The 56,567-nt window shown below is 73.4% G+C and carries 51 protein-coding genes (1 of these 51 only partly in view); 21 read left to right on the top strand and 30 right to left on the bottom strand.

Translation table 11 applies throughout. From position 1 onward, the window contains the following. Together ACJ9NR_RS02585 and ACJ9NR_RS02580 are read right to left on the bottom strand one after the other, a co-directional pair. On the bottom strand, positions 1-887 hold the 5' portion of the coding sequence (locus ACJ9NR_RS02585; RefSeq protein ID WP_412490010.1) for a tetratricopeptide repeat protein. 154 nt of this gene lie to the left of the window's left edge; only the first 887 of its 1,041 coding nucleotides appear in the window; the start codon lies at positions 885-887; its stop codon lies beyond the left edge, outside the window. A 209-nt stretch (positions 888-1,096) separates the two neighbouring features. Continuing rightward, positions 1,097-1,774, bottom strand: a complete 678-nt coding sequence (locus ACJ9NR_RS02580; protein ID WP_412490011.1) for an AIM24 family protein — start codon at positions 1,772-1,774, stop codon at positions 1,097-1,099. Positions 1,775-2,162: 388 nt separating this feature from the next. On the opposite strand from ACJ9NR_RS02580, the gene ACJ9NR_RS02575 reads away from it, so the two are divergent. The 3 genes from ACJ9NR_RS02575 to ACJ9NR_RS02565 all read left to right on the top strand — a co-directional run bounded on the left by ACJ9NR_RS02575 (position 2,163) and on the right by ACJ9NR_RS02565 (position 5,847). Further along, positions 2,163-3,983 (top strand): M4 family metallopeptidase, encoded by a 1,821-nt coding sequence (locus tag ACJ9NR_RS02575; RefSeq protein ID WP_412490012.1) that lies wholly within the window; start codon positions 2,163-2,165, stop codon positions 3,981-3,983. A gap of 242 nt (positions 3,984-4,225) precedes the next feature. Then, the gene (locus tag ACJ9NR_RS02570; RefSeq protein WP_412490013.1) at positions 4,226-4,615 is read left to right on the top strand and encodes a hypothetical protein; all 390 of its coding nucleotides are present in this window, start codon (positions 4,226-4,228) and stop codon (positions 4,613-4,615) included. Then, a complete protein-coding gene (locus tag ACJ9NR_RS02565) occupies positions 4,612-5,847 on the top strand; it encodes an SGNH/GDSL hydrolase family protein (RefSeq protein WP_412490014.1) in 1,236 nt (411 codons plus the stop codon). Before ACJ9NR_RS02570 ends, ACJ9NR_RS02565 begins: the two co-directional genes overlap by 4 nt. Positions 5,848-5,849: 2 nt before the next feature. Here ACJ9NR_RS02565 and ACJ9NR_RS02560 read toward each other — a convergent pair whose 3' ends face one another. From ACJ9NR_RS02560 to ACJ9NR_RS02540, 5 genes are all read right to left on the bottom strand, one after another. Beyond that, the gene (locus ACJ9NR_RS02560; RefSeq protein WP_412512765.1) at positions 5,850-8,846 is read right to left on the bottom strand and encodes a helix-turn-helix transcriptional regulator; all 2,997 of its coding nucleotides are present in this window, start codon (positions 8,844-8,846) and stop codon (positions 5,850-5,852) included. Between the two features lie 60 nt (positions 8,847-8,906). After that, the gene (locus ACJ9NR_RS02555) at positions 8,907-9,260 is read right to left on the bottom strand and encodes a UBP-type zinc finger domain-containing protein (protein WP_412490016.1); all 354 of its coding nucleotides are present in this window, start codon (positions 9,258-9,260) and stop codon (positions 8,907-8,909) included. Further along, positions 9,257-10,699 carry an ATP-binding protein gene (locus ACJ9NR_RS02550; protein ID WP_412490530.1) on the bottom strand — a complete coding sequence of 481 codons (1,443 nt, stop codon included), beginning with the start codon at positions 10,697-10,699 and terminating at the stop codon, positions 9,257-9,259. Before ACJ9NR_RS02550 ends, ACJ9NR_RS02555 begins: the two co-directional genes overlap by 4 nt. 11 nt (positions 10,700-10,710) lie before the next feature. Beyond that, a complete protein-coding gene (locus ACJ9NR_RS02545; RefSeq protein WP_412490017.1) occupies positions 10,711-12,387 on the bottom strand; it encodes an NAD(P)/FAD-dependent oxidoreductase in 1,677 nt (558 codons plus the stop codon). Positions 12,388-12,517: 130 nt separating this feature from the next. Continuing rightward, entirely contained in the window at positions 12,518-12,874 is a 357-nt protein-coding gene (locus ACJ9NR_RS02540) for a VOC family protein (protein WP_412490018.1), read from the bottom strand. A 62-nt stretch (positions 12,875-12,936) separates the two neighbouring features. On the opposite strand from ACJ9NR_RS02540, the gene ACJ9NR_RS02535 reads away from it, so the two are divergent. Then, the gene (locus ACJ9NR_RS02535) at positions 12,937-13,812 is read left to right on the top strand and encodes a universal stress protein (RefSeq protein ID WP_412490019.1); all 876 of its coding nucleotides are present in this window, start codon (positions 12,937-12,939) and stop codon (positions 13,810-13,812) included. A gap of 1 nt (position 13,813) precedes the next feature. On the opposite strand, the gene ACJ9NR_RS02530 is transcribed toward ACJ9NR_RS02535, so the two are convergent. The 3 genes from ACJ9NR_RS02530 to ACJ9NR_RS02520 form a co-directional block, all read right to left on the bottom strand. Further along, entirely contained in the window at positions 13,814-15,049 is a 1,236-nt protein-coding gene (locus ACJ9NR_RS02530) for a DUF4032 domain-containing protein (RefSeq protein WP_412490020.1), read from the bottom strand. Positions 15,050-15,087: 38 nt separating this feature from the next. After that, positions 15,088-15,834: an MBL fold metallo-hydrolase gene (locus tag ACJ9NR_RS02525; RefSeq protein ID WP_412490021.1), complete on the bottom strand. Its 747-nt coding sequence runs from the start codon at positions 15,832-15,834 to the stop codon at positions 15,088-15,090. 227 nt (positions 15,835-16,061) lie between these two features. Continuing rightward, positions 16,062-16,688: an alpha-ketoglutarate-dependent dioxygenase AlkB gene (locus tag ACJ9NR_RS02520; RefSeq protein WP_412490022.1), complete on the bottom strand. Its 627-nt coding sequence runs from the start codon at positions 16,686-16,688 to the stop codon at positions 16,062-16,064. 119 nt (positions 16,689-16,807) lie between these two features. On the opposite strand from ACJ9NR_RS02520, the gene ACJ9NR_RS02515 reads away from it, so the two are divergent. From ACJ9NR_RS02515 to ACJ9NR_RS02495, 5 genes are all read left to right on the top strand, one after another. Further along, positions 16,808-17,446 carry a TetR/AcrR family transcriptional regulator gene (locus ACJ9NR_RS02515; RefSeq protein WP_412490023.1) on the top strand — a complete coding sequence of 213 codons (639 nt, stop codon included), beginning with the start codon at positions 16,808-16,810 and terminating at the stop codon, positions 17,444-17,446. Positions 17,447-17,463: 17 nt separating this feature from the next. Then, positions 17,464-19,134, top strand: coding sequence for an FAD-binding dehydrogenase (locus tag ACJ9NR_RS02510; protein WP_412490024.1), 1,671 nt, complete (start codon positions 17,464-17,466; stop codon positions 19,132-19,134). Positions 19,135-19,361: 227 nt separating this feature from the next. Beyond that, positions 19,362-20,048, top strand: a complete 687-nt coding sequence (locus ACJ9NR_RS02505; protein WP_412490025.1) for a FadR/GntR family transcriptional regulator — start codon at positions 19,362-19,364, stop codon at positions 20,046-20,048. After that, positions 20,045-21,427 (top strand): tocopherol cyclase family protein, encoded by a 1,383-nt coding sequence (locus ACJ9NR_RS02500; RefSeq protein WP_412490026.1) that lies wholly within the window; start codon positions 20,045-20,047, stop codon positions 21,425-21,427. The genes ACJ9NR_RS02505 and ACJ9NR_RS02500 overlap by 4 nt, the downstream gene beginning before the upstream one ends. Then, the gene (locus tag ACJ9NR_RS02495; RefSeq protein WP_412490027.1) at positions 21,424-23,280 is read left to right on the top strand and encodes a GMC family oxidoreductase; all 1,857 of its coding nucleotides are present in this window, start codon (positions 21,424-21,426) and stop codon (positions 23,278-23,280) included. The genes ACJ9NR_RS02500 and ACJ9NR_RS02495 overlap by 4 nt, the downstream gene beginning before the upstream one ends. On the opposite strand, the gene ACJ9NR_RS02490 is transcribed toward ACJ9NR_RS02495, so the two are convergent. After that, positions 23,235-23,594, bottom strand: a complete 360-nt coding sequence (locus tag ACJ9NR_RS02490) for a DUF488 domain-containing protein (RefSeq protein ID WP_412490028.1) — start codon at positions 23,592-23,594, stop codon at positions 23,235-23,237. The genes ACJ9NR_RS02495 and ACJ9NR_RS02490 overlap by 46 nt on opposite strands. 256 nt (positions 23,595-23,850) lie before the next feature. Here ACJ9NR_RS02490 and ACJ9NR_RS02485 point away from each other — a divergent pair, with 256 nt between their 5' ends. From ACJ9NR_RS02485 to ACJ9NR_RS02475, 3 genes are read left to right on the top strand one after another with little or no spacing between them, the layout of a single operon-like run. Next, a complete protein-coding gene (locus ACJ9NR_RS02485; RefSeq protein WP_412490029.1) occupies positions 23,851-24,606 on the top strand; it encodes a L,D-transpeptidase family protein in 756 nt (251 codons plus the stop codon). 18 nt (positions 24,607-24,624) lie between these two features. Continuing rightward, positions 24,625-25,332, top strand: a complete 708-nt coding sequence (locus tag ACJ9NR_RS02480; protein ID WP_412490030.1) for a response regulator — start codon at positions 24,625-24,627, stop codon at positions 25,330-25,332. Further along, positions 25,329-27,155, top strand: coding sequence for a sensor histidine kinase (locus ACJ9NR_RS02475; RefSeq protein WP_412490031.1), 1,827 nt, complete (start codon positions 25,329-25,331; stop codon positions 27,153-27,155). Before ACJ9NR_RS02480 ends, ACJ9NR_RS02475 begins: the two co-directional genes overlap by 4 nt. Before the next feature lie 22 nt (positions 27,156-27,177). Here the strand turns inward: ACJ9NR_RS02475 and ACJ9NR_RS02470 are convergent, their stop codons facing one another. Then, the gene (locus tag ACJ9NR_RS02470; protein WP_412490032.1) at positions 27,178-27,426 is read right to left on the bottom strand and encodes a WhiB family transcriptional regulator; all 249 of its coding nucleotides are present in this window, start codon (positions 27,424-27,426) and stop codon (positions 27,178-27,180) included. A 117-nt stretch (positions 27,427-27,543) separates the two neighbouring features. Continuing rightward, positions 27,544-28,758 (bottom strand): saccharopine dehydrogenase family protein, encoded by a 1,215-nt coding sequence (locus tag ACJ9NR_RS02465; protein WP_412490033.1) that lies wholly within the window; start codon positions 28,756-28,758, stop codon positions 27,544-27,546. A gap of 109 nt (positions 28,759-28,867) precedes the next feature. On the opposite strand from ACJ9NR_RS02465, the gene ACJ9NR_RS02460 reads away from it, so the two are divergent. Further along, positions 28,868-29,572, top strand: coding sequence for a TetR/AcrR family transcriptional regulator (locus ACJ9NR_RS02460; RefSeq protein ID WP_412490034.1), 705 nt, complete (start codon positions 28,868-28,870; stop codon positions 29,570-29,572). 22 nt (positions 29,573-29,594) lie between these two features. Here the strand turns inward: ACJ9NR_RS02460 and ACJ9NR_RS02455 are convergent, their stop codons facing one another. After that, positions 29,595-30,500, bottom strand: a complete 906-nt coding sequence (locus ACJ9NR_RS02455) for a LysR family transcriptional regulator ArgP (protein WP_412490035.1) — start codon at positions 30,498-30,500, stop codon at positions 29,595-29,597. Between the two features lie 66 nt (positions 30,501-30,566). Here ACJ9NR_RS02455 and ACJ9NR_RS02450 point away from each other — a divergent pair, with 66 nt between their 5' ends. Further along, on the top strand, positions 30,567-31,184 hold the full coding sequence (locus ACJ9NR_RS02450; RefSeq protein WP_412490036.1) for a LysE/ArgO family amino acid transporter: 618 nt from the start codon (positions 30,567-30,569) through the stop codon (positions 31,182-31,184). 94 nt (positions 31,185-31,278) lie between these two features. After that, a complete protein-coding gene (locus ACJ9NR_RS02445) occupies positions 31,279-32,610 on the top strand; it encodes an MFS transporter (RefSeq protein WP_412490037.1) in 1,332 nt (443 codons plus the stop codon). 24 nt (positions 32,611-32,634) lie between these two features. On the opposite strand, the gene ACJ9NR_RS02440 is transcribed toward ACJ9NR_RS02445, so the two are convergent. Both ACJ9NR_RS02440 and ACJ9NR_RS02435 read right to left on the bottom strand, forming a co-directional pair. Next, positions 32,635-33,087: a cyclic nucleotide-binding domain-containing protein gene (locus ACJ9NR_RS02440; protein WP_412490038.1), complete on the bottom strand. Its 453-nt coding sequence runs from the start codon at positions 33,085-33,087 to the stop codon at positions 32,635-32,637. Between the two features lie 373 nt (positions 33,088-33,460). Beyond that, on the bottom strand, positions 33,461-33,682 hold the full coding sequence (locus tag ACJ9NR_RS02435) for a hypothetical protein (protein WP_412490039.1): 222 nt from the start codon (positions 33,680-33,682) through the stop codon (positions 33,461-33,463). A gap of 260 nt (positions 33,683-33,942) precedes the next feature. Here ACJ9NR_RS02435 and ACJ9NR_RS02430 point away from each other — a divergent pair, with 260 nt between their 5' ends. The 5 genes from ACJ9NR_RS02430 (at position 33,943) to ACJ9NR_RS02410 (ending at position 37,596) form a co-directional block, all read left to right on the top strand. After that, positions 33,943-34,386 carry an ATP-binding protein gene (locus ACJ9NR_RS02430; protein WP_412490040.1) on the top strand — a complete coding sequence of 148 codons (444 nt, stop codon included), beginning with the start codon at positions 33,943-33,945 and terminating at the stop codon, positions 34,384-34,386. Between the two features lie 182 nt (positions 34,387-34,568). After that, positions 34,569-35,423, top strand: coding sequence for a SigB/SigF/SigG family RNA polymerase sigma factor (locus ACJ9NR_RS02425; protein WP_412490041.1), 855 nt, complete (start codon positions 34,569-34,571; stop codon positions 35,421-35,423). 31 nt (positions 35,424-35,454) lie between these two features. Next, positions 35,455-35,721, top strand: a complete 267-nt coding sequence (locus ACJ9NR_RS02420) for a DUF5133 domain-containing protein (protein ID WP_412490042.1) — start codon at positions 35,455-35,457, stop codon at positions 35,719-35,721. Between the two features lie 578 nt (positions 35,722-36,299). After that, positions 36,300-37,136, top strand: a complete 837-nt coding sequence (locus ACJ9NR_RS02415) for a DUF1206 domain-containing protein (protein ID WP_412490043.1) — start codon at positions 36,300-36,302, stop codon at positions 37,134-37,136. Positions 37,137-37,164: 28 nt separating this feature from the next. Beyond that, positions 37,165-37,596 carry a hypothetical protein gene (locus ACJ9NR_RS02410; protein ID WP_412490045.1) on the top strand — a complete coding sequence of 144 codons (432 nt, stop codon included), beginning with the start codon at positions 37,165-37,167 and terminating at the stop codon, positions 37,594-37,596. A gap of 7 nt (positions 37,597-37,603) precedes the next feature. Here the strand turns inward: ACJ9NR_RS02410 and ACJ9NR_RS02405 are convergent, their stop codons facing one another. The 8 genes from ACJ9NR_RS02405 to ACJ9NR_RS02370 all read right to left on the bottom strand — a co-directional run bounded on the left by ACJ9NR_RS02405 (position 37,604) and on the right by ACJ9NR_RS02370 (position 46,710). After that, positions 37,604-39,847, bottom strand: a complete 2,244-nt coding sequence (locus ACJ9NR_RS02405; protein ID WP_412490046.1) for an FUSC family protein — start codon at positions 39,845-39,847, stop codon at positions 37,604-37,606. Positions 39,848-39,935: 88 nt separating this feature from the next. Continuing rightward, a complete protein-coding gene (locus ACJ9NR_RS02400) occupies positions 39,936-41,312 on the bottom strand; it encodes an NAD(P)/FAD-dependent oxidoreductase (RefSeq protein WP_412490047.1) in 1,377 nt (458 codons plus the stop codon). A gap of 227 nt (positions 41,313-41,539) precedes the next feature. Further along, entirely contained in the window at positions 41,540-43,264 is a 1,725-nt protein-coding gene (locus tag ACJ9NR_RS02395; protein WP_412490048.1) for a PP2C family protein-serine/threonine phosphatase, read from the bottom strand. Continuing rightward, a complete protein-coding gene (locus ACJ9NR_RS02390) occupies positions 43,261-44,310 on the bottom strand; it encodes a SpoIIE family protein phosphatase (RefSeq protein WP_412490049.1) in 1,050 nt (349 codons plus the stop codon). Before ACJ9NR_RS02390 ends, ACJ9NR_RS02395 begins: the two co-directional genes overlap by 4 nt. After that, positions 44,310-44,750 carry an anti-sigma regulatory factor gene (locus tag ACJ9NR_RS02385; RefSeq protein WP_412490531.1) on the bottom strand — a complete coding sequence of 147 codons (441 nt, stop codon included), beginning with the start codon at positions 44,748-44,750 and terminating at the stop codon, positions 44,310-44,312. Before ACJ9NR_RS02385 ends, ACJ9NR_RS02390 begins: the two co-directional genes overlap by 1 nt. Beyond that, positions 44,750-45,166 carry an STAS domain-containing protein gene (locus tag ACJ9NR_RS02380; protein WP_412490050.1) on the bottom strand — a complete coding sequence of 139 codons (417 nt, stop codon included), beginning with the start codon at positions 45,164-45,166 and terminating at the stop codon, positions 44,750-44,752. Before ACJ9NR_RS02380 ends, ACJ9NR_RS02385 begins: the two co-directional genes overlap by 1 nt. After that, positions 45,163-46,062, bottom strand: a complete 900-nt coding sequence (locus ACJ9NR_RS02375; RefSeq protein WP_412490051.1) for an STAS domain-containing protein — start codon at positions 46,060-46,062, stop codon at positions 45,163-45,165. The genes ACJ9NR_RS02380 and ACJ9NR_RS02375 overlap by 4 nt, the downstream gene beginning before the upstream one ends. 276 nt (positions 46,063-46,338) lie before the next feature. Then, a complete protein-coding gene (locus ACJ9NR_RS02370; RefSeq protein ID WP_412490052.1) occupies positions 46,339-46,710 on the bottom strand; it encodes an STAS domain-containing protein in 372 nt (123 codons plus the stop codon). 216 nt (positions 46,711-46,926) lie between these two features. On the opposite strand from ACJ9NR_RS02370, the gene ACJ9NR_RS02365 reads away from it, so the two are divergent. After that, a complete protein-coding gene (locus tag ACJ9NR_RS02365; protein ID WP_412490053.1) occupies positions 46,927-47,382 on the top strand; it encodes an ATP-binding protein in 456 nt (151 codons plus the stop codon). An 18-nt stretch (positions 47,383-47,400) separates the two neighbouring features. Here the strand turns inward: ACJ9NR_RS02365 and ACJ9NR_RS02360 are convergent, their stop codons facing one another. The 6 genes from ACJ9NR_RS02360 to treS form a co-directional block, all read right to left on the bottom strand. After that, the gene (locus ACJ9NR_RS02360; RefSeq protein WP_412490054.1) at positions 47,401-47,835 is read right to left on the bottom strand and encodes an ATP-binding protein; all 435 of its coding nucleotides are present in this window, start codon (positions 47,833-47,835) and stop codon (positions 47,401-47,403) included. A 151-nt stretch (positions 47,836-47,986) separates the two neighbouring features. Next, positions 47,987-49,894 (bottom strand): AMP-dependent synthetase/ligase, encoded by a 1,908-nt coding sequence (locus ACJ9NR_RS02355; protein ID WP_412490055.1) that lies wholly within the window; start codon positions 49,892-49,894, stop codon positions 47,987-47,989. Positions 49,895-50,078: 184 nt separating this feature from the next. Further along, complete coding sequence (locus ACJ9NR_RS02350; protein WP_412490056.1) at positions 50,079-51,167, bottom strand: glutamate--cysteine ligase 2; 1,089 nt, start codon at positions 51,165-51,167, stop codon at positions 50,079-50,081. Between the two features lie 58 nt (positions 51,168-51,225). After that, positions 51,226-53,436: a 1,4-alpha-glucan branching protein GlgB gene (gene glgB, locus ACJ9NR_RS02345; RefSeq protein ID WP_412490057.1), complete on the bottom strand. Its 2,211-nt coding sequence runs from the start codon at positions 53,434-53,436 to the stop codon at positions 51,226-51,228. 4 nt (positions 53,437-53,440) lie between these two features. Then, positions 53,441-54,805: a maltokinase N-terminal cap-like domain-containing protein gene (locus ACJ9NR_RS02340; protein WP_412490058.1), complete on the bottom strand. Its 1,365-nt coding sequence runs from the start codon at positions 54,803-54,805 to the stop codon at positions 53,441-53,443. Positions 54,806-54,833: 28 nt separating this feature from the next. Further along, positions 54,834-56,552, bottom strand: a complete 1,719-nt coding sequence (gene treS / locus ACJ9NR_RS02335) for a maltose alpha-D-glucosyltransferase (protein WP_412490059.1) — start codon at positions 56,550-56,552, stop codon at positions 54,834-54,836. Positions 56,553-56,567: the final 15 nt, after the last annotated feature.

Below are 56,567 nucleotides of genomic sequence, written 5' to 3'. Positions count from 1 at the left end.
TTGGCGAGTCCGAGCCGGGCGAGTGCCTGCCCGCGCGGCTCGCTCATCGCACGGAACTCCGCGAGCGCCCGCTCGTACAGGTCGCGGGCCTCGGCGTAACGCCCGGCCCGGTACAAGACGTTGCCGCGCATCTTGTGGTTGTAGGCCAGCGCGCTGGCCAGGTTCATCGCCCGGCAGCTCGTCTCCGCCTCGGACAGCAGCCCGAGCGCCCGCTCGACGTCCCCGTCCCGTACGGACACGATGTCGGCGAGACCGCGCAGCGCCCAGGCGTGTCCCCGCCTGTCCTCGGCCCGCGCGGCTATCCCGGCCGCCTCCTCGAACAGGGCGAACGCGGTGTCGTAGGCGCCGGTGTTGCGATGGATCTGTGCGATGCCCTCCAGCGCCCACACCGTGTGCCGGGCCTCGCCGCGCCGCCGTGCCTCGGCCAGCAGTTGCTCGTGCAGCCTGCGGACGGCCTCGTAGTCGCCCTGGATCCGGCCGGTCTCGGCGAGCCCCGCCAGCGAGTAGCCGCGCACCACGACGTCACCGCTCCGCTCGCCGAGCTCGGCCGCGAGTCCCAGCAGCCGCCGCGCCAGCGGGAGGGCACCCCGCTGCCGGGCCAGGGTGCCGCCGCTCCACAGCGCCCACGCCATCGCCGCGGTGTCCCCGGCCTCCCTGGCCGCGCGGTAGCCGGCCTTCCATGCCCGGTCGGCCTGTTCGACCTGGCCCAGCCTGCGGTGCGCCTCCGCGACCGCGAGCCCGGAGCGGGCCGCCTCCCCGTGCCGTCCGGCCCGCTCCGCCGCTCGCAACTCCCGTGTTCCGGCGGCCAGTACGTCCGTCAGCGAGGAGTTCACGGAGAGTGTCGTGAGCGCGCCCTGGTATTCCGGGGCGAATGCCTTGCCGTACATGGATCCCTCTCGGTCCGTATCCACGCCGTGTATGCGCTGTGCGTATACATGATGGGTATACATCTCACGTATACATATTGTGTATACATGGCGTGTATAGTGCGTCGAAAAGAGGCCCCGGCCCGAAGGGCCAGGGCATCACCTGCTGCGGATCAAGACGCGGCGGCCGCCGGAGAGGTTGCCCGAGAGGCGCAGATCACTCCCCGGGTTCAGTGCTGCTGAGCCCGCTGGGGCGTCGCCTCGCTCGGCCGTACGACGACATATCCCTCGCCCTGCAGCATCATCTGCACCGCCTCCCCGGAGCCGCCGCGCAGCATCGATCCGATGGACTGCGAACGGTGCAGCGAGGTGTGCAGACCGGCGGTCCAGCCGACCACCGCGTCCGTGTCGACGTACACCGGGAACTGCGCCGAGACCGGGATGACCAGCGGGTTGCCCTCGCACACCAGGCCCAGCCTGCCGTGGCCGGTGAAGACGCTGTTGAACAGTCCGCCGCCGGTGATGCCCGCGCCCTTCACCGTCGAGATCCGGTACGACAACGAGGCGTCGAAACACAGGACGTTGCGGCCGTTGACGGTGAACTCGTCACCGGCGTCGACCTCGACGATGAAACAGTTCTGCGCCTCGTGCGCGAACCATGCCTCGCCCTGGCCGCGCACCGCCATCAGCGGCAGCCCCTCCCCGGTCATCGCGCGCTTGAGCATGCCGCCCACGCCCTGACCCTTGCGCTCGAACTGGAGGTTGCCGCGGAAGGCGACCATCGCGCCCTGGCGGGCGAGCATCTCGCCGTTCACCGCGTACTTGATGCATTTGGCGTTCTCGACGGTCATGCCCGCCTCGGTGGACGGCTGGACCATGTGGTCGCTGGAAAAGAGGGAACCCTTCATGCGGGCATCCTGTCCCGGAAGATTGCGTTCCGCCAAGATCCGGCGTGAAGTCGGACCAAGGGACGCCGGCCCGTGGACGGGGACCGTTCATCCGGTGGTCGGCGACCTCGGATGCGAGATGGGTCACACCCGCACGAGGCAACTCCCTTCCGCCCCGTCACATCTCCCCAGACGGCGCACGGTTGGTCACCCGCCGATCACCGAGCGGCCCGGACGTGCGGCGGATCGCCATGGATCACATGGAAACCCGTCTTTCGCTCTTTACATGTACATGTCGTATCCGGGAGGGTTCCGTCCGGGGCCCGACCAGCCCCCATGGCGGTCAACCACGCCATGTGTCAAGGCGGTTGAGGAACACCGGCCGCCTTGTGAGGAAGGACCCACATCAGTGCGTAGGCCGCACATACGCAACGTGGCCGTCGCCGTCGCCGTGACGACGGCCGCCACGAGCCTCGCGGGCACCGCCTTCGCGGCCCCCGCCCGGGGGACGGGACACGCCGTCACCGCCGACGCCTCCGCGGCGTCCGTGGTGTCCGCCGCCCGGGCCGCCGCCGTCGCCCACTCCTCGGCGACCGGCGTCCTCAGCGGCGACGAACTGCGGGCCGAGGACGTGATGATCGACCCGGAGGGCGCGAGGCACGTCCGGTTCACCCGGACCCACCGGGGCATGCCGGTGCTCGGCGGCGACCTCGTCGTCCACCTCACCCGCGAGCTGGCATACGCGGGTGTCACCCGGGCCGCCGGCCACCCGCTGAGTCCCGCTGCCGCCACCGCCGCCAGACTGTCGGCCGCCCAGGCCCGGCAGAAGGCGGCCGCGGCCGCCCACGGCGACGCCGGCACCGCCCGACTCGTCGTGGACGCCCGCGGCGGCGGGGCCGCCGTCGCCTACCAGGTCCGCGTGAGCGACGGCGGCACCGCCGGTACCGGCGGCTCCAGCACGGTCGTCGTCGACGCCGTCACCGGCACGGTGCGCAGCAACACGCCCGACAGCGACGCGTTCCTCTCGCCCGGGCTGCTCGACGCGCTGCACCGGCACGGCGAGAAGCCCGGCGCCGGCCGCGCGGTCCGGGCCGCCGCGGTCCCGGCGCAGTCCGCCGAGTCCGCCGCGGGCCCGGCGTCCTCCGCGTCCGCCGCCGCCCGTTACCCGTCCACGGCCCACGGCACCGGCAAGTCCCTCTTCGTCGGCAGGGTTGCGCTGACCACCACGCGGACGGCGCGCACCCGCTACCTCCTGAAGGACCCCACCCGCTGGGGCACCGAGACCCGCGACGCCCGGGGCGGGGAGCTGGAGAGCTTCGGCCGCGGCAGGCAGATCTCCACCCGCGGCGACGTCTTCGGCAACGGCACCACCACGAGCAGGAACAGCGCCGCCGCGGACGCACAGTACGGCATCACCGAGACCCTGGACTTCTACCGGAAGACCTTCGGGCGCAAGGGCATCGAGAACAAGCGCAAGGGTGCCCACGCCATGGTCCACTTCGGCAAGAAGGTGGCCAACGCGTTCTGGGACTCCACCTGTCACTGCATGCTCTACGGCGACGGTGACGGCGGCACGTTCACCAAGCCGCTCGTCGTCCTCGACGTCACCGGCCACGAACTGACCCACGGCGTGGTGGACGCCACCGCCGGGCTCGAGCCCACCCGAGTCGACGCGCAGGGCAACCAGTACGGCGAACCGGGCGCCCTGAACGAGTCCCTCGCCGACATCTTCGGCTCCGGTGTCGAGTTCTTCGCCCACAACGCGAGGGACACACCGGACTACCTCATCGGGGAGAAACTGGGCCTCGCCCAGAAGTTCCTGCGCCGTCTCGACCACCCGTCGCTGGACAAGCTCGAGGGCGCGGTCGACTACTGGTCGCCCCAGGTCCAGGACGCCGAGGTGCACGCCGGCTCCGGTGTCTCCTCGCACGCGTACTACCTGCTGGCCGAGGGCAGCGGCCGGAAGACGATCGGCGGGGTCAGGTACGACTCGCCGACCTACGACGGCTCCACGGTCAGGGGCATCGGCCGTACCAAGGCCACCGCCGTCTTCTACCGCGCCCTGACCCGCTACATGGTCTCCACGACCGACTTCCACGGCGCGCGCGTCGCGACGCTGAAGGCGGCCAGGGACCTCTACGGGCGGAACAGCACCGAGTACCGGACGGTCGACCGGGCCTGGTCCGCGGTCGACGTCACCGCCGCCAACACCCCGGCCACGCACCACTGACCGAACGGCCCCGCCGGCCGCCTCCGCCAACCCCCGCGGCGGAGGCGGCGGGTGGGACCGCCGGCGGCGACCGGTCGCCGGAAGTAGGGCCGGCCCGGCGCCGGGCGCGTCACCCGCGCCGCGCCCGGGAACCCGTACGGGTGCGGTTCACCGCCTTACGCACTGCGGCAGCCGTGCCGAGGTGTGACAATAGGTACGCGGCGACGGTTTCCGGCCTCCGCACGTGCCCGTACCGTCCGCGGGTGAGCCCGAAGACCGGCTGGCTGGAGGAGCGGATGTCCCCCGACGACCTCGGTTCGACCACCCACCGTCACCTCCCGCCGCCCCCAGCGTTCTTCCCCCGCGACCGCGCCCGCGACCGCCCCGGCCGGTCCGTCCCGGACGGCCTCGGCGCCGCCGCCCTGCGCACGGCGCGCGGCACGAACAGCCCCGTCCGCCAACCGGGGCCGGGCGGCGGCGACTTCCGCACCGACACCGGCCTCGGCACACCGGCGGCCGTGACCGGAACGCTCCCGCACTCCCGCCGGGGCCGTCCGCCACACCCGCCGGCGCCGCCCGGCGCCGGGGCGGCCGGCACGGGCTCGGCGGACGGCTTCGGCGCACGCCGCACGTCGCGGGGCGTCGCCCGGTGAGGGGCCGCCTCGCCCGTGCCGGCCGCCTCGGCGCCCTCCTGCTGCTGGCGGGTGCCGTCCAGTCCACCCCGGTGCACGCCTCCGCCGATCAGCCGGGGTTCGTGGTGACGGGCGCGCCCGCGGACCGCCGCGACGTCGTCACCTGGGCCGCGAGCGCCGACCGCATGGGCCAGGCGCTCGCCGACCGCGCCTACCGGCTCGTCGTGCACACCAGCGTGGGCGGCAGGGACCTGCGGATCCGGCTCTCCAACGCCTTCGGGGACCGGCCGGTGACCTTCGACAGCGTCTACGCCGGCATCCGGCGGCAGGGCGCCGAACTGGTCCACGGCAGCAACCGCCGGCTGACCTTCGACGGCGCCCGCTCGGTCACCGTCCCCGCGGGCGCCGCCGCCCTGAGCGACCCCCTGCCCGGCACGCTCCCCGCCGCGACCGACCTGGTCGTCAGCATCCACTCCCCGGACGCGGCGGGCCCCGCGACCGGACACTGGATGGCCCTGCAGACGTCCTACGCCGCCCAGGGCGACCACACCGCCGAGGAGGGCGCCGGCTCCTGGACGGAAGTGCTCGGCTCCTGGTTCTACCTGGACTCCGTCTCCGTGCGCACGCCCGCGGACACCAGAGCCGTCGCCGCCCTCGGGGACTCCATCACCGACGGCTGGGCCTCCTCCAGCGACCTCAACCGCCGCTGGCCCGACTACCTCGCCCGCCGCCTGCGGTCGGCCGGCACCGACGTGCTGGGTGTGGCGAACGAGGGCATCTCCGGCAACAAGGTCCTCTCGGACGGCGGCGGCCCGAGCGCACTGAAGCGCCTGCAGCGCGACGTGCTGTCCCAGCCGGGCGTCCGTACCGTCTTCCTGCTCGAGGGCGTCAACGACATCAAGGCCCGCTCCGGAGTCACCGCCCAGGACCTGATCGCCGGCTACCGGCAGATCGCCGAGCGGGTCCACGCGGCCGGCGAATGCGTCGTCGGCGCCACCGTCGGTCCCTACAAGGGCTGGTCGGAGTGGGACACGACCGGCGAGAACGTACGGCAGGAAGTGAACCGGTTCATCCGCACCAGCGGGGACTTCGACGCCGTCACCGACTTCGATCGCGCCCTGCGCGACCCCCAGGACCCCGAGCGCATGCTGCCCGCCCTGGACAGCGGCGACCATCTGCACCCGGGTGACGAGGGGATGCGGGCGATGGCCGACGCCGTCGACCTGCACAGCCTCGACTGCGCCCGCCGCTGAGGTCAGCCCGAAGCCGTCGGCTCCGGCGCGATCAGCCCCTGCCGGTAGGCGATCGCCACCGCCTCCGTGCGGCCGGCGGCGCCCAGCTTGGCCAGGATGTTGGAGACGTGGACGCTGGCCGTCTTGCCGGAGATGAACAGCTCCTCGCCGATCTGGCGGTTGCTGCGGCCGCGGGCGAGCAGCCGCAGCACGTCCTGCTCGCGGGCGGTCAGCGGCGAGGGGCGCTCCCCGGCCGGTGCCGGGCCGGCGAGGCGGCCGCGGCGTATCAGGCCGTCGATCCGCTCCAGGAGGGGAGCGGTGCCGAGCCGCTCGGCCACCGCTCTCGCCTCGCGCGCCTGGTCGGCCGCCTCCTCGCGCCGCTCGGCCAGCAGCAGGGCCTCGGCGAACCGGGCCCGGCCACGCGCCAGCTCGTAGACGTCCCCGTAGCCGAAGGCGGCCACCGCCTTCTCCCAGGCCGCCGCGTCCGGCCCGGACACCGCCCGCAGCCACTCCGCCTCGGCGCGGGCCAGCCAGGCCATTCCCTCCGGGCCCTGCGGGGTGCCGTCGCCGCCGCGCAGGGCCGACTCCCGGGCCAGCTCGACCAGTTCGTCCGCGGTGTCCTTCCAGCGGTGGGCCGCACCGCCGGCCGCCCGCAGCTCCATGGCCGCGTCGGCGACCGCCGACAGGGCGAGCGCCGCCAGCCGGACCGTGAGGTCGGGGCGGTGGCCGGCGTCGTCGGTGAGCGCGTCCGTCGTGGCCCGCGTCCGCTCCACGGCCGCCTCCGGCTCACCCCGCAGCACCGCGGCCTCGGTCAGCGCGATGCCCGCGACCAGCGTGGCCATCCAGTCGAAGGGGCCCTCCAGCAGGCGCCGGGCCCGCTCGACGGCGCCCAGGTCGCCGCGGGCCAGCGCCACGTACAGCGCGGGCCCCACGGTGTATCCGCCCGCCGCGGGCAGCACGGCCTCCTCGGCCGCCGCCCGCGCGCACTCGTCCCAGCGGCCCAGCGTGTACAGCACCAGCAGCCGCAGGTAGCGCATCTCCAGCGGATACGGCGACGACTGCAGCCCGGCGCGGCGGGCGCGGTCCAGCCCCTCGGTCACCCAGGGCAGACAGCCCTCCAGGTCGCCGGCCTCGAAGCAGCCGACGGCGAGGTTGAACAGCGCGCGCATCTCCACCGGCGCGTTCCCCGCCCGTCGCGCCAGCTCCCGCGCCTCCTTCAGCCGCTCCTGGCCCCGCACGCCACGCCGGCTGCCGTTCTCCAGGATGGCCAGGGAGATCAGGAGGTCGGCCTGCGCGTCCGTGACCCGCAGCCGCTCGGCGACGCGCAGGGCCTGCCGGGCGACCCGCAGCGCCGTGCCGTTCTCCCCGATGTGGCGGGCCGCGAGGACGTGCGTGGCCGCCGCCCACACCCATGTCCGGCTCGGCGGCTCGGCGGGGATCATGGCGAGCGCCTCGCTGCTGTAGGCGTACGCGGCCGTCAGGCTGTCCACGCTCATGAGGTTGCCGGCCAGCGTGTACCGCACCCGGGCGGCGAGTTCGGAGTCGGTGTCCTCGCCGGTGCTCGCGAGCGCGGCCCGGGTGAGGGACACCGCCCGGTGCGACTCACCGGCATGCGCGGCCGCCGCCGACGCGCGCAGGGTGAGCGTCACCCGGTCGACGCCGTCGCCCGAGGGCCGCGCCTCCGGCCGCACCGACGCCCACAGGTCCAGGGCGGTCTCCAGGTGCCGCAGCTCCTCGGCGGGAGCGCCCACCCGCTGGGCGTGGTCGGCCGCCTCCAGGCAGGCGGTGAGGGCCTCGGGCAGGTCGTGGCTCTCGCGGTAGTGGTGGGCGCGCTCCGCGGCGCTCTCGGCGTGCCGGCCGCGGTCGGTGAGCAGCCGGGCGAACGCGCCGTGCAGCCGGGCCCGCTCGCCCGGCAGCAGGTCCGCGTAGACCGCCTCGCGGGCCAGCGCGTGCCGGAAGGCGTACGTGTCCCCGCCCGAGGAGACCAGCAGCTGGCGGCCGATCGCCTCGCGCAGCGCCGACTCCAGCTCGTCCTCGGGGAGGCCGACGGCGTCCCGCAGCAGGTCGTGCTCCACCCGCCGCCCGGCGACCGCCGCCGTACGCAGCACCTGCTGGGCGGTCTCGGACAGCTGCTCCACACGGATGAGGAGCACGTCGGCGAGGCCGCTGGGCACGCCGCCCGCCGCCGGGTCGGTGGCGGCGAGCAGCTCCTCCGCGTAGAAGGCGTTGCCCTCGGCGCGCTCCACGATGCGGCGGACGGTGGCGTCCGGGAGCGGACGGTCCTGCAGGGACCGGACGAGCCGGGTGACGTCCGGGTCGGCCAGGGGCCGCAGTTCGAGCCGCTCCACGGCGGGCAGCCGCACCAGCTCCGCCAGCAGCGGGCGCAGCGGATGGCGGCGGTGCAGGTCGTCCGCGCGGTAGGAGGCGAGGACGGCGAGGCGGTGGGTGGGGGCGCCGCCCGCCGGCCGCTGCAGGACGCCCCTGCTGAGCAGGAAGCGCAGCAGGTCCCGGGACGACTGGTCGGCCCAGTGCAGGTCCTCCAGGACCAGCAGAAGCGGGGCGGTGTCCGCGAGGTCGGCCAGCAGCCCCGCCATGCCCTCGAACAGCCGCAGCCGCCCGCCCGCGTCCCGCGCCGCGTCGGTGCCCGAGCCGAGCAGCCGGTCCACCACGGGATGCGCGGACAGCACCGGGGCGAACCGCTCGTCACCCGCCAGCAGGCCGAGGATCTCCGTGAACGGCAGGTACGGCAGGCCCACGTCACCGAGGTCGACGCAGTGCCCGGTCAGCACGGTCATGCCCGCTGCCGCGGCGCGCCCGGCGACCTCGTCCAGCAGGCGCGTCTTGCCCACGCCGGCGTCCCCCGCCACCAGCACGGCCGCCGCCTCGCCGCCGCGGGCGCGCGCCAGCACGTCGCCGAGGCGGGCGAGGTCCTCGCGGCGGCCGACCAGCGGGGTGGTGAAGGAGGTCTCGGACACGCGTTCATCCTTCCACGGACCACTGACAGGGCCGCCGGCACCCATCACCGGGGCGGCGCGGGACCTCCCGCACCGCCCCGTTCCGCGTCCTCGCCGGTCAGGCCCTCAGGAGCGCAGTGTCCTCATCCAGTCCGCCGGTACCCGCCCGGCCGGGCCGGGCGCGGGCTGGTCCTCCGGATGGCTGGCCGGCGGCGCGAGGTCGGGCCCGGACTCGTACAGCTGCGAGCTGTCGAAGTCCCAGAACCAGTCCTCGCCCGGCTCGTAGCTCTGGATCACGGGGTGGCCGGTGGCCCGGTAGTGGGCGGTGGCGTGCCGGGCGGGGGAGTCGTCGCAGCAGCCGATGTGGCCGCACCGGGCGCACCGCCGCAGGTGGAACCACCAGCCGCCGGCCTCGTCGCACTCGACGCACCCGGCGCCGCTCGGCGGGACGGCGGGGTCGATTGCGTCGGCACTGGTCATACGGGCTCCTCGGGGGTCTCGTCGGCCGGGGCGGTGAGCGGGAGCAGGACCTGGAAGCGGGTGTCGCCGGGTTCGGACTCGACCTGGAGGGTGCCGTGGTGCTTGTTGACGACGATCCGCCAGGAGATGTCCAGCCCGAGCCCGGTGCCCTGGCCCACCGGCTTGGTGGTGAAGAAGGGGTCGAAGATACGGCCGCGGATCTCCTGGGGCACGCCGGGCCCGGTGTCGCGGAACTCGACGAGCAGCATGTCGCGCTCCAGCGCCGTGCGCACCGTCAACGTGCCTTCTGAGCCGGTGCCGTCCATGGCCGCGACCGCGTTGTCGATGAGGTTGGTCCACACCTGGTTGAGCTCCGCCGGGTAGCCCGGGATCCTCGGCAGCGTGCGGTCGTAGTCCTTGACGACCTTGATGCGCGAGCCGATCTTGCCGGAGAGCATCAGCAGGGTGCTGTCGAGGAGTTCGTGGACGTCGGCGTTCTGGTAGGGGGCGCGGTCGAGCTGCGAGTACTGCTTGGCGGCGTCGACCAGGTTGGAGATACGGCTGGTGGAGTCCTCGATCTCGTCCATCAGCAGCTCGGTCTCGACCGTGTAGTTGAGCCAGCCGATCGCCCCGGGCAGGATCTCCGCGTCGACGTCGGCCGCCACCTGGTCGAGCCAGTCGAGGTCCAGCCCGGCCTGCACGAAGGTGGGCGCGAGCCGCCAGCCGTCGGGGATGTCGTGGTCCTCGAGCCAGTCGGTCACGGCGTCCTCGCGGTCCGAGGCCTCCAGCGGGCTGAGCGCCGGTGCCTTCGCGACGAGTTCGGCGGTGCGCTCCTGGATCTCGATCAGCTTGGTGATGGCCTCGCGGGAGTACGCGCCGGAGGAGATGACGGCGAGCTTGTGCCGCATCTTGGCGACCCGCTCGCGCAGCGTCGCGGTGGCGCGCACGGCGGCCGCCGCCGGGTTGTTGAGCTCGTGCGTGAGCCCGGCGGACAACGAGCCGAGCGCCAGCAGCCGTTCCCGCTGCCCGATGGCGCGCTGGGTGTTCTTCGAGCCGAAGAACAGCCCCTCCAGCAGATGCACCGCCATCGGGAACCACTCCTGCATGATGCCCGCGAACGTGTCGGCGGGCAGCACGAAGAACCGCGTCGGCTCCGTGACGCGCATGGAGTTGTTGTAGACCTGCCGGACCCGGTCGCCGATGTAGGCCTGCATGGCCCCGGCGTACACCCCGGGCTGGGAGGTGCGGGTGACCTCGACGTCGTCGCCGCCGACCCGGCGGGAGAGCACCACGGTGCCCTCGACCATCACGTAGAAGCAGGTGGCCGGGTCGCCTTCGGTGTACACGGGCCCGGGTTCGAACCTCTCCACCCGCCCCTCGCCGCACAGCCGCCCGAGCTGCTCGGACGTGAGCTTCTCGAACAGGAACAGCGAACTGATCTCCCGCGTGTCGCAGGGCATCAACTGCCCGCTCACGACTGCTCCAGATACCGGTGGACGAGCATCACTGCCATGGCTCCCTCTCCGACGGCGGACGCGACGCGCTTGGCGGACTCGGCGCGTGCGTCGCCCGCCACGAACACGCCGGGGACGTTGGTCTCCAGGTGGTACGGCGGCCGGTCCAGCTCCCAGTCCGCGGGCGGCCGCCCGTCCGCGGTGAGGTCGGGCCCGGCCAGGATGAACCCGCGCTCGTCGCGCAGCACCGTGCCGTCGAGCCAGTCGGTCAGCGGGGCCGCGCCGATGAACACGAACATCCACTGCGCGTCGACGAGTTCGGTCCGCCCGGTGTCCATGTCGCGCAGGGTGAGCTGCTCCAGATGGCCGGAGCCGTGCGCGGACTCCACCACGGTACGGGTGCGGACCGAGATGTTGGGGGCCTCGGCGATCTGCTGGATCAGGTAGTACGACATCGACGCGGACAGGTCCGCGGCCCGCACCAGCAGCGTCACCGACTTCGCGACCCGGGACAGGTGCATGGCCGCCTGCCCGGCGGAATTGGCGCCTCCGACGATGTAGACGTCCTGCCCCTGGCAGGAGGACGCCTCCGTGAGCGCGGAGCCGTAGAACACCCCGCACCCGGTCAGGTCGTTGCAGCCCGGCGCCGCCAGCTGCCGGTAGGAGACGCCGGTCGCGAGGATCACGCTGTGCGCGGCGACCGCGGAGCCGTCGGAGAAGCGCACCGTCCGGGCGGCGCCGTTGACCTCCAGCCCGGTCACCTCGCGCGCGGTGAGGACCTCGGCGCCGAACTTCGCGGCCTGCCGCCGGGCCCGGTCGGTGAGCTGGGCTCCCGACACGCCGTCGGGGAAGCCGAGATAGTTCTCGATCCTGGAGCTCTGTCCCGCCTGACCGCCGGTCGCGGACCGCTCCACGAGCACGGTCCGCAGCCCCTCCGAGGCCCCGTACACCGCGGCTCCGAGCCCGGCGGGGCCGCCCCCGATCACGACGAGGTCGTAGAAGTCCGCCGCCGGGGTCGTGGCGAGGCCCACGCGCGCGGCGAGTTCGGGCGCCTCCGGCTCCACCAGCGGCGACCCGTCCGGCGTGATCACCAGCGGCAGCCGCTGCCCGTCCTGCCCCGCCGCGGCCAGCAGCCGCTGCCCCTCGGGCTCCTCGGCCGAGTACCAGCGGTAGGGCACCTGGTTGCGCGCGAGGAACTCCCGCACGTCCGAGGAGCGCGCCGACCAGCGGTGCCCGACCACCTTGGTGCTGGGCACCGGGCGGAAGTCGCTGCACCGCCAGGCCTGGAGCAGGTCGTCCAGGACGGGGTAGAGCTTCTCCTCGGGCGGGTCCCAGGGCTTGAGCAGGTAGTGGTCGAGGTCGACGACGTTGATCGCGTCGATCGCCGCGTTGGTGTCGGCGTACGCGGTCAGCAGGACCCGCCGTGCGCCCGGGTAGACGTCGAGCGCCTGCTCCAGGAACTCGATGCCGTTCATCTGCGGCATGCGGTAGTCGGCCAGGATCACGGCCACGAGATCACCGCGCAGCTTCAGCTCGCGCAGCGCGCCCAGCGCCGACTCCCCGGACTCCGCGCGGACGATCCGGTACGACTCGCCGTAGCGGCGCCGAAGGTCACGGGCGACGGCCCGGGACACCCCGGGGTCGTCGTCCACGGTCATGATGACGGTCCGCGCTGCGTCGGACGCCTGTGCCATACGTCTCCCACCCCGAGTGGTCGGACCGACGGCGTGGCGAGCCCTGTCGCTGAGGCGGGCGCCGCGCCGGCTTGCGCCCATCGTATGTTCGATCGTCCCGCTTCGCTCCGCCGTAAGTGCGGGCGGCGGGTCAGGGGCGGCGGGAGGAGAGCACGCAGAACTCGTTCCCCTCGGGATCGGCGAGGACCACCCAGGTCACGCCGTCGCCCTGTCCGACGTCCGCGTGCCGGGCGCCGAGCCCGAGGAGCCGGGCCACCTCCGCCTCCTGGTCGTCGGGGCGGAAGTCCGAGTGGAGACGGTTCTTGACGGTCTTGCCCTCGGGGACCGGGGCGAAGAGGAGTCCCGGCAGGCGGTCCTGCGCGGGCCGGATCTCGTACTCCTCGGCCGCGTCGTTCACCACGACCCAGCCGAGCGCCTCCGCCCACCACCGCCCCAGCGCCACGGGATCGGCGGCGTCGACGTTGACTTGCTCCCATTCCAAGGCCATGACAGGAGGGTAGTGAAGACTGGTCCCCAGCGACGTGACCACGACACCGGGAGGCACCGACCATGACGCGCCCGATCACCGCGGGAGTCGACGGAACCGAGGAGAGCCTTGCCGCACTGGACTGGGCGGCCAGGGAGGCGGTCCGCCGGGGGCTCACGCTGCGGGTGGTGCAGGCCTGGCGCTTCCAGCCGTACGAGGCGATCGACGCGGCGGACCCGGACACCCAGGCGACGTGGGTGCGCGAGGGGCTCGACGGGGTGGTCCGTGGCGTCACCGCGCGCCATCCGCACCTCGACGTCGAGACCGAACTCGTGCCGGGGGACCCGGCCGAGACGCTGGTCGCGGCGGCCGCCGGGGCGGAGCTGCTGGTGCTCGGCTCGCGCGGGCACGGACCGGTCGTCGGCTTCCTGCTCGGCTCCGTCGGCCAGCAGGTGATCGCCGACGCGACCCGGCCGGTGGTGCTCGTGCGCGCCGGGGACCAGCCGGCGGCCGAGGCCGCGGGCCGGGAGATCGTCGTCGGGCAGCAGGGCGAGCCGGAGGACAGCGCCGGGACCCTGCGGTTCGCGTTCGAGACGGCGGCCGCCCGCGGTGCCGGGGTGCGCGCGGTGCGCGCCTGGTCGCTGCCGCCGGTGTTCGCCTACAGCCCGGGCTCGATGCAGCTGCTGGACGAGGCGGGGGGCCTGGAGCCGTACGAGAGGAAGGCGCTGTCCGCCGCGCTCCAGCCGTGGCGGGAGCGGTTCCCGGGCGTACCCGTCGTCGAGCACGTGGAGATGGGAAGCGCCGGCCAGGTGCTGCTGTCGGTGGCCGCGCGGGCCCAGCTGATGGTCGTCGGCCGCCGCGCGCACCGCACGGCGGTGGGGGCGCGCATCGGCTCGGTGGCGCACGGTGTGCTGCACCACGCGCCCTGCCCGGTGGCCGTGGTCCCGCACACCGCCTGAGTCACTCGCCCGACATGGGCTGCAGCGTCTCGCGGGCCTTGGGCAGGATGTTCCTGATGTAGTCCTCGACCGCCGTGTCCAGCCCGATGTCGTGCTGCGCGCGCTCGGAGAGGTACCAGCGGTGCTCGAGCAGCTCGTGGTAGATCTCCGCCGGGTCCATCGCCCCGCGCAGCCCGGCGGGTACGGCGCGCACGGTGGGCCGGAAGACGTCCCGCACCCACCGGTGCGCCAGCACCTCCGGGCGCGCGGCCAGGGGGTCGCCGGGCGCGTGGTCGTCCTGGGTGGCCATCCAGCTCTCCAGGTCGTTCAGCAGCCGGCGGGCCTGGTTCTCCTCGGCGTCGAGGCCGGTCAGGCGCAGCAGCTGGCGCTGGTGGTGGCCGGCGTCGACGACCTTGGGCACGAAGGTGACGGTGTCGCCGTGCGAGGAGTGCCCGATCTGCATCTCGGCGACGTCGAAGCCGAGGTCGTTCAGACGGCGTATCCGGCGCTCGATGTAGTGGTACTTGCCCGCCGGGTAGACCGAGGTCCGGGTCAGCTCCTCCCACAGGCCGCGGTAGCGGGCGCAGATCTCCATGCCGAACTCGATCGGGTCCACCGACGGGTGCAGCGCCCCGGACGCCTCCAGGTCCAGCAGCTCGCCGCTGATGTTCACGCGGGCCAGGTCGAGGTCGTACTCGCGCTGCCCGGTGCTGAGCCGAGGGTGCAGGTCGCCGGTCTCGGCGTCCACCAGGTAGGCGGCGTAGGCGCCGGCGTCGCGCCGGAAGAGGGTGTTGGACAGCGAGCAGTCGCCCCAGGCGAAGCCGGCCAGGTGCAGGCGCACCAGCAGGACCGCGAGGGCGTCCATGAGGCGGTGCATGGTGGCCGGCCGCATCGTCGTCTCGAACATCGAGCGGTACGGCTGCGAGCCGCGCAGGTGCCGGGTGATCAGCACCGGCTCCAGGGGCTCGCCCGCGGCGTCGGTGCGGCCGGTGACCACCGCGAGGGGGTCGACCGCGGGGATGCCGAGCCGGTCCAGGTCGCGCAGCAGCCCGTACTCGCGCAGGGCGGGCCGTTCGGCGAGTTCCTTGACGGCGATCACCTCCTCGCCGGCCCGGGCGTAGCGCACGACGTGGCGGGATATGCCGCGCGGGAGCGGGACCAGGTGCTCGTCCGGCCACTCCTCCAGGGGCAGCTGCCACGGCAGCGCCAGCAGGAGCGCGGGATGCTCCGGGTTCGTCGCGCTGATCTGCAGTGCCATGGCTCGCGTGTCCTCGCCTCGGTGATCGTCACCTCACCCTAGAGGGCACGCTCCTTGGCCTGAAGTGCCGCCTCACCCACCGGACCGCGGTGTGCCGGTCCGTGCCCGGGCAGCAGCAGACCGCCGTCGAGCGCGGCCAGGACGTCCAACGACGCCACCGCGCGGGCGCGTTCGTGGTGGAACATGTCGGGCAGCAGCTGCGGGCCCCTGATCCGCGAGGTGGGGTGGCCGCTGACCAGGGCGTCGCCGGAGACCAGCACCCCGGCGCCGGGCAGGTGGTAGGCCGCGTGCCCGTCGGTGTGGCCGGGCGTGTGCACCGGGACGGGCCGGCCGGGCAGGTCCAGCGGGCCCTCGGCGGGGAAGGGCTCCGGGGAGGCGACCGGCACTTCGGCCGTGCCGCCGGAGCGCAGGGCGTGCACCGCCCAGGGCAGCACGCCGGGCCGCCAGCCGTTCCTGAGGACCTGCCCGACGGTCACCTGGTGCAGGAACTCCCGTCGCGCGTGCGGCACTTCGGCCGGGTGGAGGTAGACCGGCGTGCCGTAGGTGCAGCGCAGGAACTCGGCGGAGCCCAGGTGGTCGTTGTGCGCGTGCGTGAGCAGCACCGCGACGACCGCCTCCGGGGCACCGCCCACCGCCTCCAGGGAGGCGAGCAGCCGCTCCCGGTCGCCGGGGTAGCCGGTGTCGATGAGGGTGATCTCGTTCCCCTCCGTGACGATCACCCAGTTGGTGTCGCTGCCGTGCACCAGGTGGATGCCGTCGGCGACTTGCCGCACGTCTGCCCGCATGATCGCCCCGTGTGGTGAGGTGGTTCCTGCCCGAAGGCACCAGCAAAGCAGACCCGGGCCGTGCCGGAGGCGGCGGGTCCGCGCCAACCTGCGAGTTCAGGGACGCGGGTCGGGCAGCGGGCGCGCCGCTCGGGCCCGGCGCACCGCGCCCCGGGAGAAGGGCTGCCTCCGGCACCGTCCGCCGGAGGCAGCCCCCTGCGCGCGGGCGAAGCGGCCGCCTCTCCGCCTCACCGCACGCCGTGCGGGCGGAACTGGACGCTGACACGCGGTCCCGCGGCGCGTGTGGTCTTCGGTACGCAGTGCTCCCAGGTCCGCTGGCAGGAGCCGCCCATCACGATGAGGTCGCCGTGGCCCAGCGGGCGCCGCACGCTCTCGCCGCCCCGTACCGGACGCAGCAGCAGGTCGCGGGGCGCGCCCACGGAGACGATGGCCACCATGGTGTCCTCGCGGGCACCCCGCCCGATCCGGTCGCCGTGCCAGGCGACGCTGTCGCGTCCGTCGCGGTAGTAGCAGAGTCCGGCGGTGGTGAACGGTTCGCCCAGTTCACGGGCGTAGTGCGCGCTCAGCGCGGAGCGGGCCTCGTCCAGCACGGGGTGCGGCAGGACGTCGCCCGCCCCGTAGAACGCCAGCAGCCGGGGTACGTCGACGACCTGGTCGTACATCGTGCGGCGCTCGGCACGCCACGGCACCTCGGCCGCCAGCTGCGCGAACAGGGCGTCCGAGCCGCCGAGCCACCCGGGCAGGACGTCGATCCAGGCGCCGAGGCCGAGCCGTGTCCGGCGGATCCCGTCGAGGGAGCCGAGGCGCAGCCGGTCGGTCTGGTCGAAGAGCGAGCCCTGGAGGTGCGTGGTCATGGGACCAGCGTACTCCCTTATTCGAAAATCTGTTCCCATTGATTCCGCTCGATCGCCGGGCCCTTTCGATACGCCGCTGTATCGGATACATTCGCGTATCGAACGGAGGGACGGGCGTCATGGCGGTCGGGGAACGCACGGAACCTCGCGTCACGCGGCGCCGGGTGCGCACCCGGGCCAGGCTCCTCGACGCCGCCTTCGCCGTGTTCGCCGCCAAGGGCTTCGGACGGGTCTCGATCGAGGAGGTCTGCGACGCCGCCGGGTACAGCAGGGGCGCCTTCTACTCCAACTTCGGCAGCCTCGACGAGCTGTTCTTCGCCCTCTACCGGCAGCGCGCCGACCTGATCGCCGACCAGGTGGCCGGGGCCCTCGCCCAGGACGGACCCGACCTCGACGTGCCGGCCGCCGTCGACCGCGTCACCGAGGTGCTCCTCCTCGACCTCGACTGGCTCCTGGTGAAGACCGACTTCCTGGTGCACGCCGCCCGCGACGCGCGGGTCGCCGGGACGCTGCTGGAGCACCGGGGGCGGCTGCGCCGGGCGATCGCCGAACGGCTCGGCCGTGCACGGGGGTTCGGCGGACTGCCCGCGGTGCTCGGTGAGGTCGACGGCGCGGCCCGTGCCGTGGTCGCGGCCTACGACGGCGTCACCACCCAACTGCTGCTGGACAAGGACGTCGAGGGCGCCCGCGCCTGGCTCAGGCAACTGCTCACGGCGCTGCTGACCGACGGCAGCTCCCCTCAACCAGACCCTCACTGAGAGAAGGAACGGTCGCCATGGACGCGGACGTCATCGTCGTCGGAGCGGGCCTCGCGGGCCTGGTCGCCGCCCACGAGCTCACCAGCCGGGGCCGGCGGGTCGCGCTGGTCGACCAGGAGAACGCCGCCAACCTGGGAGGACAGGCGTTCTGGTCCTTCGGCGGCCTGTTCCTCGTCGACACCCCGGAGCAGCGGCGCCTGGGCATCAAGGACTCCTTCGACCTGGCCTGGAACGACTGGCAGGGCAGCGCCCGCTTCGACCGCACGGACGACGAGGACTCCTGGGCGGTGCGCTGGGCGCGGGCGTACGTCGAGTGGGCGGCGGGGGAGAAGCGGTCCTGGCTCCAGGGCCACGGCATCACGCTGCTGCCGACGGTCGGCTGGGCCGAGCGCGGCGACCTCAGGGCCGACGGGCACGGCAACTCCGTGCCCCGCTTCCACATCGCCTGGGGGACCGGCACCGGAGTCGTCGAACCCTTCGTGGACCACGCCAGGAAGGCCGCGCGCGACGGACTGCTGACCTTCCACCACCGCCACCAGGTCGATGAACTCCTCATCGAGCAGGGTGCCGCGCGCGGTGTGCGCGGCACCCTGCTCGCTCCCGACACCTCCGCCCGCGGTGTCGCCTCCAACCGCGAGAGCGCCGGCGAGTTCGAGCTCACCGCGCAGGCCGTCGTCGTCACCACCGGCGGCATCGGCGCCGACCACGACATCGTCCGCCGCCACTGGCCCGAGCGCCTGGGCACTCCGCCCACCGAGATGGTCACCGGCGTTCCCGCGTACGTCGACGGCCGCATGCTCGACATCAGCGCCGAGGCGGGCGTACGGCTGGTCAACCGCGACCGCATGTGGCACTACACCGAGGGCCTGCGCAACTGGGACCCGATCTGGCCCGGCCACGGCATCCGCATCCTGCCCGGTCCCTCCCCGCTGTGGTTCGACGCTCTCGGCCGCCGGCTGCCCGACCCCTGCCTGCCGGGCTACGACACCCTCGACACGCTCAAGTACCTGCGCACCACCGAGGACATCGCCGGTTACGACCACTCCTGGTTCGTCCTCACCCAGAAGATCATCGAGAAGGAGTTCGCGCTCTCGGGCTCCGAGCAGAATCCCGACATCACCGCCAAGGACCGGGCCGCGGTACTGAAGAACCGCCTGGGCAAGGGCGCCCCGGGTCCGGTCGACGCCTTCCTGCGCAAGGGAGCCGACTTCGTGACCGCGCCGACGCTGGAGCAACTGGTCGTCAGGATGAACGAGTTGACGGACAAGCCGCTCCTGGACGCGGCCGACCTGCGCCGCCAGATCGAGGCCCGGGACCTGCAGATCGCCAACCCGTACAGCAAGGACGCACAGGTCCAGGGCATCCGCAACGCCCGCCGCTACATCGGCGACCGCCTCGGCCGCGTCGCCGCCCCGCACCGCATCCTCGACCCGGCCGCGGGCCCGCTCATCGGCGTCAAGCTGCACGTCCTGACCCGCAAGACCCTCGGCGGCATCCAGACCGACCTGGACTCCCGCGCCCTGGGCGGCGACGGCGAGCCCATCGATGGTCTGTACGCGGCGGGCGAGGTCGCCGGCTTCGGTGGCGGCGGCGTCCACGGCTACAACGCGCTGGAGGGCACCTTCCTCGGCGGCTGCCTCTTCTCCGGGCGGGCGGCCGGGCGGGCGGCGGCACGCCAGAGCGCCTGAGCGGCCGGCGGGCGACACCGCGGGGCGGCCGGGACACGTCACCGGCCGCCCCCGCTGTCTCGTACGGAACCGGGAACAAACGGATCCGCGAACAAGCGGCTGCGGCAGAGGGGTTGACCCCCGTCGGCGTCCACTGGTTCAGTGGCTCATCCACTCAGCCACTCCCCCCGCTCATCCACTCAGCCACTCATCCCACTCCTTCACTCCATCCGCCTCAGGAGGCATCCGTGGAGGCACTGCCCCGCGAGAGCATCGTGGACGTCCTCGAAGCCAGGCTGCGCGAGGACATCCTCGACGGACGCCATCCGGCCGGCAGTTACCTGCCCCCGGAACGCCGGCTCGCCGACGGATACGGCGTCACCCGCACCACCCTCAAGCACGCCTTCGGCCGTCTCGTCCAGGCCGGCCTCCTGGAGACCCGGCACGGCGTCGGCACCAAGGTGCGCGACTACGCCCGGCTGGGCGGCGCCGACCTCCTGCCGATGCTCGTACGCCATGACCCGAGGTGGGTCCGGGAGATCTTCGAAGTGCGCCGGTCCGTGGGCGCGTTGATAGCCCAGCGGGCCGCCGCGCGGGCCACCGGGAGACAGCACGCCGAACTGCGCCGCCTCACGGACGCGGTACGGGAGGCGCAGGACGCGGACGCGGTGCAGCTGGCCGACGTCGAGGTGCACCGAGCCCTCGCCCGGGCGACCGGCAACCGCGTCTACGTCCTGCTGACCAACACGCTCTTCAACGCCTACCTCCCCGTCCGCGCCGCCCTGCGCGGGCCCTTCACCGATCCGGAAGCCGCCCATCGCCGGCTCGTTCCGGTCGTGGAGGCGGTGACGTCCGGCGACGGACACCGTGCGCACGCCGCCGCGGACGCCTATCTGCGCGACACCGAGAAGATCATGCTGGAGGGACTGGCGTGAGGGGCACGGCGTTCACGGAAACCATGCTCGGCACGGTCCGGCTCGACGCCGGCGACCGCGTCCGCCGCATCCGCCTCGAACTGCGGGCCGAGTCCGACGAGGTGCTGCGGCCGCACCGGACCACCCGGGCCCGGATCGCCGGCCGGGTCCGGATCAGCGGCCTCGCCGCCGGCCCGGAGGCCACCGGCGAGCTGGAGATCTCGCCCCTCGCCCGCCGCCGTATCCGCTACCGGCTGAGCTTCACCGCCGACGGCCGCCCCTTCACCCTGGACGGCTGGAAGTCGGTGATCCCGCGCCACCCGGTGAAGTCGATGACCGTGCTGCCGTTCACGCTGTACGAGGACGGCGCGAGGGCCGGAGAGGGCACCCTCCGCTTCCCCGTCGCGACCGCTCTGGCGCCCTTCCTGCTGAGTTTCCGCTTCCCCCGGCGGGAGGACCCCGCCGGGTACGCCGCGCCGCGCTGGGACGGCACACCCGGCCGCACCGAGGTCTGGTACACCACCCTCACCGACCCCGCGACCCGCACCGGTGTCTGGCTGCACCACGAACTGGTCACGCCCACCGACGGATCGCCGCCCCTGGCGCACGGCTGGGCGGCCGTCTTCCCACCGGAGGGGGAGGTGCGCCACCACCGCTTCGGACCCGCACCCTGGAACGGGTCCGCCCACGGGTTCTCGGCCGCGGGAGTCGACGCGATGCCGGGCCGGCTGACCGGGAGCGCCGGCGGCTTCGACTGGGACCTCACCGAAAACCCCGCCTGCGCACCGCTGTTCACCTTCCCCCGCTGGTCCTGGCGGCGCCCCCTGCTCCCCGCGGCCCACATGCTCCCGGCCGCCCGGGCCACGTACGACGGAACCCTCGGCTACGGCGGGAACACCCTGACCCTGCGCGGAGCCCCCGGGGCCTCCGCCCGGATCCACGGCCACGGCAACGCCCACCGGTGGGCCTGGCTCCACGCGGACCTGGGCGGCGGCGCCGTGCTGGAGGTGGTCGCCGCGGTGTCCGCGCGCCCCGTGCTGCGCCGCCTGCCCCCGCTGGTCTTCCTGCGCCTGCGCCACCGCGGCCGCACCTGGCCGCGCCGGGCCGAGCGTTCGGCCGTGGGCCTGCTCGGGATCGGCCGGTTCCGTGCCCGGATCGGACTGCCCGTCTGGACGGTGACCGGCCGCACACTGCTGCGCCGTGTCCGCGTCGAGGTCACCCAGCCCGAGGACCGCACGCTCGCCCTGGACTACCGCGACCCGGACGGCGCCGGGGCGGTGTGCCGCAACAGCGAGAGCGCCGACGCGACGATCCTGCTGGAGCGCTGGTGGGGCCACTGGCGCAGGGAGGCCTCATGGGCGGTGCGGGGCACGGCGCACGCGGAGGTGGGGGACCGGTGACCGGGCGAGGTCTGGTGGCCGCCCTGCTCGCCGACGGCGGGGACGAGGAGTGGCTCACCCGCGTGCCCGGCAGGCTCGACGCGTTCCTGGCCGCCCTGCCGGCGCCGGTACGCGCCGGGGTACGGGCCGCCTCCACCGCCGTGGACGCGTACGCCGTCCTGCACAGCGGCCACCGGCTCGCCGCCCTCACGCCGGACGAGCGCGAGTCGGTGCTCGGCTCGCTCGCCGCCCGCCCACGGCTCGCGGCGGCCCTCGACCTCCTCAAGGTTCCCGTGCTGCTCGCCGCGGCCACCGAACGGACCCCGGCCCCACCGGCGCCGGCCGCTCCCGAGGACCCGCCGCTGGACTGCACCCCCGCCGAGCAGTGGCCCGACCGCACCACCGCCGACGCCGTCGTGGTGGGCTCCGGCGCCGGGGGAGCGGTGGCGGCACGCACCCTGGCGCGCGCCGGACTCACCGTGGTCGTGCTGGAGGAGGGCGAGCACCACACCACGGCGTCCTTCGGGCGCCGCGCGCCCCTGGACCGCTTCACCGACCTTTACCGGGACGGTGGCGCCGGTGCGGCCCTGGGCAACCCGCCCCTCCTGCTGCCGGTCGGACGCGCCGTCGGCGGCACGACCGTCGTCAACTCCGGTACCTGCTACCGCACTCCGGGCCATGTCCTGGACCGCTGGAGCAGCCGCCACGGCTTCCGCCTGGCCGAGGGACTGCCCGCCGCCCTCGACGAGATCGAACGCACGCTGCGCGTCGCCACCCAGCCGCTCGACGTCCTGGGCAGCAACGGCCTGCTCGCCCTGGCCGGTGCCGAGCGGCTCGGCTGGCGGGCCGGCCCGCTGCGCCGCAACGCGCCGGGCTGCGCGGGCTCCTGCCAGTGCGTGGTGGGCTGTCCCACCGGGGCCAAGCAGAGCGTGCAGCTCTCCGTCCTGCCCGAGGCGTGTGCCGACGGGACGCGCATCGTGACCGGCGCACGGGCGCTGCGCATCCTCGTCGACCACGACCGCCCGGGCCCGCCGCGGGCGGCCGGCGTCCTGGCGCGCCGGGCGGACGGCGGCGAGCTGGAGATCCTCAGCCCCCTCGTCGTCGCGGCCGCGGGCGCGCTGCAGACCCCGCCGCTGCTGCGCCGCTCCGGGCTCGGCGGGCATCCCCGCCTCGGCCGCAACCTCAGCGTGCACCCGGCCACCAGTGTCGCGGGCCGCTTCGCCGAACCGGTCACCTCCTGGCGGGGCGTCCTGCAGAGCGCCGGTGTCGAGGAGCTGCACGACCGCGGCATCCTCATCGAGGCGACCGCGAGCCCACCCGGCATGAGCAGCTTCGTCCTCCCCGGCCTCGGCCGCTCCCTGCGCCGGGAGCTGGAGGAGGCCGACCGGCTCGCGGTCCTCGGCGCCATGATCGCCGACCGGCCTTCCGGCCGCGTCCTCGGCCGCGACCGCACCCTGGTCCGCTACCGCCTCGACCGCAGGGACGCGGACCGGCTGACGACGGCCGTGCACGCCATGGGCCGCCTCCTGTTCGCCGCGGGCGCCCAGGAGGTCCTCACCGGCGTCCCGGGCGCGCCGCGCGCTCGTAGTCTCGACGAACTCCGGGCGCTGCTCGCCGGGATCAGCGCGCGCGATCTGCACCTGTCGGCCTTCCACCCGACCGGAACGGCCGCCGCGGGCGGCGACCCGCTGCGGGCGCCGGCCGACGCCGAGGGCCGGCTGCGCGGTGTCGACGGAGTCCTCGTCGCCGACGCCTCCGTGCTGCCGGGCTGTCCGGAGGTCAACCCCCAACTCAGCGTCATGGCGGCCTCGCTGGCCGTCACCGCGAACTACCTCGCATCCCCGGTGAGCAGCCGGGCCAGCACGGCGGCGTGACTGGTGTCCGGATCCTTGGCGGCGGTGAGCAGCGTCACGGTCCCCTGGGCGGCCAACTCCCGCACGTGGTCGAGGAGTCCGGCCGCCTCCGGCGCGTCCAGCTCCGTCTCGTACCGGTCGGAGAACTCCTCGTAGGACCCCTCGCCCGCGTGGTACCAGCGGCGCAGACCGGTCGACGGGGTGATCGCCTTGGGCCACTCGTCCACGTGTGCCGCGTCCTTCGACAGCCCACGCGGCCACAGCCGGTCGACGAGGACGCGGATGCCGTCGTCCGCCTCGGGCGATTCGTACACACGCCGCACGCGCACGCTCATGACCGGTCCTTTCCGCGGTGGCAGGTGCTGCCGAGCCTAATGCGGTGCCCTCGGGTGACGCGGTGTGACGTGATCCGAACGAGGGGCGCCCGGCCGTCGTCCGGGCGGTCGCGGAACGTCGCCACGCGGGCACCACCAGCACCGACAACGGGCTCAACTTCCTGTTCACCCCATGGATGTAGGGTCGGGGGCAGTCGAACAACCCCCCAAACCTGACGAGTTCCTCACATGTGTCGGTCACAGTCGGTCCGTGATCATGAATAGACCCCGTGGCGCCCTGGTCGCCGCCTCCCTGCTCCTCACAGGCTGCGGCGGCGGGGCCGCGGCGTCGCCGGTCCACGCGCCCGGTGGCACGCCCGCCTCGAGCGCCCCCACCGCCGGCCCTCCGGCCCCGGCCCCGCCCGCGATGTCCGCCCAGGGCGCCGCGCTGCAGCTGCCCGGCCTGGGGCCGAAGACCCTGGCCGAGGTCCCCGCCGACGCCCGGCAGGTGGTCGTCGTGACCGGGCGCGGCAGAAACTCCCCCCGGTCCACCGTCGTCCTGTACCGGCGGACCGCGGAGGGCTGGCGGGCCGGCGCCGGCTGGCCCGCGCACAACGCGCTCAACGGCTGGTCCGAGCACCACATGGGCAACGACCTGCGCTCGCCCATCGGCGTCTTCGGCCTCACCGACGCCGGTGGTCTCCTGCGCGACCCCGGCACCCGGCTCCCGTACCACCACTCCGGCGGTTTCGTCTCGCCGGGCAGGGGGTTCGAGGGCGAATCGCTCGCCGGGTCCTTCGACTACGTCGTCGCGATCAACTACAACCGCGAGCCGGGCACCTCGCCGCTCGACTGGACCCGCCCGCTGGGGCCCGCCCGCGGCGGCGGCATCTGGTTCCACGTCGACCACGGCGGCCCCACGCACGGTTGCGTGAGCATCTCCGAACGGCACATGAAGGAGCTGCTGCACACGCTCGACCCCGGCCTCCACCCCGTCGTCGTCATGGGCGACGCGTCGTCCCTGGCCCGCTGACCACCGAGGATCCACCGCGTGTGCGCACATGTTCTGGTAGCCGAGGACGACGAGATGCAGGCCGAGCTCATACGCCGCTCGCTGCTGGCGGAGGGGCACACGGCCACGGTGGTCCACGACGGGGCCGCCGCGCTGGACGCGGCCCGCAGAACGAGACCCGACCTCGTGGTCCTCGATCTGATGCTGCCCCTCGTCGACGGGTTCGGGGTGTGCCGGGTGCTGCGCGCGGGCGACGCCGCTGACGCCGGCATACCCGTGCTGATGCTCACCGCGCGCTCCGAGGAGGACGACGTCCTGCTCGGTCTGGAGCTGGGCGCCGACGACTACATGACCAAGCCGTACAGCCCGCGCGAGCTGATGGCCCGCATCCGCACGGTGCTGCGGCGCAGCGGCCGGGCCGTCGGCGTGCGGGAGGACCGGGTGGTACGGGCCGCCGGGCTGGCCGTCGATCCCGAGCGGCACGAGGTGCGCTGCGAGGGCGCGCCGGTGGAGTGCACGCCGGCCGAGTTCCAGATCCTGCTGGCCATGGCGGCGGAGCCGGAACGGGTCTTCTCCCGGCGGCAGTTGCTGCAGTGCACCCGCGGCTTCGACCGGGCCTCCACCGAGCGCGCCATAGACGTGCACATCATGAACCTGCGCCGCAAGATCGAGACCGATCCGCGGCGACCGGTGCGGCTGCTGACCGTCTTCGGGGTCGGCTACAAGCTCAGCGGCGGCCGTCCGTGAAACGCCGCATCCCGCTGCGCAAGCGGCTGCTGGTGCGGCTGCTGATCGCGTCGGCGCTCATCGCGGTGTGCTCCGTGGCGGCGACGGCCTGGCTGGCGGTGGAGACCACCACCCGGGCCCTGCGCGAGGAACAGGGACAGGACCTCGCCGACGACATGAAGATCCTCGCCGAGCTCAGCGGCTACGCCGCCACCCACCCCCGGTGGGACGGCGTCCAGCCCCTCGTGCGCTCGCTGGCCGCGCGGACCGGCCGGCGCATCGCGCTGACGACCGCCGACCGCACACCGATCGCCGACTCGGCCCGGAAGGGCACCGCCCTCCCCCTCGGCGCGGCGGCGACCGTCGACCCCCTGCACAGCGACACCTACAGCGAGTCCGGCGCGCAGCTCAGCGGCATCGACCCGCGGGCCGTGGGACCCTACCGGCTCACCGCCGGCGAACGCCGCAGGCTGCGGATGGTCGCCGAGAAGGAGCGGTCCTGCTACTCCCGGTTCGGCATCGACACGAGGATCGAGACGATGCCCGGCGGCCGCCCCGTCATCGTCGACCCGGACGGCAGCGCCGCCCCCGACTACCTGGTCCAGGACTGCGGCTACGGGGTGCTCGGCGCCCCCACCCGCACCGAGACCAAGGCGCTGGACGCGCTCACCGCGGCTGCCCGCGGCTGCCTCCAGCGCCACGGCCTGGGTTCCGACGGGCCGCTGTACCTCATGCTGAACCCCAGCGGGACGCTCACGTCGAGCCGCTACGTCATCGGCAAGTACGCCAAGATGGGCGACAGCGCGGCGATGAAGACCGCGCGGAGCTGCGCGGACGAGGCCCTGCGCGCCCAACTCGACCCCTATGTCGCCCCCGTGGCCGAGCTGTACCTCGGCGACGACGAGACCGCCCCGCCCCGTTTCGACATGTCCCCGGCCAACAAGGCGAAGATCGTGGGTGCCGCGGGTCTCGTGCTCGCCGTGACCGTCGTCGTCACGGCCGTCGTCGCCACCCGGCTCGTACGGCCCCTGCGGGCGCTCACCGAGGCGGCCCAGCAGCCGTCCGACCTGCACGTACGGGTGCCGGTGACCACGCGGGACGAGACCGGCATCCTGGCCGAGGCGTTCAACGACCTGACCGAGCGGCGCGAACGCCTGGAGGCCCAGCGCAAGGCCATGGTCAGCGACATCGCCCACGAACTGCGCAGCCCGCTGACCAACATCCGCGGCTGGCTGGAGGTCACCCGGGACGGCGTCGTGGCACCGGATCCCGGGCTGCTCGCCTCCCTGCACGAAGAGGCGCTGGTGCTCCAGCGCGTCATCGACGACCTCCAGGACCTGGCGGCCGCCGACGCCGGCACCCTGCACCTGCGCCGTGAACCGGTGCGCGCGCAGGACCTGCTGGACCAGGTCGCCGCCGCCCACCGCGTCGGCGCCGACGCGGCCGGCGTCACCGTACGCACCGAGGACGACGGCGCGCCGTGGCTCGACGCCGACCCGGTGCGCATGCGGCAGGCGCTGGGCAACCTGGTCTCCAACGCGCTGCGGCACACGCCCGCCGGCGGCACCGTCACCCTGGCGGCCCGCCGCGACGGCGAGGAGGTGGTCTTCACCGTGGCGGACACCGGCTCCGGTATCGCGCCCGAGGACCTGCCGCACGTCTTCGAACGGTTCTGGCGGGCCGAGAAGTCCCGCAGCCGCCGCACCGGCGGCAGCGGGCTCGGCCTGCCGATCGTCCGTCATCTCGTCGCCGCGCACGGCGGCAGCGTCGTCGCTGCCTGCGAGCCGGGCTCCGGTGCCGTGTTCACCCTGCGCATGCCCGGCGCCCCGGCGCCCGGGGGCTGAGCCCGTGCCCGGGTCCGGGGTGTCAGCCGCGCGCCCCGGCGCGTTGCCGCTGCCGCAGCGCGCGCCGCTCCATCTCGCTGGTCCCGCCCCAGACGCCCACGCACTCCCCGCTCTCCAGCGCCCAGCGCAGACACTGCTCCCGGACGGGGCAGCGCCGGCACACCGCCTTCGCCTGCTGGGTCTGCAGCAGGGAGGGGCCCGAGGTGCCGATCGGGAAGAAGAGGTCGGGGTCCTCGCTGCGGCACGCGGCCTGGTCTCGCCAGTCGTCCATCAATGTCACCTGCGATCGAAGTCGAACGTGCCCTCGCGGATGGCTTACCCGACTGCGGGTCACCTGTCGATGCGTGAGTGAAACTACGGAGTTCGCCGGAGGGCCGGGCCGGGCCGGTCACTGCTCGCGCATGCCCCACGGGGAGCCGTAGGCGGTCAGCAGGTCCAGGAACGGACGGGCCGGGAACGCCTCCGGGCCGAGCACGCCCGAGCCGGACCAGGTACCGCCGGCGAGGAGTTCCAGGGCGACGACCGGGTTGACGGCGGTCTGCCACACCACCGCCTGGCTGCCGTACTCCGCCATGGACCACTGGTTGTCGACCACGTGGTACAGGTACACCTCGCGCGGCGCCCCGTCCTTGACGCCGCGCACCCAGGTGCCCGCACAGGTCTTGCCGTGCATCCGCTCGCCCAGTGTCGCCGGGTCGGGCAGACAGGCGGCGACCACGTCCCGGGGCGAGACCTCGACCGGGCCCGCCGCGCTCGGCACGGTCACCGGGCCGGTGCGGTCGAGACCCAGCAGGTGCAGCGTCCTGAGCGTCTCGATGAACTCCCGCCCCAGGCCGTACTTGAACGTCACCCGCCGGGCCTTCACCCAGCGCGGGACGAGCAGCACCTCCTCGTGCTCGACGTTCACGCACTCGACCGGGCCGATGCCCTCGGGGAAGTCGAACACCTCCGGCTCGCTGAACGGCTCCGTGGTGAACCAGCCGCGGTCGGCCTCGTAGACCACCGGTGGGTTCAGGCACTCCTCGATGGTGGTCCAGATGCTGAAGGAGGGGGCGAAGTCGTAGCCGTCGACGGTGAGGTTCGCGCCGTCGCGGACGCCGATCTCCTCGATCTCGTCGAAGAGCTCGTCGGCGGCGTACCGGGCGAAGACGTCCGACAGGCCCGGCTCGACGCCCATGCCGACCAGGGCCAGCGCGCCCGCCTCCGCCCACTCCTCGGCCTGCGCGAACTGCTCGTCGCCGAGCTTGACGCCGCAGGCCCGGTAGGGCTGCCCGGGGTGCGGGCGGGACAGCGACATCGCCATGTCGAGGTAGGTGGCACCGGCGGCGCGCGCCGCGCGGAACAGCGGCATCACGAAGCGCGGGTCGGTGGCGTTGAGCAGCACGTCGCAGGCGTGGCGGCGCAGCAGACCCGCCACCGCGGCCTCGTCGCTCGCGTCCACCCGCTCGGCCCCGAAGCGGTCGTCGTCGAGCGCCGCGACCGCCGCCTCGGCGCGTGCCGGGTCGTAGTCGGCGACCACCATCGCCTCGAAGAACGGCCGCCGGGCGGCGATCCGGGTGATGGCGGTGCCGACACCGCCGGCGCCCACGAGCAGTACACGCATGACAGATCTCCCTGTCCTGAGGATCGGTGAGGAGGGGCCCCGGCGCAGATACAACGCCGCGGTGTCACGTAAGGTCAATGGCGTTGGCATAAGGGAGGGGGGCCGGATCGTGGCCAAGCCGGTGGTGCCCGAGGAGAAGCGGCGCAGACGCCGGCCCACGAAGAGCGGCACGGTGCTGTCGGAGCGGCTGATCGTCGAGACGGCGCTGCGGATGCTGCGCGAACACGGCAGCGCCGGCCTGACCGCCCGCCGTCTGGGCCTCGCCCTCGACGCCGACCCCAGCACGCTCTACCGCTACTTCCGCGGCATGGACGACCTCACTCTCGCCATCGGCGACGCGCTCATCGGACAGGCCCTCGACGGCTGGCGCCCGACGGGCCGGTGGCGCACCGACCTGCGCGCGGTCGGCCTGCGCATCCATGCCGCCTACGTCGCGCACCCGCAGGCGGCGGTGCTGACCACGAGCCGGGTCACCGGCCGGGCCAACGAGCTGGCCGCCGACGAGGCCGTGCTGGACGTGCTGCGCTCGGCCGGCTTCCCGCTGCCGGACACGGTCCGCGTCTATCACGCGTTCATCGACCAGACCCTGGCCTTCGCCGCCCTGGACGCCGCGTCCCTGGCCCTGCCGAGCGCGGCTCTGCGCGCCGACGAGGACATGTGGCGCTCCACCTACGCCCGGCTGCCCCGCGCCACCCACCCCCGCATCGCCGAGGCGGCGCCCCTGCTGGCGGCGCGCATGGCCGACAGCGCCTATCCGACGGCACTGGAGATGCTGCTGGACAGCGCGGCGGCGCGGCTGGAGGCACTGCGCTGAGGCGCCGGACCGCCGCCCCGGGTCATCTCAGCGCCTGTGCCGCGGCGGCCAGCACCGCCTGCGCCACCACGGCCAGCGCGGGCGCGTCGAGCTTCCACTGCTGCCAGTAGAGGGGCACGTCCAGGGCCAGGTCCGGCGCGAGCAGGACGACGCGGCCGGCCTCCAGCAGCGGTTCTGCCTGCACCTCGGGCACCAGGCCCCAGCCCAGCCCCGCGGCGACGGACTGAGCGAAGCCCTCCGAGGTCGGCACGTGGTGCCGCTCGCTGCTCGCACCGATGCGGTCGTGCCGCAGCCGGCGCACGAAGACGTCCTGCACGTCGTCGCTGCGGTCGAAGGCCACGGTGGGCGCCGTGGCGAGGACCTCCCGCAGCGGTCCGTCGAGGTGCTCGCGGGCGAAGCCGGGGTGGGCGACCGGGACGTAGCGCATCTTGCCCAGCGCCCGCACGGAACAGCCCGTGACCGGCTCGGGCGACGAGGTCACCGCGGCCATCACCAGCCCCTCCCGCAGCAGGCTCGCCGTGCGGGTCTCGTCCTCGCGCCGCAGCTCGAAACAGAGCCGCGGCTCATGGCGTACGCGCGTGAGCGCCGGGAGGAACCAGGTGGCGAGTGAGTCGGCGTTGACCGCGATCGAGACCCGGGTCGGCTCCCCGGCTCCGCTCATCCCGAGCTCGGCGCGCGCGTCGCGCTCCAGCCGCGCCAGCTGGCGGGCGAACCGCACCACCACCTCACCCGACTCGGTCGCGCGCACCGGCTTGGTGCGCATGAGCAGCACCCGGCCCGTGCGCTGCTCCAGCGCCTTGATCCGCTGGCTGACCGCCGACGGCGTCACGTGCAGCGCCGCGGCCGCCGCGTCGAACGTACCCTCGTCGACCACCGCGAGCAGCGTCCGCACCTGGTCCAGGGGGAGCTCCGTCAGCTCATACTTCACGAGGGCTAATGTTACGTAAGAATCTTTAGCTGTACGTCACAAGGGCGCCTGCTTAGCGTCGACGGCATGACGAACGCCTTGACCACCGCCGCCGCCGGCTTCGGCACCGGCCTCTCCCTGATCGTCGCCATCGGTGCCCAGAACGCCTTCGTCCTGCGCCAGGGCATCCGCCGCGACGCGGTCCTCGCGGTGGTCGGCATCTGCGCCCTGTCCGACGCCGTCCTCATCGGGCTCGGGGTCGGCGGGGTCGGCGCGGTGGTGGTCGCCTACCCGGGGGCGCTCACCGCGGTCGGCTGGATCGGCGGCGCGTTCCTGCTCTGCTACGGAGTCCTCGCCGCCCGCCGGGTGCTGCGGCCGGGCGACGCCGCCCTGCGTGCGGAGGGCGAGGCCGCGGGTTCGCTCAGGCGGGCCGTGGTCACCTGCCTGGCGCTGACCTGGCTGAACCCGCACGTCTACCTCGACACCGTGTTCCTGCTCGGGTCGATCGCCGCCGACCGCGGCGCGCTGCGCTGGACGTTCGGGCTCGGAGCCGCCCTCGCCAGCCTGTGCTGGTTCGCGGCGCTCGGCTTCGGCGGCCGGGCGCTGGGCCGTCTTCTGGCCAGGCCGGCGGCCTGGCGGGTCCTGGACGGGCTGGTGGCCGCGACGATGATCACGTTCGGCACGCTGCTCGCTGTCAGGGCGTGAGCCTCCGGGCCGCCCCCGCACGTACCGAACGGCCCGCCGATGCTGCGATAGTGGACGCCGAACTGTATAGATGTAGCAAGCAACCAGGACGGTCGTGGACACCAGCGAGAGCAGTACGCAAGCGCGGACGCCGGAACCCCTGGTGGCCGATCCGCCCCGGCGCGGTTGGCGCCGCTGGGCCATGGACACCCGGCCCCTGCGCATCCCGGCCTACCGCCGCCTGTGGTCCTCGACGATCGTCACGGCCGTCGGCAGCCAGCTCACCGCGGTCGCCGTGCCCAAGCAGATCTACGACATCACCGGCTCCTCGGCGTGGGTCGGCGCCGCGAGCCTCGCCGGGCTGGTGCCGCTGATCGTGTTCGCGCTGTGGGGCGGCGCGGTCGCCGACAGCATGGACCGGCGCAAGCTGCTGCTGATCACCAACGGCGGCATCGCCGTCACCTCGCTGCTGTTCTGGCTGCAGGCGATCGCGGGCCTCGGATCGGTGGCCGTGCTCATGGTCCTGCTCGCGATGCAGCAGGCGTTCTGGGGCCTCAACGCGCCCGCCCGCACCGCCTCCATCGCCCGCCTGGTGCCCGAGGACCAGCTGCCCGCCGCCAACGCCCTCGGCTCGACCGTCATGCAGACCGGGCAGGTCGTCGGGCCGCTGCTCGCCGGTGTGCTGATACCGGTCATCGGGCTCCCGGAGCTGTACCTGATCGACGCGCTCGCCCTGTGCGTCACCGTGTGGGCCGTCTACCGGCTGCCCGCACTGCCGCCGCTCGCGGGGGGCGCCACACGCCGGGCCGGCGTCCGGGAGATCGCGGAGGGGTTCCGCTACATCTCCCTGCACAAGGTGCTGCTGCTGTCCTTCCTCGCCGATGTCGTGGCCATGGTCTTCGGCATGCCCCGCGCCCTGTTCCCGCAGCTCGCCGCCGAGACCTACCGGTCCTACGGCTCAGGGTTCGCGCTCGGTCTGCTGTTCGCGGCCATCCCCATCGGGGCGGTGCTCGGCGGACTGTTCTCCGGCACCTTCTCCCGGGCCCGCCGGCACGGCTGGATGGTGATCGGCGCGGTCGTCGCCTGGGGCGTGGCGATCACCGGCTTCGGGCTGAGCGGCGACCTGTGGATCGCGGCGGCGTTCCTGGCTCTGGCCGGACTCGCCGACATGGTCTCGATGGTCTTCCGCGGCGCGATCCTGCTCTCCGCCGCCACGGACGAGATGCGCGGCCGCATGCAGGGCGTCTTCACCGTCGTCGTCGCGGGCGGCCCCCGCCTCGCCGACGTCCTGCACGGCACGGCGGGCTCCGCCTTCGGCCCCCGCGCCGCGGTGGCGGGCGGCGGCGTCCTGGTGGTCGCGGTGATGCTGGCCCTGGCGGCGGCGGTCCCGGCGCTGCGGCGCTATCGCGTCCGACCCGCGGAGGTCGCACCCCGGCCCGGCGCGTGACCGGCGCACCCGCCCCGCCGCCCCCTACAGAACACTCCGCCCGCGGCGGGTGCTCTCCATCAGCTTGCCGCGTGTCATCTCCAGGCGGTGCGCGAGGATCTCCGCGACGCCGCGGACCAGAGCCAGGCCGAGCCGGGGGTCCTCCTCGCACAGGCGCAGCACCGCCGCCGCCTCGAACTCGTAGGCGCGCACCGGGCTGAAGGCCTCCGCGCCGAAGTCCCACTCGTGCGGGGGGAACAGCCAGGACCAGCCGAGGAGATCACCCGCGCCGAGGCTCGCCACGGTCACGCGTTGCAGCGAGTTGACCCGTTGGTCGAGCGTGACCGCGCCGGAGCGGATGACCCAGAAGCGGTCGGCCCTGCCGCCCGCCTCGAAGATCCGGGTGTCCTCGGGGAAGGAGACCTCCCGTGCCAGCGTCATCAGGCTCTGACGCTGCGGAGGGGGAAGGGCGGTCAGCAGTTTCGTCGCTTTGGTCATGACGCGGGGCTCCTCGCCGAGGTTCGGATGCGCTGCTTTCCCTACGCCCATTTCAGCGGCTGCGCGGGCCCCGGGCACCTCGGCGTACGGCGGTTCCCGCAAAAAAGCCGGCGGACATGAGAAAGCCCTGGCTGGACGGGGGAGGCCAGCCAGGGCCGTAAGCGGTGGCGGCGGAGGACGGTACGGTCGACTCCGTCACCACGTATGAGTGAACGCTAAACCATCCGCGGCCGTTTCGCGTAATCGGAAGCCGGTCACGTGACCGGTTTCACTTCCCGCCCCGGTGTCCGGCGATGATCGGCAGCCCCGCGGACCGCCCCCGGCATCGCCCGACGCCGATCCGGTGCACCCGGCGGGGACGGTGTCCCGGCCGTCAGCCGCGTGCGACGTGCTCGCCCGGCCTCAGGATCTCGTCCAGGACCCGCAGGACCGCCTCGTAGGCCAGCGTCCGTACGCCGGCCTCGCGTGCCGCCTCCGGATCGGTCGCGCGCAGCCCCTCACCGCGTTCCCGCCATGTCTCCTCCTCCTGCTGTGCGCAGGCCCGTGCCCGCTGGATACGCCTCAGCAACTCGTCCGAGTCCACGACATCGCTCATACCGTCCGCGTACCCGCGTTGCGCCCCGGGATGGCCGCGGCGCCCGCATCCGGCCAGGAGGTTTGGCGCGGCCGGGGCAGGTGAGCTGTAACACAGAGGCCTGCGGCGCTCGCGCGGCGGACGGCGGAATCGCCGCGACGAGCGGGGGAAGGCCGTGCCCGCGAGGCTTCGCCCGGACACGGCCGCCGCGGGTGTGACCCATCCGGCTTCTCTCCCCCCGCACCGGGAAGCCGGAGCCTCTTCGAGCAGGGAGCCAGGCGATGTGCGAGGAGCACACGACCCCATCCGTCTTCAAGCGACCGGGCGCGAGGCGGACCGGCCCGTCGCGGTCGTGCAAACCCGCCGACGCGAGAAAAGCCGTCGAGCGAGCGGTCACCGAACGGTGCCGCAGCACGCACACCTCCTGTGATCCGGACGCTCTGGGGGACGCTCTGCTCGTCGTCTCGGAGCTGATGACCAACGCGATCCTGCACGGCGGCGGTGTCACCGACTTCAGTGTCGACGTCGTCGACACGAACGTGAGCGTCTCGGTGTGCGACCGCAGTGACCGGCTGCCCGTCGCGAGGAACGCCGCGGACCTGCGGCGACGCCAGCGTGTCGGCGGCCACGGCTGGCCCATCGTGTGCCGGCTGGCCCATGACGTCCATGTCTGCGAGCTCCCCGCGGGCGGCAAGCGCATCACCGCTGTGGTCGCCCTGCGCTGAAAGCAATTTTCTCCGGGGCCGCCGGTGTTTGTTCGGCCGGGGCCAGGGCATACGGACGTTCGTGCTTCGGACCGGAGGCGCGCCAGCGGGAGCGGTATGGCTTCCCCGGCCCCTTCGTCGGTCCGGGCGCCGACCGTCCCGCGGCTAGTCCCTGAAACCCCCTCGTTCAGGAGCGATCCCGCATGCTCATCGACACGTCGGCAAGCACCCCCGGCACGCAGGAAGCCCGCACGGCCACCCACTCGGGGCGGCGGCACGACGACGCGCCCGACACCGCCGACCTCTTCGCCCGCCTCGCCGTCCTGGAGGACGGCCCGGAGCGGGAGGCGGTGCGCGACCAGCTAGTCACGGCCTGGCTGCCCATGGCTCACCGGATCGCCGGCCGGTTCCGCGACCGCGGGGAGTCCGTCGAGGACCTCCGTCAGGTCGCCGCACTGGGCCTGGTGAAGGCGATCGACCGGTTCGACCCGTCCCGGGGTGCTTTCGAGAGCTACGCCGTCCCCACCATCACCGGTGAGGTCAAGCGGCACTTCCGCGACCGTATGTGGGCGCTCAGGGTGCCCCGCAGGGTGCAGGAACTGCGCAACAAGGTGCGCGTGGCCCGCCGTGACCTGACCCAGACACCCGGCACTCCCGAACCCACCGTCGCCGACATCGCCGCCCACACCGGACTCACCGAGGACGAGGTGAACACCGGCCTGGAGGCCCTGGAGAGCTTCAGCACCCTGTCCCTGGACGCCGAGCTCTCCGGTGACGAGGACGGTTACAGCCTCGCGGACACCCTCGGTTCGGCGGACTCCTCCTTCGACGTCGTGATCGACCGCGAGTCCGCCAAGGAGGGCCTGCGTCACCTGCCCGAGCGCGAGCGCGCCATCCTCTACATGCGCTACTTCGAGGACATGACCCAGAGCCGGATCGCCGACCGGCTCGGCATCTCCCAGATGCACGTGTCCCGTCTGATCAGCCGCAGCTGCGCCCGGGTGCGCGCAGAGGCGATGGGGCAGCGCAACGCACGCCGCGGCGGCACCACGGCGTGAACCACCACGAGCCGACGAGGAGTGAGACAGGATGCTGATGCCACATCCCGCCGTGCTGCGCAGGCTCGTCGAGGAGTACGAGGCCGCGGTGGCCGAGGACGCCGCGGCCGGCGGCGGCCGGCCGAGCACGCGGGCGCAGGACCTGGCCTACACGCTGTGCGTGTCGACCGGCACCCGCGATGTGCGCCACGCCCTGCGGGCGGCGCACCGGATGCTGGCCGCGATGGGGGTGGCCGGACCGCGGACCACGGGCGCGCCCTCCGTCCGTCCGGGGCCGACCGAGATCGGAGTTCCCTGACGCGTGGCGGAACCCGCCGCGACGGCCGCGGGGGCGAAGCCGGGCAAGACGCGGGGAGCGCGGGCCAGGGCAGACCGCTGCGGCACCGGCGCGCGCACCACGGCCCGCTCCCGCGCTTCCCGCGGCCGCCGGCGCCGGCCCCGCGCCCGGAACCGCCAGGACACCCGGGGCCCGGTACGGCGGTTCGGGCCGCCGTACCGGGCCGGACGCTCCCCGCGCCCGGCACCGCGAGGGGCGATGCCCCGGTGACCGGCCGGCCCGTGCCGCGCCCTGGCGGCCCGCGACACCACCCGGGCCACCGGGCGGGAAGCGGGGACGGGCCGGTCTCCGGCGTGGCCCGCCCGGACGAGGACCCCGCGGCCGGCGGCAGCCCCCCTCGGCGTCCCCCTCACCACGCACCGGCCCGTTGCCCGTGCGCCGACTCCGGCCGGTGCGCCGGCGGCGGCCGGTGATTCGCGTGGCAGTACGTCCGGCACGACGCCGCGAACGCGGCGGACGCACCGCAGCGTCCGCACGTTCGCGGCGCCGTATGCGGGGCAGACGGTTGCGCAGGGCATGACAGCATTGGGGAGGCGCTGGTGAACGCGAATGTCATGGCGCGGTCGGGCCGGCTCGGGGCCGAGCGGGCGGCGCGGGGCTCGGTGACCGAGGGCGCCGCCCGGGCGGGGCTCGCCGCCCGCGGCGTCATCTACCTGCTCGTCGGCGTCCTGGCCGTCCAGGTCGCCTTCGGCGACACCGGCCGGCAGGCCGACCGCGGCGGCGCCCTCGAGGCGCTCGCCGGGAAGCCGCTCGGCGCCGTCCTGCTGTGGGCGCTCGGCGTGGGGCTGGCCGGCATGGCGGTGTGGCGGCTGTCGGAGGCGGTCTTCGGCGCGGTCGGACCCGACGGCCGCAAGGCCCGCAAGCGGTTGCTCGCCCTCGGCGGCTGCGTCTTCTACGCGTGCGTCGCGTACTCCGTGCTGAGTTTCGCGGTCGGCCCGCACAGCGGTGCCGGGTCGAGCGACCAGCAGTCCCGCGACGTCACGGCGCGGGCGCTGGGGCTGCCCGCCGGGCAGTGGCTGGTCGCCGCGGTCGGCGTCGGCATCGTCGTGGCGGGCGTCTGGAACGCCGTCCAGGCCGTACGGCGCGACTACCACGACCAGCTCAAGAGGGGCGCGATGTCCCGGTGGGCCCGGCGCCTGGTGGACGTCACCGGTGTGGGCGGCGGCGTGGCGCGCGGACTGGTGTTCGTCGCGGCGGGCGCCTTCGCCGTGCGCGCCGCGGTCGACTACCGGCCCGACCGCGCCAAGGGCATGGACGACACCCTGCGCTCCTTCGCCCACACCCCGCTCGGCCCGTCCCTCCTGGCCTGCGTCGCGGCCGGGCTGGTCCTGTTCGGGCTGTTCTCGATCGCCCTGGCCCGGTGGCGTCGCGTCTGATCCGTGCGGGACGGGGAACACGGTGCGAATGAGCGAATCCGAGTTTCAACCGGAGCACCGGCCCGTCGACCTCTACCTCGGTCTCCTGCGCGCCCGGATGGACACGGAGGACTACCGGCAACTTCTCGACGTGGTCGAACCGGTCCTGCGAGCGCTGGAGGAACACCGCCTGCCCGCCGTCGACTTCGCACTGGACGGGGAGGACGGGCAGGGCCTGTCCCAGGAGGTCCGCGACGAGGCCGCGCTGGTCATCGCCACCGCGGTCACCGGCCGCCTCGACAACGAGGTCGTCGAGATCGACCTGGAGGGAAGCGGACCGGTCCGAGTGATCACCGACGCGGACACCGCCTCCGACCCGGAGCGGCTGGGCGAGATCGCCGACTACATCCGGGAACGGCACCGGCAGGACGAGGAACTGCGCGGCATCGCCGAAGCCAGCGGTCTGCCCACCGACTTCTGACGGCGGATCACCGCTTCGGCTGCGCCACCGGCACCTTCAGCGGCCGGGCCAGGCCCACCACGGCCTCGTCCAGGCGCTGCAGATGCCTGAGCACCCGGTCGGTGATGCGGCCGTAGCGCGAACCGCCGGGCAGGTCGGCCTCCAGGAGCGCGGCGATGCTCGCGCCCGTCTGGACCTCCACGGCGGCCCGCTCGTCCGCGACGCGGGCCGCGATCGTCCCGATGTTGCCGAGGATGCGCCGTCCCGCACCCCGCAGCCGCGGATCCGCGGCTATCGAGGGATGCGTGGGCAGCAGCTCGGCCATCGCGGCCAGCGAGCGCGCGTGGTAGGCGCAGGTCTCCAGGAGCGCCACGACGTAGCGTGCCGTGTCGCGCCGCGTCCGCATCGGGGTGACCGGATGGGTGAGCGGCTGGATGGCGGCCCGCAGGTCGGCGAGCGCCTGGTCCAGATCACGCGCCCGGTCGAGCAGCTCGGCCGGGGAGCCGCCGCTGAGCTGGTCGACGGCCGCCTCGGTGACCTCGGACAGCCGGTCCAGCACGGAGACGAGGAGGTCGTTGGTACGGCTGTCCGTCTGCACCGGCAGCACGAACGCCGCCGCGATGATCCCGCAGGCCGCACCGAGCGCGGTCTCCTCCACGCGCAGCACCAGCACCGACAGGCTGTAGGTGTGCAGCAGCGTGTAGAGCACGCCCAGCGCGGCCGTGACGAAGAACGACATCAGCGTGTACGACAGCGGGGCCGTGTAGAACATCGCGAACACGCACAGCAGCACCAGCGCGAACGCCGTCCAGGTGTGCCGCCCGACCAGGTCCGCGAGCAGCAGACCGGCCACCACGCCGAGCACGGTGCCCAGCAGCCGCCGGTAGCCCTTGACCAGGATCTCGCCCGTCGAGGACGTGTTGATGAACACGATCCAGCAGGTCAGCACCGCCCAGTACCAGCGCTGGGTGGAGAGGAACTCCCCGCCGACGATGGCCAGCGAGGAGCCCACCGCGACCTGCACGGCGGCCCGGGTGGTGGGCCTCGCCAGCCCCGCCCTCGGCTCCTGCGCGGTCTGCTCGCCCGCGTCGATCGCCGCGTCCTCGGCGTCCAGTTCCTCGCGCGAGCGCGCCGTCGCCGGGCTGTCGTCGGAGTCGTCCGGCGCGGCGCCGAGCGCGATGCGCAGCCCCAGCACCGCGCGGGCGGTCTCGCCGATGCCGCGGAAGACGTCCTGGACGGCGGGGGAGGCCTTCGGCAGGTTCTCCTCGTCCCGGTAACCGAGGAGCCGGTTGCGCACCTGGGCCAGGCCGGTACCGGTGCTCGCCGAGACCGGCCGCAGGACCAGCAGGCGCAGCGCCCGGAGGTCGCGGCGCAGGGTGGCGGTCGCCTCGTCCCGTACGGGCAGCCGGCCGCCCGCCGGGACGGGCGCGCCCGGCAGGTGCAGCGTCAGGGTGTTCGTGCGCTCGGCGCTGCGGGCGTTCAGCAGCAGCAGGCCGAGGCGCTCGGCGGCGATCTCGGCGTCCGCGACGCGGCGCTGCACCAGCCGCGCCGTGGCCTCGTCGGCGGTCCCCTGCTCGAGCCGGCCCTGGATCATCATGGCCGTCTCGTGCAGGCGCGCGGTCCCCTCGCGCACGTCCTCAAGCGCCTTGTCGATCTCCTCCGGCCCCGCGTCGAGCAGATCCAGCTGTGCCGTGACCAGCTGTGCCAGCCGCGCGCGGAAGGCCTCGCGCAGCCGCTCCAGAATGCCCGCGGGCGTCTCGCGCACGACCGCGAAGCGGACCACGGCACTGCACGCGAAGGCGGCGGCGACCACGGTCCACAGCGTCGGCAGCGTCGGCAGGCCGGCGCCGACGAACAGGGACATGAAGTAGACCTGGAAGGAGATCAGCCCGAGCGCCGTGCCCCGGTCGCCGAACCTGCGGACGTAGACGGCGCAGAAGATGAGGGCGACGAAGAACAGGTCGCCGACCACCACCCGGGAGTGCAGGGCAGCGGCCACGGACACGGAGGCCAGCGCCGCCGGCAGGCCCAGCGCCAGCGTGACCGCCTGCCGGGCGCGCTGCTTCTCGCGGATGGCGAAGGTGGCGACCATGGCCGTGATGGCACCCGCCACCAGCAGCCGTACGCCGGCGCCGGACAGGGCGAGCAGGAGCAGCGTGAGGGCGATGGAGCCCACGGTTCTCAGGCCCGCGGCCAGCCTCAGCAACCCGGGATCGGACGCCGCGACGAGATCGCTCAGCCGTGCCCGGACCGACCCACCCGCTGCCCTCACGCTGCCGTACTCACTCCCGCTTCACGCCCGCCTCACGCCATGATCAGGCTCTCAGGATCGCATGACGCGTGCGGAGCGTGCGCACCGGCTAGACCTCGCCGCGGTCCGCCCCCTCGACGTGGGCGCGTACCTGGTCCGGCGTCATGTAGGCGTCGGTGAACTCGAAGTCCTTCAGCCGGGCGGGCTTGCGGGCCTGGAAACCGGTGCGCACGAAGTCGTCGCCGGCGATCGCGTTGAGCGTCCAGTTGGTCGCGACGCGGACCTTGGCGACGTTGGTGCGCAGAGCCCACCAGTGGTAGCCGCGGGCGGCGAACTGGGCCGGCAGGCCGTGCAGCTCGATGCCGAGCGGCTTGGAGACGGCGTCCGTGCCGCCGAGGTCGACGACGAGCCCCAGGTCCTTGTGGGCGTACGGGGTCATCGGCCGGTTGCGCAGCGTCGCCACGACGTTGTCGGCGACGTGCGTGCCCTGCCGCATGGCGTGCTGCGCCGTGGGCGGGCAGACGGCGCCCTCCTCGCCCTTGACCTCGTCGGGCACAGCGGCCGCGTCGCCGAGGGCGAAGACGCCGTCGTGGCCCGGCAGGCACATCTCGGCGTTCACCGCGAGCCGGCCCCGCACGGTCTCCGCGCCGAGGGTGGCGATGAGCGGGCTGGCGACGACGCCGGCGGTCCAGATCAGGGTGCGGGTGGGCACCACGCGGCCGTCGGTGAAGGTGACCTCCTCCGGGCCCGCCTTCGCGATGGAGACGCCGAGGGAGACCTCGATACCGCGCCGGCGCAGGATCTCCTGCGCGCTGCGGCCGAGTTTGTCGCCCAGCTCCGGCATCAGCTTCGGGGCGATGTCGATGAGGTGCCACCTGATCAGCCCCGGGTCGAGGCGCGGGTAGCGCCTGACCGCGGCGTGTGTCAGCTTCTGCAGGCAGGCGGCGGTCTCGGTGCCGGCGTACCCGGCGCCGACCACGACGAACTGCAGGCGTGAGGCGCGCTCCGCCGGGTCGTCGCTGGCGTCGGCGAGGTCGAGCTGGGAGATGACGTGGTCGCGGATGTAGGCGGCCTCGGCCAGGGTCTTCAAACCGTAGGCGTGCTCGGTGAGGCCGGGGATGTCGAAGGTGCGGGTGATGCTGCCGGGAGCCAGCACGATGTAGTCGTAGGGCTCGTTGACGATCTGGTCGGTGATCGTGCGGACCACGCAGACCTTGGACTTCAGGTCGACGCCGATCGCTCCGCCCGGGATGATCCGGGTGCGGTACCGCTTGCTCCGTCGCAGTGACACGGCGACCGACTGGGGGGTCAGCACGCCGGAGGCGACCTGGGGCAGCAGGGGCAGGTAGAGCTGGTAGGAGAACGGCGTCACCAGGGTGACGTCCGCCTCGTCGGGCGCGAGTCTGCGCTCCAGCCGGCGTACGCATTCCACGCCGGCGAAGCCCGCGCCTACCACCAGGATCCTGGGTCGTGTCACGGTGTCCATCCCTCTCTGCGGCTCCAGGCGGTGTGCATCCGACGCCTCTCGCATGCCCTGGATCGCTGTGCGCACCACATCGATCCCACCGCGGCCCGAGCCGTCGTGCCAGCCGGGCGCGGCAGGCAGACGAACGCGTCGAACACCACCTTGCCCGCCCGGGTACCCAAACGCACCGGGAGGAGGGGGAGGAAAAAGAAAGGAGCCCGACCGGGCCGGGCAGCGGGTCCCGGGAACTAGCCGGGGTCCGCCGCGATGTGGCAGAGCAGCAGGCAGATGTCGTCGTCGCGTTCGGAGTCGCTGAGCATCGGGTCCAGGATCCGGTCCGCCGAGCCGTCCAGGTCCCGCTCGAGCCGCTCCGGGCCGAGGGAGCCGAGCGCCCGCGCGAGGCGTTCGATGCCGGGGTCTATGCCCAGGGCGCGCCGCTCGACCAGACCGTCGGTGTAGAGCGCCAGGGTCGAGCCGGGCGGCAGCTGCATGGTGTGGTCGTGGATCTGCTGGCTGAGCGGGATGCCGAGCATGGCGCTGGGCTTCGCGTCGAGCGTGCGCACCTGCCCGTCCGGGGTGCGCAGCACCGGCGGCGGGTGGCCGGCGGCGGCCCAGGTGAGGGTGGGCTCCTCGGGGTGGAAGCGGGCGATGACGGCGGTGGCGTACAGATCCGGCTGGAGGTGGTGCAGGAAGGAGTGCAGGCGGGTCAGCAGGGTGCCGGGGCTGCCGCCGTCCACGGCGTAGGCGCGCAGCGCGGTGCGCAGCTGGCTCATCATCACGGCCGCGTGCAGCCCGTGGCCGGTGACGTCGCCGATGACCGCGATGAGGCCGCCGTCGGGCTGGCGGAAGGCGTCGTACCAGTCCCCGCCGATGTTCAGCCCGTGGGTGGCCGGCAGGTAGCGCGCGGCGAGCCGCAGACCCGGTGTCGTCGGCAGGTCGGTGAGCAGGGCGCGTTGCAGCGTCTCGGCGATGTCGCGGTTGTGCTCGAAGCGCCGGGCGTTGTCTATGGCGATGCTGGCCCGCCGGGCGATCTCGATCAGCATGACGGCGTCGTCGGGGTCCCAGCGGTCACCGGGCGGCGCCAGCGTGAGCACGCCCAGCGGGGCCCGGCGCGTCGGCAGCGGTATGCACAGCAGGGCCCGTTCGGGATCCAGCGCCGACGGCGGCTGGTCGTCGACCCCGGGCAGCCCGCCGGGGCGGTGGGCGGCGTACTGGGGGCGCCCGGTGCGGGCGGCGATGACCGCGGCGGCCGGGTGGGGCGAGGGCGGGGTCTCCTCGGCGTCACCGTCGAAGAGCCAGACGTCGACGCTGCGGGCGTACTCGGGCACGAGCAGTTCGGGCAGCCGGCGCACGATCTCGTCGTGGTTGAGCGAGGAGGTCAGCACCGCGCTCGCGTTCGCCAGGAAGGTCAGCCGCCGGCGGGCGGCCTCCGCCTCGGTACGGGCCTTGCGCTCGGCGGCGAGTGCCTCCCGCTGGGCGCGTCCGGCCGCGTCCAGCTCCGCGTGCAGGGCCACCACGCCCTGGTTGGTCTGGTGCAGCTCCTCCCGGTGGAAGGCGACCAGTTCCTCCTGGTCGGACAGCTTCTCCAGCACCAGTGCCGTGTCCTCGTCGGCGCCGAGCAGGGACTCCGCCAGCTCCGCGGCGGCGTCCGGCGGCGCGGAGCCGACCGCCGCGGAGGTCGGCTCGGTGCAGACGACCGCGGCCTGCCAGGGGGGATGGGCGGCGGACTCCGCGGGGTCGCAGGCGGCCAGCGACACGTGCAGGGCCGCCGGCCCGGCCCCGTCCGTCACGGCGTCCAGCGTGAGCCGCCAGCTGCCGCCCTTGGTCAGGCACTGGCGCAGCTGGGTGCTGAGCGCGGTGGTCAGGCGGGTGCGGTCGAGGGCGGGGACACCGTGCGCGGCGGCCAGCCGGGCGGTGGCGATACGGGCCCGGGCGGCGTCGGTGACGGTGGCGATCTCCCAGGTGCGCTTCATCGGCGGTCCCGTGGGGTCGGGGCCAGTACGGCCACGGCGGTGTCGTCCCGGACCGGCCGGGCGGCGCTGCCCGCGTCCCGCAGGGTCACCGCCGCGACGACGGCCGGGTCGCAGGACAGCACACCAGGCTCGGCCGGCGGCGTCCAGCGGCTGGGCAGGCCGTCGCTGTGCATGATGAGCACCTGCTCCGCCGTCCAGGGCATGCGGTCCTCCCGCAGGGTCCCGGGCCGGTGCACACCGACTATGCCCGGGCGGCACAGCAGGGCCCGCCAGACGTTCCCCTCCCGCAGCCGGGCCCCGATGTTGCCGATGCCGGCGAACCGGAGCAGTCCCGCGCCCCGGTCGACCTGTGCGACCGCGACGGCCGCCCCGCGGGTGCCCCGGAGCGCGGTGTCGAGGTGCCGCAGGCACTCGCCGGGTGTGAGGTGGGCCGAGCCGTGCAGCGCGTCCACCGCCGCGGTCGAGGCGCGCGCCGCTTCCGGCCCGTGCCCCAGCCCGTCGGCCAGCATGAGGGTGGCGCGGTCGCCCGACCGTGCCCAGGCCCAGGCGTCACCGGAGCTCTCCGCCCCGCCGAAGGGCACGTTGACCCCGCCGGCGCGCAGCCCGTCCGGCGCGGCGGTGCGGGGGCGGGCGCCGATCCGGGCCAGCGCCACCGTGCCCCGCCCCGGCACGCTGTGCAGCGCGAAGTCGTTCGCGACGCGCCGGCACGTGCCGAGGCCGGCGCCGAGGGAACGCGCCGTGGAGAAACCGTCGCTCAGGGCGTCCGGGACGTTGGCGATGCCGGGACCGTGGTCGATCGCCGCGATCTGCACCAGCCGCTCGGGGGAGCGGGCCTCGGCCGGGGCGGGCACGGGCACGATCTCGACCAGGAGCTGTCCGCCCCGGGCGTGCTTGACCAGGTTGGTCGCCAGTTCGGTGGCCACCAGCGAGGCGGCCGCCGTGCGCGCCGGGTCGAGCCCGGTCAGGCGCGCCGCGTCTTCCGCGGCGACCCGGGCGTCGCGCACCCGGGTCGAGTCGTGCACCGGCACGTCCCACACGCGAGGCATCACGCCTCCCCGCGCGGCCGCGGCGGGGCGGACGCCCAGGAGACCACCGTCACCACGGTGCCCTCGCCCGCGGCGCTCTCCACGGAGAACTCCTGCACCAGGCGCCTGGCCCCGCCGAGCCCCATGCCCAGCCCGTCGCTCGACGTGTAGCCGTCGCTCAGGGCGCGCTCCAGGTCCGGGATGCCGGGGCCCTTGTCGGAGAAGGTCAGCCGCAGCCCGACCGTCCGGCCGCGGGTCACCGGGGCCGACTCCATGCGTCCGCCTCCGCCGTGCACCAGGGTGTTGCGGGCCAGTTCACTGGCGGCGGTCACCACCTTCGTCTGCTCCACCAGGCTGAAGCCGAGCCGGCCGGCGGCCTGTCGCACATGCTGCCGGACCCACACCAGGTCCATGTCGGACCGGATCGGCAGGCAGGCCTCCACGCCTGCGGAGGTCGGCATCATCGAGGCTCCGCGGACGGAGGGCCGGGACGGGAGGCCCGTGCCGTGCGGGCGAGCAGGTCCATGGCCGCCTCGGTGTCCAGGGCGGTGTGCAGTCCGGGCAGCGTCAGCCCCAGCTCCACCAGCGTGATCGCGACCGCCGGCCGCATGCCGGCCACCACGGTCCGGGCCGCCAGCAGCGAGGACTGCGCCGCGATCTCCGCCAGCACGCGCCCGAGGAAGGAGTCGACGATCTCCATGCCGGAGATGTCGATGACCACGCCGGTCACCCCGCTGCCGGTGATGGCGTCTGCGATGTCCTGCTGGAGCTGGTGCGCCGTGCTGTCGTAGAGGTCTCCCTGGAGGGTGACCAGCAGGACGTCGCCCAGCCGGAGCACGGGTACGTGGACGGAGGCGTGATGGCCGAACTCGCTCACCGCGAACCCGCACCGTCCGCCGTCGGGCTGATGATGCCCGCGCCCAGCTCGTGCAGGGCGTACCGCAGGGCGTCGGCCAGGCCGGAGCGGGTGATCACGGTGCCGAGGTCCAGGCCGAGATGGACGATGGTCTGGGCGATCGCCGGGCGGATTCCGGAGACGATGCACTCGGCGCCCATCAGCCGGGCGGCCGCGACGGTCTTCATCAGGTGCTGCGCGACGAGCGAGTCGACCGTCGGCACCCCGGTGATGTCCAGGATCGCGAAGCGGGCGTGCTGCTCGACGATCGAGTCCAGCAGCGTCTCCATCACGACCTGGCTGCGCGCGCTGTCGAGGGTGCCGATCAGCGGTACGGCCACGATGCCGTCCCACAGCTTGATGACGGGGGTGGCCACCTCGAGCAGTTGGAGCTGCTGCCGTTCGATCAGGGCCTGGCCCTCCGCCAGCGCGGTGTCCAGGACGAGCAGCCGCAGCGTCCCCATCAGCACGGTGAACTCCGTCGCGCACTCCCGGGCCTGCTCGGCGGGGGCGTCCGCGAGATCGGCGAGCAACAGGTTCACCGCGGGCGGACGCAGGGCCTCGACCTCGGTCGACACCTGCGCGGTGGTGAACCCGGCGCGGGAGCGGGAGGCGCCCATGCGGGACAGCTGTTCGCGCACCACGGTGAACCCGGCGGCGTCGGTGTCGTGCATCCGCCCGGTGTCCGCGACCTCGGCCAGCGCGTCGAGGATGTGCCGGGCCGCCTCGACGGCCTCGTCCCTGGACACGGTGAACACGGTGCGGAACAGGGCCTCGTCGGCCCAGCGCTGGGCGATCTGCTCGCGGCGGCGGAGGAGGAACTCCCCGACCCGTCTGGTGGGTGATCCGTGCGTTTCCGCCGCTTCGTGCTCCGGCACCTGTTCACTCCTCGTCCGAGTCGTCCATGTCGCGTCGGGCCGCCCGCCGCAGGTCGGATGCGGGAGGAACGGCCCTTGCCGGATGACAACCTTAACCGGGCCGCGGGGCGGTCCGGGACCTCGTTCGGCCCAGTGATCTCTCCCGGCGGCCGCATCCGTGCCCCGCCTGGACCTGTCTGTGCGCAAGAACGGCGCCCGGGCGCGAGCGGCCGCGGTGCGCACGGGGCTTCCGCGGCCCGCGAGGACGGGCCCGGGCCGGTCAGGCGACGACCGGTGTCACTCCTGTTCCTGGATGATGCGGGCGAGCGCCTCCTCGACGCTCTCCGACACCGGCACGGTGATGCTCACGCCCGTGAGGTCGAGAATCCGCTGCACGGCGGGCGTGGGGGAGATGATGTGGACGCTCCCGGGCAGATCGCGGACCTCCTGATAGGCGCGCAGGATGATGCTCATCCCCGAGGAGTCCATGAACGGCACCTTCGACAGATCGAGCAGGAAGTGCCGGCGGCCGTGATGCAGCTGGTTGGCCAGGTGGTGCTGGAGCTCCGTCGCGGTGTCGACGTCCAGGTAGCCCTCCGCGGTGATCACGGCGACGTCCTGGGCGGGAAGGCTGACCTCGACGGACAGGGGGTTCTGGGCAACGGACACGGCTTCCTCCAAGACTACGAGTGCTACGGCGGCCCTGCGCGGTTACCCCCGAAGCCGCTCGTCATGCACCGGCGTCCCGTGCGGCCCTCCTGTGACAGCCGTACCGAATGCGATCGCACGAACCGGGTAACTGCTGCTGTGGGACAGGGAGCCGATCTCACTGTGGGGTGGGACCGTTCGACCGGAGCACGAAAGGCTTTGTGAGGTGGAGGAGCGGTGAGCCGGCCCGACACGACTCGGGCCAGGGGCCAGGTGACGACCGCGGCGGCGGCACGCGCCCATGCGCGGTCGGTGGTACGGGAGCAGTGGGAGACGGCGTACGGCACGGCCCACGAAGAGGATCTCATCGATCTGCTCCTCGTCGTGTCCGAACTCGTCACGAACGCGATCCGGCACGGTGACGGCCTGGCGGGATTCGAGGTCACCCCGGCGCTCGACGGCGTCCGGATCGTCGTCCGGGACAACAGCGACCTGGTGCCGGAGACGGCGTACGGATCCGGCGCCCTGCCGGTGGTGCACGAGGGCAACGGGTACGGCTGGCCGCTGATCATCCGGCTGGCGCGGGACATCACGATCGTCAGGCGCCGCGCGGGCGGCAAGGCCATCAGCATGCTGGTCCCCCTGCGTCCCGCGCACCGGAAACGGGTGTCGGACGCCGAGCAGCCGGCCTGAGGCGCCGGGAGCCCGGCCCTACCAGGGAAGGAAGACGTGGATGTCCTTCCCGCTGTCGTTCGTGGCGACGCTGATCTGCTCGCACAGGGCGTGCAGCAGGTGCCAGCCGACCCCGCCGCCCCCGCCGTCGGGATGGAACGGGCGTGGCGCCGGCGGAACCGGGCTCGTGTCGTGCATGACCACGTGGATGCCGTCGAAGGTCCTGCGCATCCTGAGCTCGAAGGGGCCCGGTGCGTACTGGATCGCGTTCGCGGCGAGTTCCGTGACCACCAGCAGTATGTCGTCCCAGTGCTCCGGCGTCGCCGGAGGCGTCACCTCCGCCAGGTCGTCGAGGAAACGCTCCGCGTCGAGGCGGGCGTCCGTCACATCGCTCAGCTCGCCGGGGAAGCGAGTGACCCTCTCCGGGATCTCCCCTGGACTGAGCGTCATGTTCCAGCGCGGCTCGGTCGGCATCTCACCTTTCCCACCCCCGTCTACAGTCCTGTCGTCATGGGTTTTCTCGTCCGGGAGTGTCCACGTTCCCAAGTCGGCGCGGGCTACGCATCCCCCGAAACACAACTGTTGTACTCGGCACGGACCGTCACGGGCGCTCACGGACACGGGCTCACCGGAACACGTCGTCCGCCTCGTCCCAGCTGGACAGCTCCTCCGGCTCGCTGTGCCGCGGAGCGTGCGCACGGGCCTGGTACATCGCGTCGATCTCGAAGGCGTAGTGCCGCACGATCGCGTCCCGGCGCAGCTTCATCGACGGCGTCATGAGCCCGCTCGCCATGTCGAACTGCGAGGGCAGCACCCGGAAGACCCGGATCGACTCCGAGCGCGAGACCGCGCTGTTGGCGGCGGCCACGGCGCGCCCGATCTCCTCCCGCAGCGCGTTCTCCTCGCGGGCCTCCCGGCTCGGAGTGTCGCTCTGCAGGGCCAGCGAACCGCGCCAGTACGCCACGAACTGGGGATCCAGCGTGATCAGCGCCCCCACACAGGGGCGGTTGTCGCCCACGACGACCGCCTGGTGGACCAGCGGATGCATCCTCAGCCGCTGCTCCAGGGCCGCCGGGGCCACGCTCTTGCCGCCGCTGGTGACGATGACGTCCTTCTTGCGGCCGGTGATCGTCAGATACCCCTCGGGGTCCAGCCGCCCCAGGTCCCCGGTGGCGAGCCAGCCACCGCGCAGCGCCGCCCGCGTCGCCGGCTCGTTGTTGACGTACCCCTGGAACACCGACGGCCCGCGCACCAGGATCTCGCCGTCGTCGGCCACCATGACGTCCGTGCCCGGCAGGGCCTGTCCCACCGTGCCCGACATCTCCCGGCCCAGCGGCTGTGCCGTGACGCCGCCGCCGGTCTCGGTGAGGCCGTACCCGTCGTTGACGTAGATCCCGATCCCCTCGAAGAACAGTGACAGTTCGCGGCTGAGGGTCGACCCCCCGGACGTCGCCCGGCACACCCGGCCGCCGAGCGCCGCGCGCAGCTTGCGGTACACCGTCCGCTCGAACAGGGCGTGCTGCAGCCGCAGATCGAAACCGGGGCCCGAGCCGCCGCCCAGCCGGTGCCGTTCGAGGGCGGCGGCGTAGTCGCGCGCCGTGTCGGCGGCCCGCTCGAACAGCGCGCCCCGGCCCGTCTCCTGAGCCGTGCGCAGGAAGTTCTTGTAGATCCTTTCGAAGAGGGAGGGCACGGCGCAGATGTAGGTGGGGCGGAAGGACTTCAGCGAGGCCGCCAGCGCCTCCTCGCTCAGGTCGGGTTCATGTCCCATCATCATGCCGCCGCGGACGCACAGGCCCTGTACGAGCAGGCCGTAGACATGGGAGAAGGGCAGGAAGGCCAGGACGGTCCCCTGCTGCTCGCCCGGCGGGATCACCGTGTGGCCCCAGCCCGCGAGCAGGGTGTCGCACGGGCTCGCCAGGTTGCGGTGGCTCAGCGCGCAGCCCAGGGGCCGCCCGGTGGTGCCCGAGGTGTAGGTGACGGCGGCGGTGGAGTCCGGCAGCACGATGCGGCGCATCGACTCCACCGTGGTGTACGGGATGAGGGCGCCGCGCTCGGCCAGCTCCCGCATCGCCCCGGAGTCCAGCTGCCAGACGTGGCGCAGCTGCGGCAGCGCCCCGCACACGGAGCCGACCGTCATCACCGCCTGCTCGTCCTCCACCACCACGGCCACGCAGGCGGAGTCCTTGAGGATGAACTCCACCTGGTCGCGCGAGGAGGTGGGATAGATCGGGACGACCTCGGCGCCCACCGCCCACAGCGCGTAGGACAGGACGGTCCACTCGTAGCGGGTGCGCGCCATGATCGCCACGCGGTGGCCCGGTGCCACACCGGACGCGATCATGCCCTTGGCCAGGTCGACCACCTGGTCGCGGACCTCTACGGCGGTCACCTCCTCCCAGGTGGTGGAGGAGGGGTCGGTACGGCGCGCGAGCAGGGGAAGGGTGGGGTTCTGGGCCGCCGTCTCGAAGATGCTGTCGGCCAGCCCGCCGGTCAGGGACGAGACGGTGGGGGGAGCGAGGGCGAAGTCGCGCATGCGCTGCTCCAGAGCTGTACGGAGGGTGACCACGCCGACGACTTCCGTTGTCGACGGTGCTCGAATCTAGCCCAGCTCAGTGCGGATGGTGACCAGAACTTGTGAAGTTGCACACCCGTGATGATCTCGGGATGTACGGGGAATGTGAACTCCCGTCAGCTCGGGGCCCACCGGGCTCGTCGCGTCACGTCTGTGTGTGCCGCGCGCACGCCTTCACGACCTCGCGCAGGCTCCCGGTCCGCTCCAGCAGCCCGCGCTGCACCCGCGCGCCCGTGCCGCCGTCGAGGAGCCGGGCGCAGCCGGCCCGGGCCCGGTCCAGGTCGCCGCTGTCGGCGAGGGCCTGCCCGGCGTGCTCCAGCAGCGCGTCCACCACCGTCCCGGCGGGCAGCCGGCGCATGGTCGCCGGGTGCAGCAGCTCCTGCGCGAGCCCGGAGCGCGCCGCCCGCCAGGCGGCCAGCCGCAGCAGGCTCACGCTGTGGTCCACCGGTTCCCGTCCGGCCCGCCACTCCCGGGCCGCCGTCTCCACCAGCCCCCGCGCGAGCAGGGCGATCAGCACGGCCGTGGAGGTGTGCAGGCACACGTCGGCCACCCGGACCTCCACCGTCGGATAGCGCTGCGACAGCCGGGCGTCGAAGTAGACCATCCCCGCGTCGAGGATCACCCCGCTCGCCACCATGTCCGCCACCCGCCGGTGATAGCGCTCGGCCGAGCCGAACACCTCGGTCGGACCGGCCGACGGCCAGCGCTGCCACACCCGGCTGCGGTAGCTGTGGTAGGAGGTGTCCTTGCCCTGCCAGTAGGGCGAGTTGGAGCTGAGCGCCGCGAGCACCGACAGCCAGGGCCGGATCCGGTCCAGGACCGCCACGCCCTCCTCGTCGGAGTCGACGGCCACATGGACGTGACAGCCGCACACCAGCGGCTCCTGGGCGGCGAGGCCGTACTGCCGTGCCATCCACTGGTAGCGGCCGCCGGTGCCGACGGACGGGCTCACCGGCAGCGGCGAGCTGGCCAGGGCCGCCACCGTGCACCCGAGCTCCCCGGCGTGCCGGGCCGCCTCCGTGCGGCAGCGGACGATCTCCTCGCTCAGGTCCGCCATGTCGGCCTGGGGATGCGTGGCGAACTCCAGCATCTGGCCGTACAGCTCCTTCTCGAACACCTCCTGGCCCGGGTCGTCCTGTTCCGCGCGGGCCAGCACCGCGCCGGACAGCGCCTTCGGCTCACCGGTCTCCGGGTCCACCAGGAGGAGTTCCTCCTCCACTCCGACGGTCCGCACGAGGCGGCCTCCCTGTGACGTCGCACCGCTACGACGCCAGCGGGTACCCCGCTGATCGTCACTGCAACGGGGTGAGCCAGACCGTGGCGAGGGGCGGCAGGGTGAGCGTCATCCGCTCCTCCGCCACCTTGATGTCGTCGGGGTTGGTGACGTCGCCGCCGCCGTAGCGGGCGGCGTCGGTGTTGAGGATCTCCCGCCAGACGGGGAAGGCGGCGGGCGCCCAGAGGCGGTAGTCGTGGCGGACGACGGGGGAGAAGTTGGAGACCGACAGCAGCGGGGAGCCGTCGGCGGCGAACCGCAGGAAGGCGAAGACGTTGTCCTCGGCGGCGTCCCCCAGCACCCACTGGAAGCCGCCCGGGTCGGTGTCCCGCTGCCACAGCGCCGGCGTGCCGCGGTAGACCGAGTTGAGATCGCGGACCAGGTCCCTGACGCCGCGGTGATCGGCCTCGGCGCCGTAACCGGGGGAGACCAGCCACCAGTCCGGCCCGTGCTCCTGGGACCATTCGGAGCCCTGGGCGAACTCCTGCCCCATGAACAGCAGTTGCTTGCCCGGGTGGGCCCACATGAAGCCCAGGTACGCGCGGTGGTCGGCCCGCCGCTGCCACCAGTCGCCGGGCATCTTCGACACCAGCGCCTGCTTGCCGTGCACCACTTCGTCGTGCGAGATCGGCAGCACGTAGTTCTCGCTGTAGGCGTACACCATCGAGAAGGTCATCTCGTTGTGGTGGTACTTGCGGTGCACCGGCTCGTGCGCGATGTAGCCGAGCGAGTCGTGCATCCAGCCCATGTTCCACTTCAGCCCGAAGCCCAGGCCGCCGCTGTCGGTGGGGCGCGTCACGCCGTCCCACGCCGTCGACTCCTCGGCGATGGTCACCACGCCGGGCGAACGGCGGTACACGGTCGCGTTCATCTCCTGCAGGAACGCCACCGCGTCCAGGTCCTCGCGCCCGCCGTGCACGTTCGGCACCCACTGGCCCGAGTCGCGCGAGTAGTCGAGGTAGAGCATGGAGGCAACGGCGTCCACCCGCAGGCCGTCGATGTGGAACTCCTCGCACCAGTACACGGCGTTCGCCACCAGGAAGTTGCGCACCTCCACGCGGCCGAAGTCGAACTCGTAGGTGCCCCAGTCCGGGTGCTCGGCCCGCCGTGAGTCCCCGGGCTCGTACAGCGGATCCCCGTCGAACCGCGCCAGCGCCCAGTCGTCCTTGGGGAAGTGGGCGGGCACCCAGTCCATGATCACGCCGATGCCGGCCCGGTGCAGGGAGTCGATCAGGTACCGGAAGTCGTCAGGGGTGCCCAGGCGCGCGGTCGGCGCGTAGTAGGAGGTGACCTGATAACCCCAGGACGGGCCGAAGGGGTGCTCGGCGAGCGGCATCAGCTCGACATGGGTGAAGCCGAGCTGCCTGACGTACTCCGGCAGCTGCTCGGCGAGCTGACGGTACGTCAAACCGGGCCGCCAGGAGGGCAGATGGACCTCGTAGACGGAGAACGGCGCCTCGTGCACCGGGGTGTCCCCGCGGTGCGCCATCCAGGCGGCGTCGCCCCACTCGTAGGCCGAGGACGTCACCACCGAGGCCGTCGCGGGCGGCTCCTCCGTACGGCGGGCCATCGGGTCGGCCTTGAGGAAGCGGCCGCCGTAGCGGGAGGTGATCTCGAACTTGTAGCGCGCGCCCTCGCCGATGCCGGGCACGAACAGCTCCCACACCCCGGACGCGCCCAGCGACCGCATCGGCAGCGCCGTCCCGTCCCAGCACGTGAACTCCCCGGCGACCCGCACCCCTTGGGCGTTCGGGGCCCACACGGTGAACCGGGTGCCCCGCACGCCGTCGTGGACCATCGGCTCGGCGCCGAGCGCCTTCCACAGCTCCTCGTGCCGGCCCTCGCGGATGAGGTGCAGGTCGAGCTCACCGAGCGCGGGCAGGAAGCGGTACGGGTCCGCCGTCTCCTGCTCGCCGTCCGCGTACCGCACGACCAGGGTGTAGCCGGGGATCGCGGCGAGCGGCAGCACACCGGAGAACAGGCCGTCGCCCTCGGACGTCAGCGCGTGCCGCTCTTCGCCGATGGCGACGGACACCGAGCGGGCGTACGGGCGCAGGGCCCGGAAGGCGATGCCGTCCGGGACCGGATGGGCGCCCAGCAGGGCGTGCGGATCGTGATGGCGGCCGGAGAGCAGGCGCTCGCGCTCGCCCGGGTCCAGGGCGGGCGCCGTCCCGCGTCCGGTGGTCGGCGGGCCGGACGGCTCGGGCAGTGAGGTGTCACGCAGGGCCACGGGTTCAGCCTCCTCTCACGGCGAGTCGCTCGATCGCCGCCATGGGTACGGGGAGCCAGTCCGGTCGGTGCCGGGCTTCGTACAGGACCTCGTAGACGGCTCGGTCGGTCTCGTAGGCGCGCAGCAGCGCGTGTTTCTTGCGCGGGTCCCAGCCGGCCCGGTCGGCATAGCCCGCGCAGTACGCCTCACGGCAGCGGCGCGCCCACTCCGGGCGCCACGGGCGGCGCTGCCGCGCCGCGTAGTCGAAGGAGCGCAGCATGCCCGCGATGTCCCGCAACGGGGACTGGGCGCTGCGCCGTTCGGCGAGGGGGCGGGACGGCTCCCCCTCGAAGTCGATGACGAACCAGTCCCGGCCCGCCCGCAGCACCTGCCCCAGGTGCAGGTCCCCGTGGATGCGCTGGGCGGGCGGCCCGGAGTCGCACGTGACCAGCGCGCCGAACGCGCCGCGCAGGCCCGGCACATAGGGCCGCAGAGCGGGCACGCAGTGCGCCGCGGAGACCAGGCGCTCGGTCATCGCCGCCGCCGTCCGCCCGTTCTCGTCGTGTGTCCCGGCGGGGAACGCGGCGGCGAGCGCGAGGTGCACGTCGGCGGTGGCCCGGCCCAGCTCCCGGGCCTGCACGGTGAAGTCGTCCCGGGCGGCGAGTGCCTGCAGCGCCAGCGCCCACCCGTCGGAGGCTCCCGGCAGGAACGGCTGCAGCACGCCGAGCGTCGCCTCCTGCGGATGTGTCGTACGGAACCACGCCACCGGCGCCGGCACCCGGCCGCAGCCCTGCGCGGCCAGCGCCTCCGGCACCTCCAGGTCGGGGTTGACGCCGGGCTGGATGCGCCGGAAGACCTTCAGGATGAACTCGTCGCCGTACACCAGCGAGGAGTTGGACTGCTCCGCCTGAAGCACCCGCGGCACCAGACCGGCGGGCACCCGCGCGGACGGGTCGGCCTCGAAGCGCAGGGGGCCGGCCGCACCGGGCCGCCGCAGCCGCTCCAGGAGCAACTGCGCCGAACGGGGGTCCTGCAGCGCGTCGTAGACCAGCAGACCGGCCAGCGGCCCCGTTCCGGCCCGGCCGATCAGGGCGCGTCCGAGCCTGGGCGAGGGGTTCTTGCGCACGCCGAGCAGCAGTTGGTAGCAGTCCCCGACGGGCGCGGCACCACTGGGCACGGGCACACCGGACTGACCGGCGTGCACCAGCAGATGCAGACAGCCCGGGAACAGCTCGGTGAAGGACAGCAGACCGAGGTCCGTGACGGGCCGGTCCTTGCCGGCGAACCAGCGCTGGCGCGGCAGCCATTCGCGCAGCAGCCCGGTGAGCGAGGGCATGGGCCCGGTGACGACGCTGCGTCTGGGGCCCAGCGATGCGGTCTTCGTCGTCATGGTGACGCGTCCTTTCCTCGGCTCGGGCTCAGGACCGGCGGCCGATGCGGGATGCGACTCGGGTGAGCCGGAACCAGTAGAAGCCGTGCCCGGCGAGGGTCAGCAGGTAGGGCAGTTCACCGATGGCCGGAAAGCGCACCCCGCCGATGAGCTCCACGGGATGGCGTCCGTCGTAGGCCCTCAGGTCCAGCTCGGTGGGCTGGGCGAAACGGGAGAAGTTGTTCACGCACAGCACCAGGTCGTCCTCGTACTCCCGCAGATAGGCCAGAACGGCCGGGTTGGAGGAGGGCAGTTCCGTGTAGGAGCCGAGGCCGAAGGCGGGGTTCTGCTTGCGGATCTCGATCATCCGGCGGGTCCAGTGCAGCAGCGAGGAGGGGGAGGACATCGACGCCTCGACGTTGGTGACCTGGTAGCCGTGGACGGGGTCCATGATGGTCGGCAGGAAGAGCCGGCCCGGGTCGCAGGAGGAGAAGCCGGCGTTGCGGTCCGGGGTCCACTGCATCGGGGTGCGGACCGCGTCGCGGTCACCGAGCCAGATGTTGTCGCCCATGCCGATCTCGTCGCCGTAGTACAGGATCGGCGAGCCGGGCAGGGACAGCAGCAGGGCGGTGAACAGCTCGATCTGGTTGCGGTCGTTGTCGAGGAGGGGGGCGAGCCGGCGCCGGATGCCGATGTTGGCGCGCATGCGCGGGTCCTTGGCGTACTCGGCCCACATGTAGTCGCGTTCCTCGTCGGTGACCATCTCCAGGGTCAGTTCGTCGTGGTTGCGCAGGAAGATGCCCCACTGGCAGCCGGAGGGGATGGCGGGGGTCTTGGCGAGGATCTCGGAGACGGGGTAGCGGGACTCCCGGCGCACGGCCATGAAGATGCGCGGCATGACGGGGAAGTGGAAGGCCATGTGGCACTCGTCGCCGCCGCTCCGGTAGTCGCCGAAGTAGTCGACGACGTCCTCCGGCCACTGGTTGGCCTCCGCCAGCAGCACCGTGTCCGGGTAGTGGGCGTCGATGTCACGGCGGACGCGCTTGAGGAAGGCGTGCGAGGCGGGCAGGTTCTCGCAGTTGGTGCCCTCGGCGGCGTACAGATAGGGCACCGCGTCCAGCCGGAAGCCGTCGATGCCCAGGTCCAGCCAGAAGCGCAGGGCCGCCAGGATCTCCTCCTGCACGGCAGGGTTCTCGTAGTTGAGGTCCGGCTGGTGGGAGAAGAAGCGGTGGAAGTAGTACTGACCCCGCACCGGGTCGAAGGTCCAGTTGGAGGCCTCGGTGTCGACGAAGATGATGCGCGCGTCCGGGTAGCCCTTGTCGTCGTCGGCCCATACGTAGTAGTCGCCGTAGGGTCCGTCGGGGTCTTTGCGGGACTCCTGGAACCACGGGTGCTGGTCGCTGGTGTGGTTCATGACGAAGTCGATGATGACGCGCATGCCGCGCTGGTGGGCGGCGTCCACGAACTCGACGAAGTCGGCGAGGTCGCCGAACTCGGGCAGCACGGCCGTGTAGTCGGAGACGTCGTAGCCGCCGTCTCTCAGCGGGGACTTGAAGAAGGGGGGCAGCCAGAGGCAGTCGACGCCCAGCCACTGCAGGTAGTCGAGCTTGGCGGTGATCCCCTTGAGGTCGCCGACGCCGTCGCCGTTGCTGTCCTGGAAGGAACGGACGAGGACCTCGTAGAAGACCGCGCGCTTGAACCAGTCCGGGTCTCGGTCCTTGGCGGGGGTGTCCTCGAACGTGTCCGGGACGGGCTGGTTGACAGTCATGGCGCTCTGACTCTC

Source organism: Streptomyces sediminimaris, from assembly GCF_047049295.1.
Classification (GTDB): domain Bacteria; phylum Actinomycetota; class Actinomycetes; order Streptomycetales; family Streptomycetaceae; genus Streptomyces; species Streptomyces sediminimaris.
This window is presented reverse-complemented; position numbering and strand designations above follow the sequence as displayed.

Coding starts and splice junctions, on each gene's coding strand:
- ACJ9NR_RS02470 (WP_412490032.1), bottom strand. CDS start 27,426: ATGGACGACTGGCGAGACCAGGCCGCGTGCCGCAGCGAGGACCCCGAC.
- ACJ9NR_RS02410 (WP_412490045.1), top strand. CDS start 37,165: ATGAGCGAATCCGAGTTTCAACCGGAGCACCGGCCCGTCGACCTCTAC.
- ACJ9NR_RS02535 (WP_412490019.1), top strand. CDS start 12,937: ATGACGCGCCCGATCACCGCGGGAGTCGACGGAACCGAGGAGAGCCTT.
- ACJ9NR_RS02390 (WP_412490049.1), bottom strand. CDS start 44,310: ATGCCTCGCGTGTGGGACGTGCCGGTGCACGACTCGACCCGGGTGCGC.
- ACJ9NR_RS02485 (WP_412490029.1), top strand. CDS start 23,851: ATGAATAGACCCCGTGGCGCCCTGGTCGCCGCCTCCCTGCTCCTCACA.
- ACJ9NR_RS02395 (WP_412490048.1), bottom strand. CDS start 43,264: ATGAAGCGCACCTGGGAGATCGCCACCGTCACCGACGCCGCCCGGGCC.
- ACJ9NR_RS02545 (WP_412490017.1), bottom strand. CDS start 12,387: ATGGCACAGGCGTCCGACGCAGCGCGGACCGTCATCATGACCGTGGAC.
- ACJ9NR_RS02425 (WP_412490041.1), top strand. CDS start 34,569: ATGCTCATCGACACGTCGGCAAGCACCCCCGGCACGCAGGAAGCCCGC.
- ACJ9NR_RS02450 (WP_412490036.1), top strand. CDS start 30,567: ATGACGAACGCCTTGACCACCGCCGCCGCCGGCTTCGGCACCGGCCTC.
- ACJ9NR_RS02510 (WP_412490024.1), top strand. CDS start 17,464: ATGGACGCGGACGTCATCGTCGTCGGAGCGGGCCTCGCGGGCCTGGTC.
- ACJ9NR_RS02515 (WP_412490023.1), top strand. CDS start 16,808: ATGGCGGTCGGGGAACGCACGGAACCTCGCGTCACGCGGCGCCGGGTG.
- ACJ9NR_RS02525 (WP_412490021.1), bottom strand. CDS start 15,834: ATGCGGGCAGACGTGCGGCAAGTCGCCGACGGCATCCACCTGGTGCAC.
- ACJ9NR_RS02555 (WP_412490016.1), bottom strand. CDS start 9,260: ATGACCAGTGCCGACGCAATCGACCCCGCCGTCCCGCCGAGCGGCGCC.
- ACJ9NR_RS02530 (WP_412490020.1), bottom strand. CDS start 15,049: ATGGCACTGCAGATCAGCGCGACGAACCCGGAGCATCCCGCGCTCCTG.
- ACJ9NR_RS02440 (WP_412490038.1), bottom strand. CDS start 33,087: ATGACCAAAGCGACGAAACTGCTGACCGCCCTTCCCCCTCCGCAGCGT.
- ACJ9NR_RS02360 (WP_412490054.1), bottom strand. CDS start 47,835: ATGCCGACCGAGCCGCGCTGGAACATGACGCTCAGTCCAGGGGAGATC.
- ACJ9NR_RS02435 (WP_412490039.1), bottom strand. CDS start 33,682: ATGAGCGATGTCGTGGACTCGGACGAGTTGCTGAGGCGTATCCAGCGG.
- ACJ9NR_RS02560 (WP_412512765.1), bottom strand. CDS start 8,846: ATGGGTGCCGGCGGCCCTGTCAGTGGTCCGTGGAAGGATGAACGCGTG.
- ACJ9NR_RS02520 (WP_412490022.1), bottom strand. CDS start 16,688: ATGACCACGCACCTCCAGGGCTCGCTCTTCGACCAGACCGACCGGCTG.
- ACJ9NR_RS02420 (WP_412490042.1), top strand. CDS start 35,455: ATGCTGATGCCACATCCCGCCGTGCTGCGCAGGCTCGTCGAGGAGTAC.
- ACJ9NR_RS02385 (WP_412490531.1), bottom strand. CDS start 44,750: ATGCCGACCTCCGCAGGCGTGGAGGCCTGCCTGCCGATCCGGTCCGAC.
- ACJ9NR_RS02580 (WP_412490011.1), bottom strand. CDS start 1,774: ATGAAGGGTTCCCTCTTTTCCAGCGACCACATGGTCCAGCCGTCCACC.
- ACJ9NR_RS02540 (WP_412490018.1), bottom strand. CDS start 12,874: ATGGCCTTGGAATGGGAGCAAGTCAACGTCGACGCCGCCGATCCCGTG.
- ACJ9NR_RS02430 (WP_412490040.1), top strand. CDS start 33,943: ATGTGCGAGGAGCACACGACCCCATCCGTCTTCAAGCGACCGGGCGCG.
- ACJ9NR_RS02355 (WP_412490055.1), bottom strand. CDS start 49,894: ATGCGCGACTTCGCCCTCGCTCCCCCCACCGTCTCGTCCCTGACCGGC.
- ACJ9NR_RS02340 (WP_412490058.1), bottom strand. CDS start 54,805: ATGACGACGAAGACCGCATCGCTGGGCCCCAGACGCAGCGTCGTCACC.
- ACJ9NR_RS02400 (WP_412490047.1), bottom strand. CDS start 41,312: ATGGACACCGTGACACGACCCAGGATCCTGGTGGTAGGCGCGGGCTTC.
- treS (WP_412490059.1), bottom strand. CDS start 56,552: ATGACTGTCAACCAGCCCGTCCCGGACACGTTCGAGGACACCCCCGCC.
- ACJ9NR_RS02490 (WP_412490028.1), bottom strand. CDS start 23,594: ATGAGCGTGCGCGTGCGGCGTGTGTACGAATCGCCCGAGGCGGACGAC.
- ACJ9NR_RS02550 (WP_412490530.1), bottom strand. CDS start 10,699: ATGCCCTGCGACACGCGGGAGATCAGTTCGCTGTTCCTGTTCGAGAAG.
- ACJ9NR_RS02465 (WP_412490033.1), bottom strand. CDS start 28,758: ATGCGTGTACTGCTCGTGGGCGCCGGCGGTGTCGGCACCGCCATCACC.